At 70.5% G+C, this 40,806-nt stretch carries 33 protein-coding genes, 2 tRNA genes and 1 pseudogene; 27 read left to right on the top strand and 9 right to left on the bottom strand.

All coding sequences use genetic code 11. The annotated features are described in order from the left end of the window. Window positions 1–103: 103 nt before the first annotated feature. Complete coding sequence (gene pepN / locus AOK00_RS04610; protein ID WP_173861503.1) at window positions 104–2,692, bottom strand: aminopeptidase N; 2,589 nt, start codon at window positions 2,690–2,692, stop codon at window positions 104–106. Between the two features lie 162 nt (window positions 2,693–2,854). Here pepN and AOK00_RS04615 point away from each other — a divergent pair, with 162 nt between their 5' ends. Then, entirely contained in the window at window positions 2,855–3,490 is a 636-nt protein-coding gene (locus tag AOK00_RS04615; protein ID WP_055599031.1) for a mycothiol-dependent nitroreductase Rv2466c family protein, read from the top strand. Between the two features lie 138 nt (window positions 3,491–3,628). Here the strand turns inward: AOK00_RS04615 and AOK00_RS04620 are convergent, their stop codons facing one another. Further along, window positions 3,629–4,273, bottom strand: coding sequence for a superoxide dismutase (locus tag AOK00_RS04620; protein ID WP_055599032.1), 645 nt, complete (start codon window positions 4,271–4,273; stop codon window positions 3,629–3,631). Window positions 4,274–4,490: 217 nt separating this feature from the next. On the opposite strand from AOK00_RS04620, the gene AOK00_RS04625 reads away from it, so the two are divergent. Beyond that, window positions 4,491–5,387 (top strand): hypothetical protein, encoded by an 897-nt coding sequence (locus AOK00_RS04625; RefSeq protein ID WP_055599033.1) that lies wholly within the window; start codon window positions 4,491–4,493, stop codon window positions 5,385–5,387. 89 nt (window positions 5,388–5,476) lie between these two features. On the opposite strand, the gene AOK00_RS04630 is transcribed toward AOK00_RS04625, so the two are convergent. Then, window positions 5,477–6,895, bottom strand: a complete 1,419-nt coding sequence (locus AOK00_RS04630) for an amino acid permease (RefSeq protein WP_055599034.1) — start codon at window positions 6,893–6,895, stop codon at window positions 5,477–5,479. Between the two features lie 117 nt (window positions 6,896–7,012). After that, the gene (locus tag AOK00_RS04635; protein WP_055599035.1) at window positions 7,013–8,386 is read right to left on the bottom strand and encodes an amino acid permease; all 1,374 of its coding nucleotides are present in this window, start codon (window positions 8,384–8,386) and stop codon (window positions 7,013–7,015) included. A gap of 254 nt (window positions 8,387–8,640) precedes the next feature. Here AOK00_RS04635 and AOK00_RS04640 point away from each other — a divergent pair, with 254 nt between their 5' ends. Next, the gene (locus tag AOK00_RS04640; RefSeq protein WP_055599036.1) at window positions 8,641–9,252 is read left to right on the top strand and encodes a biotin transporter BioY; all 612 of its coding nucleotides are present in this window, start codon (window positions 8,641–8,643) and stop codon (window positions 9,250–9,252) included. Between the two features lie 74 nt (window positions 9,253–9,326). Here the strand turns inward: AOK00_RS04640 and AOK00_RS04645 are convergent, their stop codons facing one another. Beyond that, window positions 9,327–10,784 carry an amino acid permease gene (locus tag AOK00_RS04645; protein WP_055599037.1) on the bottom strand — a complete coding sequence of 486 codons (1,458 nt, stop codon included), beginning with the start codon at window positions 10,782–10,784 and terminating at the stop codon, window positions 9,327–9,329. Window positions 10,785–10,980: 196 nt separating this feature from the next. Between AOK00_RS04645 and AOK00_RS04650 the strand changes: the two genes are divergently transcribed. Together AOK00_RS04650 and AOK00_RS04655 are read left to right on the top strand one after the other, a co-directional pair. Further along, complete coding sequence (locus tag AOK00_RS04650) at window positions 10,981–11,475, top strand: ribose-5-phosphate isomerase (protein ID WP_055599038.1); 495 nt, start codon at window positions 10,981–10,983, stop codon at window positions 11,473–11,475. Next, a complete protein-coding gene (locus AOK00_RS04655) occupies window positions 11,475–12,284 on the top strand; it encodes an Fpg/Nei family DNA glycosylase (protein WP_055599039.1) in 810 nt (269 codons plus the stop codon). The genes AOK00_RS04650 and AOK00_RS04655 overlap by 1 nt, the downstream gene beginning before the upstream one ends. A gap of 25 nt (window positions 12,285–12,309) precedes the next feature. Here the strand turns inward: AOK00_RS04655 and AOK00_RS04660 are convergent, their stop codons facing one another. Next, window positions 12,310–13,539 (bottom strand): GNAT family N-acetyltransferase, encoded by a 1,230-nt coding sequence (locus AOK00_RS04660; protein WP_055599040.1) that lies wholly within the window; start codon window positions 13,537–13,539, stop codon window positions 12,310–12,312. A 106-nt stretch (window positions 13,540–13,645) separates the two neighbouring features. On the opposite strand from AOK00_RS04660, the gene AOK00_RS04665 reads away from it, so the two are divergent. After that, window positions 13,646–14,791 (top strand): PP2C family protein-serine/threonine phosphatase, encoded by a 1,146-nt coding sequence (locus AOK00_RS04665; RefSeq protein WP_055599041.1) that lies wholly within the window; start codon window positions 13,646–13,648, stop codon window positions 14,789–14,791. Between the two features lie 156 nt (window positions 14,792–14,947). Beyond that, window positions 14,948–15,142 (top strand): hypothetical protein, encoded by a 195-nt coding sequence (locus AOK00_RS04670; protein ID WP_015033610.1) that lies wholly within the window; start codon window positions 14,948–14,950, stop codon window positions 15,140–15,142. Window positions 15,143–15,173: 31 nt separating this feature from the next. Here AOK00_RS04670 and AOK00_RS04675 read toward each other — a convergent pair whose 3' ends face one another. Together AOK00_RS04675 and AOK00_RS04680 are read right to left on the bottom strand one after the other, a co-directional pair. After that, entirely contained in the window at window positions 15,174–15,653 is a 480-nt protein-coding gene (locus tag AOK00_RS04675; RefSeq protein ID WP_055599042.1) for an amphi-Trp domain-containing protein, read from the bottom strand. Window positions 15,654–15,805: 152 nt separating this feature from the next. Then, window positions 15,806–15,879: transfer RNA gene (locus AOK00_RS04680), tRNA-Gly, on the bottom strand. A gap of 132 nt (window positions 15,880–16,011) precedes the next feature. Here AOK00_RS04680 and AOK00_RS04685 point away from each other — a divergent pair. The 5 genes from AOK00_RS04685 (at window position 16,012) to clpX (ending at window position 20,667) form a co-directional block, all read left to right on the top strand. Further along, window positions 16,012–16,088, top strand: a tRNA-Pro gene (locus AOK00_RS04685). 171 nt (window positions 16,089–16,259) lie between these two features. After that, window positions 16,260–17,645: a trigger factor gene (gene tig / locus AOK00_RS04690; protein WP_055599043.1), complete on the top strand. Its 1,386-nt coding sequence runs from the start codon at window positions 16,260–16,262 to the stop codon at window positions 17,643–17,645. 240 nt (window positions 17,646–17,885) lie between these two features. Then, complete coding sequence (locus tag AOK00_RS04695; protein ID WP_055599044.1) at window positions 17,886–18,503, top strand: ATP-dependent Clp protease proteolytic subunit; 618 nt, start codon at window positions 17,886–17,888, stop codon at window positions 18,501–18,503. A 61-nt stretch (window positions 18,504–18,564) separates the two neighbouring features. Then, window positions 18,565–19,227, top strand: coding sequence for an ATP-dependent Clp protease proteolytic subunit (locus AOK00_RS04700; RefSeq protein ID WP_055599060.1), 663 nt, complete (start codon window positions 18,565–18,567; stop codon window positions 19,225–19,227). Between the two features lie 156 nt (window positions 19,228–19,383). Continuing rightward, window positions 19,384–20,667 (top strand): ATP-dependent Clp protease ATP-binding subunit ClpX, encoded by a 1,284-nt coding sequence (gene clpX / locus AOK00_RS04705; RefSeq protein WP_024755522.1) that lies wholly within the window; start codon window positions 19,384–19,386, stop codon window positions 20,665–20,667. A gap of 66 nt (window positions 20,668–20,733) precedes the next feature. On the opposite strand, the gene AOK00_RS04710 is transcribed toward clpX, so the two are convergent. Beyond that, on the bottom strand, window positions 20,734–21,684 hold the full coding sequence (locus tag AOK00_RS04710; RefSeq protein ID WP_055599045.1) for a hypothetical protein: 951 nt from the start codon (window positions 21,682–21,684) through the stop codon (window positions 20,734–20,736). Window positions 21,685–21,822: 138 nt separating this feature from the next. Between AOK00_RS04710 and AOK00_RS04715 the strand changes: the two genes are divergently transcribed. The 15 genes and pseudogenes from AOK00_RS04715 to AOK00_RS39980 form a co-directional block, all read left to right on the top strand. Next, window positions 21,823–24,444, top strand: a complete 2,622-nt coding sequence (locus AOK00_RS04715) for a valine--tRNA ligase (RefSeq protein WP_055599046.1) — start codon at window positions 21,823–21,825, stop codon at window positions 24,442–24,444. Between the two features lie 176 nt (window positions 24,445–24,620). Then, window positions 24,621–25,760 (top strand): sensor histidine kinase, encoded by a 1,140-nt coding sequence (locus AOK00_RS04720; protein WP_254047237.1) that lies wholly within the window; start codon window positions 24,621–24,623, stop codon window positions 25,758–25,760. 227 nt (window positions 25,761–25,987) lie between these two features. Next, window positions 25,988–27,490, top strand: a complete 1,503-nt coding sequence (gene folC, locus AOK00_RS04725) for a bifunctional tetrahydrofolate synthase/dihydrofolate synthase (RefSeq protein WP_055599048.1) — start codon at window positions 25,988–25,990, stop codon at window positions 27,488–27,490. A gap of 5 nt (window positions 27,491–27,495) precedes the next feature. Then, entirely contained in the window at window positions 27,496–27,861 is a 366-nt protein-coding gene (locus AOK00_RS04730; RefSeq protein WP_055599049.1) for a DUF4233 domain-containing protein, read from the top strand. Window positions 27,862–27,927: 66 nt separating this feature from the next. Then, window positions 27,928–28,341 (top strand): nucleoside-diphosphate kinase, encoded by a 414-nt coding sequence (ndk, locus tag AOK00_RS04735; RefSeq protein ID WP_055599050.1) that lies wholly within the window; start codon window positions 27,928–27,930, stop codon window positions 28,339–28,341. Window positions 28,342–28,644: 303 nt separating this feature from the next. Continuing rightward, entirely contained in the window at window positions 28,645–29,664 is a 1,020-nt protein-coding gene (locus AOK00_RS04740; protein ID WP_055599051.1) for a rod shape-determining protein, read from the top strand. Window positions 29,665–29,757: 93 nt separating this feature from the next. Continuing rightward, window positions 29,758–30,756, top strand: a complete 999-nt coding sequence (gene mreC, locus AOK00_RS04745; RefSeq protein ID WP_055599052.1) for a rod shape-determining protein MreC — start codon at window positions 29,758–29,760, stop codon at window positions 30,754–30,756. After that, complete coding sequence (mreD, locus tag AOK00_RS04750; RefSeq protein WP_055599053.1) at window positions 30,753–31,421, top strand: rod shape-determining protein MreD; 669 nt, start codon at window positions 30,753–30,755, stop codon at window positions 31,419–31,421. Before mreC ends, mreD begins: the two co-directional genes overlap by 4 nt. A 19-nt stretch (window positions 31,422–31,440) precedes the next feature. Further along, entirely contained in the window at window positions 31,441–33,630 is a 2,190-nt protein-coding gene (mrdA, locus tag AOK00_RS04755; protein WP_055599054.1) for a penicillin-binding protein 2, read from the top strand. Window positions 33,631–33,634: 4 nt separating this feature from the next. Further along, complete coding sequence (gene rodA / locus AOK00_RS04760; protein ID WP_055599055.1) at window positions 33,635–34,834, top strand: rod shape-determining protein RodA; 1,200 nt, start codon at window positions 33,635–33,637, stop codon at window positions 34,832–34,834. A gap of 50 nt (window positions 34,835–34,884) precedes the next feature. Further along, window positions 34,885–36,402, top strand: a complete 1,518-nt coding sequence (locus AOK00_RS04765; protein WP_055599056.1) for a CYTH and CHAD domain-containing protein — start codon at window positions 34,885–34,887, stop codon at window positions 36,400–36,402. 52 nt (window positions 36,403–36,454) lie between these two features. Then, window positions 36,455–38,383, top strand: a complete 1,929-nt coding sequence (locus AOK00_RS04770) for a TIGR03960 family B12-binding radical SAM protein (protein WP_055599057.1) — start codon at window positions 36,455–36,457, stop codon at window positions 38,381–38,383. 77 nt (window positions 38,384–38,460) lie between these two features. Beyond that, complete coding sequence (locus AOK00_RS04775) at window positions 38,461–39,936, top strand: hypothetical protein (protein ID WP_055599058.1); 1,476 nt, start codon at window positions 38,461–38,463, stop codon at window positions 39,934–39,936. A gap of 123 nt (window positions 39,937–40,059) precedes the next feature. After that, window positions 40,060–40,370 (top strand): TIGR03936 family radical SAM-associated protein (locus AOK00_RS39975; protein WP_254047238.1); only part of this gene is annotated, 311 nt, incomplete at its 3' end. Window positions 40,371–40,372: 2 nt separating this feature from the next. After that, window positions 40,373–40,806 (top strand): annotated as a pseudogene (locus tag AOK00_RS39980) (DUF2344 domain-containing protein); the annotation flags it as partial.

Here is a 40,806-nt window from a genome sequence, read left to right on the forward strand (position 1 = left end):
CTTCGGTCCGCGGCCCCCTCGCCCCGGCCCGTCGCGAACCCGGAAAGCCCGGTGGGGGCCGCGGACCGAAGTCCGCGGCCCCCACCGTCGTCGACCGGCGACGTCAGCCGGCGAGGCGGTCGCAGTCCTGCGCCCGCAGCGCCCGCGCCAGGTCGTCCCGCGATTCGAGGACCAGTCGGCGAAGGGCCGGGGCGGCCGCCTCGTGCGCCGACAGCCAGGCGTCCGTCGCGGCCAGCGTGGCCTGGTCGTCCTGGAGCCCCGGGAACAGGCCCCGTACGACGTCCATGCCGATCTGGATCGACCGCTCGGCCCACAGCCGCTCGATCGCCGCGAAGTACTTCTCCGCGTAGGGGGCGATCAGTTCGCGCTGCGAGGGCTGGACGAAGCCGGCGATCGTCGCCTCGACGAGCGCGTTCGACAGGCTGTCCGACTCGACGACCTGCGCCCAGGCCTGGGCCTTGACGGCCGCCGAGGGTCGCGAGGCCAGCAGGCGGACCTGGTGGCGCTTGCCCGTCGCCGTGTCGTCCCGGGTCAGCTCCTCGCCGATCCGGGTCTCGTCCGCGCGGCCGTGCACGGCGAGCGGCGAGAGCAGCGACCAGCGCAGCTCCTGGTCGACGTCGAGCCCGTCGATCTTCGCCGTACCGTCGAGCAGCCCTTCGAGGAGCTGGAAGTCGGCGTCGGACGAGGCCGTCGCGGCGAAGAACCGCGCCCAGGTCAGCTGGTGCTCGCTGCCCGGCTCGGCCACCCGCAGCTCGCGCAGGGCGCCCTCGGCGAGCAGCCGCCCGCCCTCCTCGCGCCATGCGGGGGCCGCGTAGTGGGTGACCGCCGACTTGCCCCAGGCGTGCACCATCTGGAGGACGCCGATGTCGGTCTCGCGGCCCGCGAAGGCGAGGACGACGGAGACGAAGTCCCGGGCGGGCATCAGGGCGTCGCGGGTCAGGTTCCACAGCGCCGACCAGCACAGGGCGCGGGCCAGCGGGTCGGTGATGTCGCCGAGGTGGGCGCGCAGGGTGGCGAGCGAGCCCTCGTCGAAGCGGACCTTGCAGTACGTGAGGTCGTCGTCGTTGACGAGGACCAGGTCGGGCTTCTCCTCGCCCGTCAGGTCGGCGACGACGGTCCGGACGCCGGTGATGTCGGCCTCGGCGCGCGCGTACCGGACGAGTTCCCCGCCGGAGAGCCGGTAGAGGCCGACGGCGGCGCGGTGGGGGCGCCCCGCCGACGGGGTCGGCTGATCCGGCGTGGCGTCGCCCTCCTGGAGGACCGCGAGCTCGGTGATCCGGCCCTCGGCGTCGTAGGTGACGGCGGGCGTCAGGGTGTTCACGCCGGAGGTCTGGAGCCAGGACTTCGCCCAGGCCTTCATGTCGCGGCCCGAGGTCTCCTCCAGGATCGTGAGGAGGTCGGCGAGCCGCGTGTTCCCGTACGCGTGGCGCTTGAAGTAGCGGCGCGCGCCCTCCAGGAACGCGTCCCGGCCGGCGTACGCGACGAGCTGCTTGAGCACCGACGCGCCCTTGGCGTACGTGATGCCGTCGAAGTTGAGCTTGGCGTCCTCCAGGTCACGGATGTCGGCCGTGATCGGGTGCGTGGACGGCAGCTGGTCGGCGCGGTACGCCCAGGCCTTGCGGTTGTTGGCGAAGGTCACCCAGCTGTTGGTGAAGCGGGTCGCCTCGGCGAGGGAGAAGGAGCCCATGAAGTCCGCGAAGGACTCCTTCAGCCACAGGTCGTCCCACCACACCATGGTCACGAGGTCGCCGAACCACATGTGCGCCATCTCGTGCAGGACGACGTTCGCCCGGCGCTCGTACGCCGCCTGCGTCACCTTGCCCCGGTAGATGTACTCCTCGCGGAAGGTCACCATGCCCGGGTTCTCCATCGCGCCGAGGTTGTACTCGGGGACGAAGGCCTGGTCGTACTTCCCGAAGGGGTACGGGTAGTCGAAGTTGTCGTGGAAGAAGTCGAAGCCCTGCTTGGTGATCAGGAAGACGTCGTCCGCGTCGAAGTGCTTGGCGAGCCCCTTGCGGCACATCGCGCCGAGGGGGATCTCCAGCTCGGTCCCGTCGGCCAGCGTCCGCGTGTAGCTGTCCGTGACGTAGTGGTACGGCCCGGCCACGACACAGGTGATGTACGTGGAGATCGGCGCCGTCTCGGCGAACCGCCACACGCCCCCGGCGTCCCGCTCGCCCGCGCCGTTCGACCAGACGGTCCAGCCCTCGGGCGCGGTCACCGCGAAGCGGTACGGGGCCTTGAGGTCGGGCTGCTCGAAGTTGGCGTACACCCGGCGGGCGTCGGCCGGCTCGTACTGCGTGTAGAGGTAGACCTCGCCGTCCTCCGGGTCGACGAAGCGGTGCATGCCCTCGCCGGTCCGGCTGTAGGCGCACTGCGCGTCCACCACGAGGGTGTTCTCGTCGGCGAGCCCGTCGAGCGCGATCCGGGAGCCGTCGAAGACGACCGCCGGGTCGAGGGAGCGTCCGTTGAGGGTGACCGCGGTCACGGACGGGGCGATCAGATCCACGAACGTGCTCGTGCCCTCGCCGGTGCGACGGAAGCGGATCGTCGTCTGGGAGCGGAAGGTGCGCACGGCCTCGGCCGAGTCGCCGACCGCAGAGCGCAGGTCGAGGACGACCTCGTACCCGTCGACGGACAGCAGCGCCGCCCGCTCGTGGGCCTCGTCGCGGGACAGATTCTCACCGGGCACGGTCACTCCTTCGTGGCACGTTCGAAACAGCACCGATCTTCCCATGTGCGGCTGTCGCCCGGGACACGGGAATGCCGTCGCGCTTCCGGGGGTTCCTCCCTTTCGGCGCCCCACCGTCGTCTTTCCGCCTTTCTTTTCGCCACGGCCGTACCGAGGAGTGACATGTCCGAGAGCAGGACCACCGCCGACTTCTACTTCGACCCGCTGTGCCCCTGGGCCTGGATGACCTCCCGCTGGATGCTGGAGGTGGAGCAGGTCCGCCCGGTCGACGTGCGGTGGAAGGTCATGAGCCTGGCCGTGCTCAACGAGAACCGCCTCGACGAGGTCCCCGCCGAGTACCGGGAGATGCTGGAGACCAAGGCCTGGGGCCCCGTCCGGGTCGTCGTCGCCGCTCAGCAGCTGCACGGCGACGAGGTCGTCGGCAAGCTCTACACCGCGCTCGGCACCCGCTTCCACAACAACGGCGAGGGCCCGACCCGCGAGGCGATCGTCGGCGCCCTGACCGACGTCGGCCTGCCCGCGGACCTGGTCGAGTACGCCGACAAGGACACCTACGACGCCGAGCTGCGCGCCTCCCACACGGAGGGCATAACGAAGGTCGGCCAGGACGTCGGCACCCCGGTCATCGCTGTGCCGGGCGCGGACGGCGACGAGGTCGCCTTCTTCGGCCCCGTCGTCACCCCGACCCCGCGCGGCGAGGCGGCGGCCCGGCTGTGGGACGGCACCCTGCTCGTGGCGTCGACGCCGGGCTTCTACGAGATCAAGCGCACGCGGACGGCGGAGCCCAGCTTCACGTAGTCCGTGAGGCCTCTCCCGAGGCATGGAAGAACCCCCGTGATTCACGTCATCACGGGGGTTCTTCGCTCATCCGCCTGCGAGTGAAGGTTGAGAAGACGATCACGAGCAGGGCGACGGGGGAGCCCTTCCGGGCAGTGGTCAGAAGGAGATCAGCGGTACGGAGGCCTTGGCGGCGTGGTAGCGCTTGCTGACGTCCTGCCAGTTGACGACCTGCCACATGGCCTCGATGAAGTCCACCTTCTGGTTCTTGTACTGCAGGTAGAAGGCGTGCTCCCAGGCGTCGAAGACCAGGATCGGGACCGAGCCCTGGCCGACGTTGCCCTGGTGGTCGTAGACCTGCTCGACGATGAGCCGGCCGCTGATCGGCTCGTACGCGAGGACGCCCCAGCCGGAGCCCTGGGTGGTCGCGGAGGCCTTGGTCAGCTGGGCCTTGAACTTGGCGAAGGAGCCGAAGGACTCGGTGATCGCGTCCGCGAGGTCACCGACGCCGTCGGCGGCCAGCGGCTCGCCGCCGCCCCCGTCCTTCGGGCTGTCCATGTTGTTCCAGTAGATGGAGTGGAGGATGTGGCCGGAGAGGTGGAAGGCCAGGTTCTTCTCCAGGCCGTTGATCGCGCCCCACTGGTCCTTGTCGCGCGCCTCCTCCAGCTGCTCCAGGGTGTCGTTCGCGCCCTTGACGTACGCGGCGTGGTGCTTGTCGTGGTGCAGCTCGATGATCTGCGGATTGATCACCGGCTCCAGCGCCGCGTAGTCGTACGGCAGCTCCGGAAGTGTGTAGATCGCCATGTGCCCGGCCCCTTCAACGGCTCCTGCTTATTGCAACCTATATGCAAGTGCAGGCTAACAGTAGGTGCGGCGGAAGTTGATCAGCCCTTGGCCCTAGGCCCTGTCGGCGAACTGCCGTCGTCGCCCGCACGCCCGATCGCGGAGTGCTTCCGCGCGCTCCGCCGAACGGGCCAACCGATGCTGGGGCCGGGCCCGTCAAGATCCATAACGTGCTCGCATGAGACTCCCCCTGAGACTTCTCACGGCGACCGCGCTCCTCGCCGTGCTCGGCGCCACTCCCGCCGTCGCCGGCCCCGAGGACTGGCAGCGGGTCGGCACCGACACCCGCGGCGGCATCAGCGGCGTCGCCCACGAGGGCGCCGGCGCGCTGGTCGTCCACGACAACAAGCGGACCGGACAGCAGCGCCTCTCCCGCCTCGCCTACGCGGAGGGTCCCGCCACCGTCACCCCGCTCACCTGGGCCGGGGCCGAGCCCGTCGACCTGGAGGCCATCGAGGCCGTCCCCGGCGCCCCCGGCGAGTACCTGGCCCTCGCCTCCCGCGGCATCGTCTACCGCGTCAAGGTCGACGGCGGCACCGCCACCGTCCTCGACCACTCCCCGCTCCCGGGCATCGGCGAGGGCGACGACTTCGAGAGCTTCGCCCTCGTGTCCCGGGACGGGAGGTTCGCCGCGCTGTGGGCGGACCGCGGCGCCGGTATGGACCGGCCCGCCACCCTGTACGCGGCGCCGCTCTCGTTCGCGTCCTGGGGACAGCCGCTGTTCGGCGCCGTCAGCCGGCGGGTCTACCGGTCGACGTACCCGGCCGACGCCGGGACGCGTCACATCTCCGACATCACGGTGACCGACTCCGGCCGGATCCTGGTCGGTTCGGCCTCGGACGCCGGGGACGACGGCCCGTTCGACTCGGCCGTGAGCGACGCGGGCCGGGTGACCCTCTCGGCCGCCGGCCGGGTGCGGCTCTCGCTCGACGCGGCACCGAAGGTCCTCGGCGCCTTCCCCGGCTACAAGATCGAGGCCGTGGAGTGCCTGCCGGGCACGGGTGATGCCCTGCTCGGCACGGACGACGAGAACGCCGGCGGGTACGTACGGACGGCCCCGTACTGCGGAGTCTGACCCCGTTCCGGCCGTACCCCTCCGGACACGGCACCGCGCCCCGCCGAGCACGAGCTGCTCGACGGGGCGCGGTCGCGCGGAGGGGAGGCTCAGGACTCCTCGGTCACCGGTCCCCGCAGCTTCTGCCGCGCGAAGCCGACGGCGGCGAGCAGCAGCGTCAGGCCGCCCGTCCAGTACAGCTGCACCCGCGTGCCCTCCTCACGGGCCATCAGGACGAAGATCGCCGCCATGCCTGCGAGCGCCACCCAGGTCAGCACCGGGAAGGCCCACATCCGCACGACCAGCTTCTCCGGCGCCTCGCGCTCGGTGCGGCGGCGCAGCACCAGCTGGGAGGCCGCGATGAAGAACCAGACGACCAGGATGATCGCGCCGATCGTGTTGAGCAGCCAGACGAAGATGTCGTCCGGACGCCAGTAGCTGAGCAGCACGCAGGCGAAGCCGAAGACGGAGGAGACGAGCACCGCCGGGCGGGGGACCCCGCCGAAGGTGCGGCCGAGGGCCTTCGGGCCCTGGCCGCGCGAGACGAGCGAACCGGCCATGCGGGAGGCGCCGTAGATGTTGGCGTTCATCGCCGACAGCAGGGCGACGAGCACGACGACGTTCATGATCTGACCGGCCGCCGGGATGCCCAGGTGGTCGAGGGTCGCGACGTACGGGCCCTTCTCGACGACCGCCTTGTCGCCCCACGGGACGAGGGTGACGATGACGGCCATCGAGCCGATGTAGAAGAGCGCGATCCGCCACATCGCCGTACGGACCGCCTTGGCGACGCCCTGCACCGGGTGCTCCGACTCGGCCGCCGCGATGGTGACCGTCTCCAGACCGCCGTACGCGAAGACGGAGGCGAGCAGACCCACGATCAGGCCCTCGGAGCCGTGCGGGAAGAAGCCGCCGTCGCCGGTGAGGTTCGCGGTGCCGGGGGCGTCCGTGCCGGGCAGGACGCCGACGATCGCGAGGACGCCGATGCCGAGGAAGAGGACGATCGCGCCGACCTTGAGCGCGGCGAACCAGAACTCGAACTCGCCGAAGTTCTTCACGGCCGCGAGGTTGGTGACGCAGAAGACCAGCATGAAGAGCGCGACCCAGGCCCACTCGGGGCTGTCCGGGAACCAGCCGGTCATGATCTTCGCGGCGCCGATGCCCTCCAGGCCGACGGCGACGCAGAGCAGGAACCAGAAGGCCCAGCCGGCGGTGAAGCCCGCCCAGGGGCCGAGCGCCCGCTCGGCGTGGACGGAGAACGAGCCGGAGGCCGGGTTCGCCGCGGACATCTCGCCGAGCATGCGCATCACCAGCATCACGAGGATGCCGGAGATCGCGTAGGCGATCACGATCGAGGGCCCTGCGGCGGCGATACCGGCGCCGGAGCCGACGAAGAGCCCGGCGCCGATGACGCCGCCGAGGGCGATCATCGAGAGGTGGCGCTGCTTGAGGCCGTGGGTGAGACCTTCGGCAGTCGCGGTCGCGCCGTCCTTGCGGTCGGCCGGCGCGGGCGCGGTGGTCCGAGACATGGGCGAGCCCTGTTCACTAGCTGAGACGGGGGAGGGAGCCAACAGTCTGTGGGCCACCACCGCTCACAGGGAACGGATGTCCGCTATACGGGCACGACCTTCACACAAGGTGAAGATCTAACCCCGCTTCGTACGCGGTTCCCGGGCCCAGGCCACAAGCAGCACCGCCCCGGTCGCCGCCCCCGACCACAGCACCTGCGGCCGGGCCGCGTCGTCCGTCAGCATCAGGACCAGCACCGCCCCCATCGCGGCGAGCGCCACCCAGGTCAGCCACGGGAAGCCCCACATCCTCAGCGTCAGCGTCTCCGGGGCCTCGCGCTCGATCCGGCGGCGCAGCCGCAGCTGCGAGACCGCGATCAGCGCCCAGACGAAGAGCAGCACCGCGCCGACGGCGTTGAGCATGTAGAGGAAGACGGAATCCGGCCACTTCAGATTGAGGAGGACGGACACGAAGCCGAAGGCCACCGAGGCGAGCACCGCCCGGCGCGGCACCCCGCCGCCCGAGACCCGCAGCAGCCCCTTCGGGGCCTCGCCGCGCTCGGCCAGCGAGAACACCATCCGGGAGGAGCCGTACAGGTTCGCGTTGAGCGCCGAGAGCAGCGCCACGAAGACCACCACGTTCATGATCTGGCCCGCCGCCGGCACCCCGATCGCGTCCAGGACGGCGACGTACGGCGACTCGCCCGGCTTCATCGAGGTCCAGGGCAGCAACGTCACGATGACCAGCATCGAGCCCACGTAGAAGAGGAGGATCCGCCAGACGGCGCTGCGCACCGCCCGGGCCACGTTCCTGGCCGGGTCGTCCGACTCGGCCGCCGCGATCGTCACGACCTCCAGGCCACCGAAGGCGAAGACCACCGCGAGGACCCCGGAGACCACCCCCGACCAGCCGTTCGGCAGGAAACCGCCCTGCCCCGTCAGGTTCGCGAGTCCCACCGGATCCGTGTCCGGCAGCCGGCCCACGATCGCAAGCGTGCCGAGCACCAGGAAGAGGACGATCGCGCCGACCTTGAGCGCCGCGAACCAGAACTCGAACTCGCCGAAGTTCTTCACCGCGGCGAGGTTGGCGACGGTGAACACGATCATGAAGATCAGCACCCAGCCCCACTGCGGGACCTCGGGCACCCAGCCGTGCGCGATCCGCGCCGCCCCCGTCGCCTCCACGGCGAGGACGACGACGAGCAGGAACCAGTACAGCCAGCCCACCGAGAAGCCGGCCCACCGGCCGAGCGCCCGCTCGGCATGGACCGAGAAGGCCCCCGAGGCGGGCATCGCCGCCGACATCTCACCCAGCATCCGCATGACCAGCATCGCGAGGGCGCCGGCGATCAGATACGAGACCACGATGCCGGGCCCGGCGACGGCGATGCCCGCGCCGGAGCCGACGAAGAGCCCGGCGCCGATCACCCCGCCGAGCCCCAGCATCGTCAGATGACGCTGCTTCAGACCGTGGGAGAGGGGCTCCGGTTCGGGGGCGGGGGAGTCGTGCATGCGTGGGCTCGTGCTCTCTGACGGTTTATGGAGACCCCACAGTCTCTCCAGTGAACGACCCCTGGCGCAAAAGGGACCTCCACGCACGAGTTCCTAGTGACAAGCGTCACGTGGCGAGAAGGGTGATCGACGGGGTTTGTTCGATCTCCACGAAGCACTCGTCCGTCGCTTTGTCGGCGGCTGACGGTGATCGAGCGTTCACCCCTGGCATACCGTCAAGGCGTCCCACCCACCCTCACCCCCGCGGAGTACCGATGAGCACCGCCGCCGCCCCCGTCCGTTCCCTCCGTGCGGGAACCGTCCTCGCCGACCTGCTGCCCGCGAGCGGGAGCGTGAGCGCGAGCCGCGCCCGCGACATCGCCCTGGTCGTCGGCGGCGCCGCCCTCACCGGCATCGCCGCGCAGCTCTCCGTCCCGGTCCCCGGCTCGCCGGTCCCGGTCTCCGGCCAGACCTTCGCCGCCCTGCTCGTCGGCACGGCGCTCGGCGCCCGCCGCGGCTTCCTCGCCCTGGCCCTGTACGCGGTGGCCGGCATGGCGGGCGTGCCGTGGTTCGCGCAGGCCTCCTCGGGCTACGGCATGCCGTCCTTCGGCTACGTCCTCGGCATGCTCCTCGCCTCGACCGTCGTCGGCGCCCTCGCCCGCCGCGGCGCGGACCGCTCGGTGCTCCGTACGGCCGGTGCGATGGTCCTGGGCTCCGCGATCATCTACGCGGTCGGCGTGCCGTACCTGGCGCTCGCCACCGGCATGACCCTCGGCCAGGCCGTCGCGGCGGGCCTCACCCCGTTCCTCATCGGCGACGCCCTCAAGGCGGCCCTCGCGATGGGCGTCCTGCCGACCGCGTGGAAGCTCGTCGGCCGCAAGGGCTGAGCACCGCGGACACACGAGAGGGCCCGTCGTTCCCGGGGGAACGACGGGCCCTCTTCGCGTACGGGCCTACGGGGTCACACGCGGTCGAGCTCGGGCTCGGACTGGGCGGAGCCCTTCCCGAACTTCTGCCGGACCAGCGCGATCGCGATCACGAGCGCGGCCACGAGCAGCGAGAGGACGACCTGCTCACGGGCGCTGCCGCCGTCGTAGATCATGTAGCCGAGGACGAAGACGATCATGGCGATCGTCGCCCAGGTCAGGTACGGGAAGAGCCACATCCTCACGACGAGCTTCTCCGGCGACTCGCGCAGGATGATGCCGCGCATCCGCAGCTGGGTCACACAGATGACCAGCCAGACGAAGAGCGCCACCGCGCCGGAGGAGTTCAGCAGGAACGCGAAGACGGTGTCCGGCCACTTGTAGTTGAAGAAGACCGCGACGAAGCCGAAGACGACCGAGCCGAGGATCGCCGCCACCGGCACGCCCCGCTTGTTGACCTTGGCGAAGGCCTTGGGCGCGTCACCGCGCCGGCCGAGCGAGAAGGCCATGCGGGAGGCGGTGTAGAGGCCCGAGTTCAGGCAGGAGAGCACGGCCGTGAGGACGATCACGTTCATGATCTGACCGGCGTGCGCGATGCCGATGGAGTCGAGGGCGGCGACGTACGAGCCCTTCTCGACGATCGACTTGTCGTTCCACGGCAGCAGGGTCAGGACGACGAAGATCGAGCCCAGGTAGAAGACGCCGATACGCCAGATGACGCTGTTGGTCGCCTTGGTGACGGCCTTCTGCGGGTCCTCGGACTCGCCGGCGGCCAGGGTGACGATCTCGCTGCCCATGAAGGAGAAGACGACCATCAGCACACCGGTGAGGATCGCCCCCGCGCCCATCGGGAAGAAGCCCCCGCTGTCGGTGAGATGCGCGAATCCGGCGCCCGGGTTGTCCGAGCCGGGCAGCACGCCGAAGACGGCGAGCATGCCGATGACGACGAACGCGCCGATCGCGACGACCTTGATGCCGGCGAACCAGAACTCGAACTCGCCGTACGAGGCGACGGAGCCGAGGTTGGTGGCGGTGAGCACCACCATCACGATGAGCGCCCAGCCCCACTGCGGGACGGCCGGGATCCAGCTCTCCAGGATCTTGGCGCCCGCGGTCGCCTCGACGGCGAGCACGACGACCCAGAAGAACCAGTAGAGCCAGCCGATGCTGAAGCCGGCCCAGCGGCCGAGGGCCCGGTCGGCGTAGGCGGAGAAGGAGCCGGAGGACGGCCGGGCTGCGGCCATCTCGCCGAGCATCCGCATCACGAAGACGACCATGGCGCCGACGAGGAAGTACGACAGCAGGATCGCGGGGCCGGCCGCGGCGATGCCGGAGCCGGAGCCGACGAAGAGGCCGGCGCCGATGACGCCACCGATGGCGATCATCGACAGGTGACGGTTCTTGAGACCGGCCTTGAGGCCGTCGGAGGAGTGCGGTGCCCCGGGGGTACCGGTCTCCTCGCCGTCCTTCGTCAGGGTCGGTTGCGTGTTCATGAACGCTTCCTTGCGTGTGGGGGGCGCTCGGATCGCGAGCCCGAGCATTGAACACCGGGAACGGGTGTGATCGGAAGACCTCATTCCGGATCGTTGCGTGGACCACTTCGCGAGAGTCGAAGGTCCGTACCAGGCCGGGTGAGGGTGCCGACCCCGCTGCCTGCTACCCGGTCCTCGACATGCCACACTCGGTCTCATGCGCGTCTACATCGGTTCCGACCACGCCGGCTTTGAACTCAAGAACCACCTCGTCGAGTGGCTCACGGCACACGGCCACGAGCCCGTCGACTGCGGTCCCCACATCTACGACGCCCTGGACGACTACCCGCCGTTCTGCCTGCGCGCAGCCGAGAAGACGGCCGCGGACCCGGACAGCCTGGGCATCGTCATCGGCGGTTCGGGCAACGGCGAGCAGATCGCCGCGAACAAGGTGAAGGGGGTGCGCGCCGCCCTCGCCTGGAGCGAGCAGACCGCCGCCCTCGGCCGCGAGCACAACAACGCCAACGTGATCTCCGTCGGTGGCCGGATGCACACCCGGGAAGAGGCGACCAAGTTCGTCGAGATCTTCCTCAGCACCCCGTACTCCGGTGACGAGCGTCACACCCGCCGGATCGACATGCTCACCGCGTACGAGAACACCGGCGAGCTCCCCCCGATCCCGGCCCACCACCCGCAGGAGCCGACCGCCTGATGCCCGAGGGGCACACGATCCACCGACTGGCCGCCGACCACCGGGAACGGTTCGGCGGCCGGTCCGTGCGGGTGACCAGCCCGCAGGGCAAGTTCACGGACTCGGCGGCGCTGCTCGACGGCACCGTGCTCGACACCACCGAGGCGCACGGCAAGCACCTCTTCCTCGGCTTCGCCGGCATGGGCTGGGTCCACATCCACCTGGGCCTCTTCGGCAAGGTGAACTTCGGTGACGCGCCGGCCCCGCCGCCCACCGACACGGTCCGGCTGCGCCTCGCGAACCCCGAGTCGTACGTCGACCTCCGCGGCCCCACCACATGCGCGCTGATCACGGACGCCGAGAAGCAGGCGATACACGACCGCCTCGGCCCGGACCCGCTCCGCGACGGCGACGACCCCGACCGGGCCTGGCGCCGCGTCTCGAAGTCCCGCACCACGATCGCCGCGCTGCTCATGGACCAGAAGGTCATCGCCGGCGTCGGCAACGTCTACCGCGCCGAGGTCCTCTTCCGGCACGGCATCGACCCCTACCGCGCGGGCAAGGACCTGACGCGCCGGGAATGGGACGCGATCTGGACCGACCTGGTGGAGCTCATGCGTGAGGGCGTCCGCCTGAACCGCATCGACACGGTCCGCCCCGAGCACACCCCCGAGGCGATGGGCCGCCCGCCGCGCGTGGACGACCACGGCGGCGAGGTCTACGTCTACCGCCGCGCCCACATGCCGTGCCACCTCTGCGCCACGGGGATCCGCACCGCGGACCTGGCGGCCCGAAACCTCTTCTGGTGCCCGGGCTGCCAGCAGCGTTAGAGGGCGCCCCGCCGGGCCGACAGGGCTAGAACCCGTGCGGCAGCCACGGCGCGACCGGCGACCCGAACGCCACCGAGGCCTCGACCAGCGCCCCCTCGCGAAGCTCCCGCACCCGCCCGGCGCCCGCCAGCGAGACCAGCGAGATCCCACCCAGATACGCCGCCCCCAACTCCCGTACGGACAGGGCCAGATCCGCCGGATCCGAGGTCCGTACGCAGGTCGCGCCCTTCTGGTCGCCCGTCAGCCGCCACCGCCCCTCGTTCCAGGGGCAGAACGCGTCCTCGACCTCGAACACCACGTCCAGCGGCGCCTGGTACGTCCGCGCCTCCAGCGCCGCCCCGACCTCCACCAGCCGCAGATGCAGGGCGTCCCGCAGGTGCGGCGCGCAGCGGCGGACGTCACTCACCAGGTGCTGCCAGCCGTCGTCCACCGGCCGGCTGAGGATCCGTACCTCCGAGGTCAGGTCCACCGAGCAGAGGAACCGCCACAGCGCCGCCTCCGCCACCGGGTCGAGCCCGTACAGCCGGTGCACGGTCACCACCCCCGCCGCCCCCGCGAACGACCAGTCGGGCTTGATCGCGTAATGGGCGTACCCCACGACCTCCCCGTCCCGCTCGGCGAGCACACAGAGCCGCGGCGACCCGCCCTCCCGGTCGCCCGCCGGGTCGAGCAGCGCGAGGCGCTCCCAGCCGGGCATCGAGGCGAGCATGCCCGGCCGCGTGGGCACGAGCTCCGCGTACACGGCCTCGCACGCCGCCGACGACCCGGTGAGATCGGCCTGCCGCAGCCGCACCTCGTCCGTGCCCTCCGGCACCGTGAGCCGCACCCGCGTGGTGTCGATCGTCGCCCGCGCCGTGTACGCGGTGACGCCGTACCCGAACCGCCCGTAGATCTCCGGCTCCGAGGCCGTGAGCACCGCGATCGACTCACCGGCGGCCCGCAGGTCGTCGAGCTGCCGCCGCATCATCGACGTCAGGATCCCGCGCCGCCGGTGCGTGCCGGCCACGCTCACCATCGTCACGCCGCCGGCCGGGACCGACGCCCCGCCCGGCACCGTGAGCCGGAACGTGAAAGCCCCCGCCGTACCGACACACAGGTCACCCTCCCAAACCCCCAGGGAACGGTCGAACTCGGTCAGGTCGCGCCACAGCTGCCGTTCCTCCGGCGCCTCGGGCACACCCCCGAAGGCGAGTTCGAGGACTCCGTACCAGCGGTCCCACTCGGTCGGGTCGAGAACCCGCAGTTCAGTAGTCATATGCCATCGATATCAGCGGCGCCCGCCCGGGGCGACCCGATTTCACGCACATTGTCACAGGGGTACCCCTGCGCGATGTCGGACGGGATGGATAGGGTCCAGGCCAATGGGACACCGCGCCGGAGTGAAGACGTACGCGGCCCGGATGCGCCGACGCGCCCGCCGGGCCCGCATCGCGCTGCGCAGATCCGGCGTCGACTACTTCCGCGGGGACGGCTCCGACTGGCTCGCCTTCGCCGGACTCCTGCTGATGATTCCGGCCATCGCCCTCGGAACGCTCCTCGACCCGGTCTGGTGCGCACCCGCCGCCCTCGTGCTGCCGATCGTCGCCGGCGGACTGCTGCTGCGCCCCGCGAGCCTGCTCGGTCTGTACGCGGCCGCCGCCGGCGCCCTCATCGTCGAGTCCGTCGTCCTCGGCCCGTACACCCAGGGTCCCGCGCGCGTGACCCCCGGCACCGTCCTGGTCGTCGCCGCCTGCGGACTCTTCGGACTGCTCATCGCCCAGTTCCGGGCCCGGGTCGGGGTGCCCTGGCGGCGCGGCGGCACCATGCTCTTCGACCTGCGCGAGCGCATCCGCGTCCAGAGCGCCCTGCCGCGGCTCCCGCAGGGCTGGCACCGCGAGATGGCCCTGCGCCCGGCCGGCGGCCAGTCGTTCTCCGGCGACTTCGTCGTCGCCGCCCGCACCCACGGCGGCCGGACCCTGGAGGTCGTCCTCACCGACGTCTCCGGCAAGGGCATGGACGCGGCCTCCCGCTCCCTGCTGCTCTCCGGCGCCTTCGGCGGACTCCTCGGCTCGCTCCCGCCGCACGGCTTCCTGCCCGCGGCCAACGGCTATCTGCTCCGCCAGAACTGGGACGAGGGCTTCGCCACCTCCATCCACCTCGTCCTGGACCTGGAGTCCGGCGACTACGAACTCTTCTCCGCCGGCCACCTGCCCGCCCTCCAGCTGCACGCGGGCAGCGGGCGCTGGGAGGAGAAGGCCGCCGACGGGCCGCTGCTCGGCGTCTACGACGGCGCCGAGTTCCACCCGGACAAGGGATCCCTGCGCCCCGGCGACGTCCTGATGCTCTTCACCGACGGCCTCGTCGAGGCCGCGGACCGGGACATCGCCGAGGGCATCGACCGCCTCACCGGCGAGGCGGACCGCTGCGTCGTGGAGGGCTTCGACGGCGTCGCCTGGGACCTGATCGAGGCCGTCGCCAAGGACGTCAACGACGACCGGGCCCTGCTGCTGATCTCCCGCCGCGCCTGACCCGCGTCGCCCGCCGCGACGTGATCTTGTCCACGACGATTCGTCACCAGGCAGCGGGGGCAGGGGGGTTGGTGGCACGATGGAGGCAGCGGGGGGTGTTCCGGGACACGGGCTCCCTGGTGGGCAAGGCGGGACCGACCGAGGGTGTGATCAGTTGTGGCCATTTCACTGTCTGTGGTGTTGCTGTTGGCAATCATCCTGGTGGTGCTGATCCGCGGGGGGAACCTCAAGGGCGGCCCGGCAGTGGTCGCGGTCCTCTTCGGCTTCTTCCTCGCCTCCACCGGCATGGCCGACGACATCCAGCGCTTCCTGGACTCGATAACGCAGACGGTCGCCTCGATAAAGTTCTGAGCCGGACCCCGGGAAAGCTCTGAGACGGCCCTCAGGCCGAGGGAGTCGCCGGGGTCTCGGCGCCCTCGGAATGCTTCGCCGCCGCCCGCTTCGTCCGCCGGCCGCCACCGGAGGCCGACGCGGGCCCGGATGCCGCCTTGCGCGACGCCCGCTTCGCCGGAGCGGCCGGCTTGCCCGCCGCGGTCTTCTTCGTGGCCCTCGCCGCCGGGGTCCGCGATGCCGTGCCCTTCGACGCCGTGGCCTTGGCCGACTCGTCCGGCTTCTCGGGCGCGCTCCTCCGGGCACGGCCCGTCGGCCACTTGAACTCGATCTCCAGCTCGATCTCCCCGCCCGACACCTCGAATTCCAGCTCGCAGCGGAGCTCGTCGGGGATGCGCAGGCTCAGGGTCCCCGCCCCCAGCTCCAGCTCGGCCTCCCCGCCCTGACGCAGGGCGGTGGCGAGGGCGGTCAGCTGATCCGCCGCCTCGGCGCGGGACAGCGAGCGCTTCTGCTCGAACTTCAGGTCCTTCATGGACGGCCTCCGGTGCGGAGAGGGGCGGGGCGTGATCTCAGCCCAGTCTGCGGCCGTCCGCCCGACCCGGCATCTCGCACGGTCCCGGGGCACCCCGTGAAACGCCTCGGGGCCGGTCAGGAGAAGACAACTCCTGACCGGCCCCGGGCACATGGAGCGGGTGACGGGAATCGAACCCGCGTAGCTAGTTTGGAAGACTAGTGCTCTACCATTGAGCTACACCCGCACAGCATCGCGCCGCAGGTCACGAGGACCGCGGCACGAACAGCATGGTAGCGGTTCGGAGGCCCTTCGCGCACACCCCGCAAACAGGGGGCGCCGCACAGTCCCCGTCCATGTACCCTACGTGTCGCACCGACGGGGTGTGGCGCAGCTTGGTAGCGCGTCCGCTTTGGGAGCGGAAGGCCGTGGGTTCAAATCCCGCCACCCCGACCATGACGATCACGCGCACAGCTCGCGGGCTCTTGATCACGTTGTGGGCGTCATCCCGCTTGCGGTTACTATGCAAGCTGCGTGCCCGTGTGTCTTTCTGACCGGGCCGACCCGCCGGAACCGCCACACGCGGAACCGGTGGATTCCAGGAATCAGCCACAAGGAGACCGAACCGTGAAGAGCGCCGTGGAGACCCTGAACCCGACCCGGGTTCGGCTCACTGTCGAGGTGCCCTTCGAGGAGCTCAAGGACAGCCTCGACGCGGCGTACAAGAAGATCAACCAGCAGGTCACGGTCAAGGGCTTCCGTAAGGGCAAGATCCCGGCTCGCGTGATCGACCAGCGGTTCGGCCGCGGCGCCGTGCTGGAAGAGGCCGTCAACGACGCGCTCCCGAAGTTCTACACCGAGGCCGTCAACGAGGCCGAGGTCAACCCGCTCGGCCAGCCCGAGGTCGACATCACCGAGCTGAAGGACGGCGAGCTGCTGGCCTTCACCGCCGAGGTCGACATCCGCCCGACGCTCGAGATCCCGGACTACTCCGGCATCGAGGTCACCGTCGACGCGGTCGAGGTCACCGACGAGGACGTCGAGAAGTCCGTGGAGCAGCTCCGCGAGCGCTTCGCCTCGACCTCCGCCGTCGAGCGCGCCGCCCAGGACGGCGACGTCGTCACCATCGACCTCGAGGCCAAGGTCGACGGCGAGGTCCTGCCCGACGGTGTCGCGAGCGACGTCTCGTACACCATCGGTTCGGGCGAGCTGCTCGACGGCATCGACGAGGCCGTCAAGGGCCTGGAGGCCGGTGGCGAGGCCACCTTCACCTCCCAGCTGAAGGGCGGCTCCGCCGAGGGCAAGGACGCGGAGGTCACCGTCAAGGTCACCACCGTCTCCGCCCGTGAGCTCCCCGAGCTCGACGACGAGTTCGCGCAGATGGCGTCGGAGTTCGACACCCTCGACGAGCTCAAGGCCGACAGCCGCAAGCGCCTCGAGAACATGAAGCAGTTCGACCAGGCCACCCAGGCCCAGGAGCGCGTCCTCGACGAGCTCCTCAAGCTGGTCGAGGTCCCGATGCCCGAGAAGCTTCTCGAGGACGAGATCAACACCCGCAAGCACAACCTGGAGCACCACCAGCTCGGCCAGATGGGCCTCGACCTCGCGAAGTACCTGGAGATCCAGGGCAAGACCGAGGAAGAGTTCCTGGCCGAGACCAAGGAGCAGGCCGAGAAGGGCATCAAGACGCAGTTCATCCTCGATGAGCTCGTCAACAAGGAGAAGCTCGACGTCTCCCGCGAGGAGCTCACCGAGCACCTGTTCCGCCGTGCCGCCTCCTCCGGCATGAGCCCCGACCAGTTCGCCCAGGCCGTGGCCGAGGGTGGCCAGGTTCCGATGCTCGTCGGCGAGGTCGCCCGCGGCAAGGCCCTCGCGGTCGTCGTCGAGGCCGCCAAGGTCCTCGACACCAACGGTGAGGTCGTCGACCTCTCCGACGACGAGGACGAGGTCGAGACCGCCGCCGAGGCCGTCGAGGCCGTCACCGGCGAGGCCGAGGTCTCCGAGGACAAGTAAGGGGCCCTCCGCCCCGCGCGGACCCCGCTCCACGGGCCCGTACGCACTCCAGTGCGTACGGGCCCGTGGACGTACGAGGACCCGGCCACGCGCCCCCAACTACCTTGCGCTCCCAGCGAACAGTTCGGGAACCGGGATGGCGTTGTCCTACCTGCGCGTTAGGGTCCATGAAGAGAGGGCAGTGCCCTCGGTACGAGACGCTGAGACGGCCCTGGCCGTCGGAGACGAGCAGGTGGATACGTGACGAATCTGAAGCCTTACGCCGCGGGTGAGCCGTCCATCGGTGGCGGCCTCGGCGACCATGTCTACAACCGGCTGCTCGGCGAGCGGATCATCTTCCTCGGCCAGCAGGTCGACGACGACATCGCCAACAAGATCACCGCTCAGATGCTCCTCCTGGCCGCCGAGCCGGACAAGGACATCTACCTGTACATCAACAGCCCCGGCGGCTCGGTGACGGCCGGCATGGCGGTCTACGACACCATGCAGTTCATCCCGAACGACGTCGTCACCATCGGTATGGGCATGGCGGCCTCCATGGGCCAGTTCCTGCTCACCGCCGGCGCCCCCGGCAAGCGCTTCGCGCTGCCGAACACCGACATCCTGATGCACCAGGGCTCCGCCGGCATCGGCGGCACCGCCTCCGACATCAAGATCCAGGCCGAGTACCTGCTCCGCACGAAGAAGCGGATGGCCGAGATCACCGCGCAGCACTCCGGCCAGACCGTCGAGACGATCATCCGCGACGGCGACCGTGACCGCTGGTTCACCGCGGACGAGGCCAAGCAGTACGGCCTCATCGACGACATCATCACGCACGCCGCAGGTGTTCCGGGCGGCGGCGGCACGGGCGCCTGAGCCCGTCCGCCCGCCCAAGAGCCCCAGCCCACCGAACGCCACCAGGACGGTGAACACCCAGATGCAGAACAACCTCTCCGCGAGCGGCCTCTACACCGGCGCGCCGATCGACAACCGCTACGTCGTGCCGCGCTTCGTCGAGCGCACCTCGCAGGGAATCCGCGAGTACGACCCGTACGCCAAGCTCTTCGAAGAGCGCGTGATCTTCCTCGGCGTGCAGATCGACGACGCCTCCGCCAACGACGTCATGGCGCAGCTCCTGTGCCTGGAGTCGATGGACCCGGACCGCGACATCTCCATCTACATCAACAGCCCCGGTGGCTCCTTCACCGCGCTGACGGCGATCTACGACACGATGCAGTTCGTGAAGCCGGACATCCAGACGGTCTGCATGGGCCAGGCGGCCTCCGCCGCGGCCGTGCTGCTCGCCGCCGGCACCCCCGGCAAGCGGATGGCCCTGCCGAACGCCCGCGTGCTGATCCACCAGCCCTCCGGCGGCACCGGCCGTGAGCAACTCTCCGACCTGGAGATCGCGGCCAACGAGATCCTGCGCATGCGCAGCCAGCTCGAGGAGATGCTGGCCAAGCACTCCTCGACGCCGATCGAGAAGATCCGCGACGACATCGAGCGTGACAAGATCCTCACGGCCGAGGACGCCCTGGCGTACGGCCTGGTGGACCAGATCGTCTCGACCCGTAAGAGCACGGCCGCCACGGCACACTGACGCCCGACCTTCCCGTGGCACGGTGCGCGTGGCCGAATCGCGACCATGTGAACCGTGCCAAGGGGGGCCCGAACGGGGGGCCCGGCAAGGTACCGTCGAATATGAGGCACCAGGAGTCGCTGAACCAAGCGCTCCCAGGCGAAGGGGAAGCACCTCGTGGCACGCATCGGTGATGGCGGCGACCTGCTCAAGTGCTCGTTCTGCGGAAAGAGCCAGAAGCAGGTGAAGAAGCTCATCGCGGGACCCGGTGTGTACATCTGCGACGAGTGCATCGACCTCTGCAACGAGATCATCGAGGAAGAACTCGCGGAGACGAGCGAGGTGCGCTGGGAGGAACTCCCCAAGCCCCGCGAGATCTACGAGTTCCTCGAGGGGTACGTCGTCGGGCAGGAGCCCGCGAAGAAGGCCCTCTCGGTCGCGGTGTACAACCACTACAAGCGCGTCCAGGCCGGCGAGAACGGCGGCGGGGCGGGGCGGGACGACGCCATCGAGCTGGCGAAGTCCAACATTCTGCTGCTGGGCCCCACGGGCTCCGGCAAGACGCTCCTGGCCCAGACGCTGGCGCGCATGCTCAACGTGCCGTTCGCCATCGCCGACGCGACGGCGCTGACGGAGGCCGGCTACGTCGGCGAGGACGTCGAGAACATCCTGCTCAAGCTGATCCAGGCGGCCGACTACGACGTCAAGAAGGCCGAGACCGGGATCATCTACATCGATGAGATCGACAAGGTCGCCCGAAAGAGCGAAAACCCGTCGATCACCCGCGATGTCTCCGGCGAGGGCGTGCAGCAGGCCCTCCTGAAGATCCTGGAAGGGACGACGGCCTCGGTGCCCCCGCAGGGCGGCCGAAAGCACCCCCACCAGGAGTTCATCCAGATCGACACGACGAACGTGCTCTTCATCGTGGGCGGCGCCTTCGCCGGCCTGGAGAAGATCATCGAGTCGCGGGCGGGCGCCAAGGGCATCGGCTTCGGGGCGACCATCCGCTCCAAGCGCGAGATCGAGGCGAGCGACCAGTTCCAGGAGGTCATGCCGGAGGACCTGGTGAAGTTCGGGATGATCCCCGAGTTCATCGGCCGCCTCCCCGTCCTCACCTCCGTCCACAACCTGGACCGCGAGGCGCTCCTCCAGATCCTGGTCGAGCCGCGGAACGCCCTGGTGAAGCAGTACCAGCGCCTCTTCGAACTCGACGGTGTGGAGCTGGACTTCGACCGCCCGGCCCTGGAGGCCATCGCCGACCAGGCGATCCTCCGCGGCACCGGCGCGCGAGGCCTGCGGGCCATCATGGAGGAGGTCCTCCAGTCGGTGATGTACGAGGTCCCGTCCCGCAAGGACGTGGCCCGCGTGGTCATCACGGCGGACGTCGTCCGTAACAACGTCAACCCGACGCTGGTCCCGCGGATCGTGAAGAACGACGGCAGGCACGAGAAGTCGGCCTGACGCCGAGAACGACGGAAGGGGGTCCCGCCCGAGGCGGGACCCCCTTCGTCATGTCCGGCGAGCCGGTCAGAGCTTGACGCGGATCTCCTTGCGGAGCTTGGCGGTGATGGCGGCGGCGTCCTCGGCCGATTCGGACTTGCCGGTGAGCAGGCCGCTCATGTCCATCGGGACCACGAAGCCCACCGTGCTGTGGTCGGCCCAGACGCAGATGTTCATGGTGAACGCGGGGGTCGGGGTCGACGCGGTGGGGTCGGCCTCGGACTTGGCCTGCTGGCACTTCAGGATGGCGCCGTCGAGCTCCGCCGGCTCGAACTGCTGGGGGCTGCCGACCAGTTGCGGCTCACCCTTCTTGCCCGCGTCCTTGTCGGCCTCCGCCTTGATGGTGGCGAAGACGCCGTCGACGACCTTCTCCGGGTCGTCGACCTCGCCGTACAGGCCGCTGAAGGAGAGCATCTTGCCCCCGATGGGGTTGCTCGCGTCCTTCACCTGGTAGCTGGCGTCCACGCTCTTCGCGTTCTTGACGCCGGTCTTCTCGACCTCCTTGAGGGAGTCCCGGTCCCCGCCTTCCTTGCCCGGATTCTTCTTGTACTCGCCCAGCACCGTCTCCGGCGTGGTCAGCTTGTGCGGGCCGTCGTTCGCGACCGAGGCGCCACCGCCGCCCAGCAGGAAGTACGCGCCCACGCCGATCGCCGCGACCACCGCGACCGCGCCGATGATCCAGCCCGCCTTGGACTTCTTCGGGGCCGGCGGGTGCGGGACGTAGCCGCCCGGGCCCTGGGGGGCGCCGTACTGGGGCTGCTGGCCGTACGGGCCGGGCTGCTGGGGCTGCTGCGGGTAGCCGTACGGCGGCTGCTGCGGCGGGACGCCCTGCGGGGCCTGCTGGGGGTAGCCGTAACCGGGCTGCGCGCCGTAGGGCCCGGGCTGCTGCGGCTGCTGCCCGTACGGGCCCGGCTGCTGGCCGTAGGGCCCGGGCTGCTGCGGCTGCTGGCCGTACGGGCCCGGCTGGTTGTAGCTCATCGACAGGTTCCCCTCACAGGATGTTTATGCCTACCGAACATCCTGGCGGAACCGCCGTGCCGTAAGTGCGGCGGGGGCCACACCGTTACCGAACCAAAGCGTTTCAGGACAGCACCGCGACACCCCTAAACTGGCCCCGTGACCGAGAACACTCAGCAGCAGACAGCGCCCACCACCGAACTGCCGACCACGTACGCGCCGGCCGAGGTAGAGGGGCCGCTGTACGAGCGCTGGGTAGAGCGCGGCTACTTCGAGGCGGACGCGAAGAGCGAGAAGCCCGCGTACACGATCGTCATCCCGCCGCCGAACGTCACCGGCTCGCTCCACCTGGGCCACGCCTTCGAGCACACGCTGATCGACGCCCTCACCCGCCGCAAGCGCATGCAGGGCTTCGAGACGCTGTGGCAGCCCGGCATGGACCACGCCGGCATCGCCACCCAGAACGTCGTCGAGCGTGAGCTCGCCAAGGAGGGCAAGTCCCGCCACGACCTGGGCCGCGAGGCCTTCGTCGAGCGTGTCTGGGAGTGGAAGGCCGAGTCCGGCGGTCAGATCGCCGGCCAGATGCGGCGCCTCGGCGAGGGCCTCGCGTGGAGCCGCGACCGCTTCACCATGGACGAGGGTCTCTCCCGCGCCGTCCAGACCGTCTTCAAGAAGATGTTCGACGACGGTCTGATCTACCGCGCCGAGCGCATCATCAACTGGTGCCCGCGCTGTCTGACGGCCATCTCCGACATCGAGGTCGACTACCAGGACGACGACGGCGAGCTCGTCTCCATGAAGTACGGCGAGGGTGAGGACACCATCGTCGTCGCCACCACGCGTGCGGAGACGATGCTCGGTGACACCGCCGTCGCCGTCCACCCCGACGACGAGCGCTACGCCCACCTGATCGGCAAGCAGATCAAGCTGCCGCTGACGGACCGGACCATCCCGGTCGTCGCCGACACGCACGTCGACCCGGAGTTCGGCACCGGCGCCGTCAAGGTGACCCCGGCGCACGACCCGAACGACTTCGCCATCGGCCAGCGCCACGACCTCGACTCCATCGAGGTCCTCGACGAGCGCGGTGTGATCACCGTCCACGGCCCCTTCCAGGGTCTGGACCGCTTCGAGGCGCGCTCCGCGATCGTCGCCGCCCTGCGGGCCGACGGCCGGATCGTCGCCGAGAAGCGCCCGTACGTCCACTCCGTCGGCCACTGCTCGCGCTGCAAGACGACGCTGGAGCCGCGTCTGTCGCTGCAGTGGTGGGTCAAGGTCGAGACCCTCGCCAAGGCCGCGGGCGACGCGGTCCGTGACGGCCGGGTCGACATCCACCCGGCCGACATGTCGCAGCGGTACTTCGACTGGGTCGACAACCTCAACGACTGGTGCATCTCGCGCCAGCTGTGGTGGGGTCACCGCATCCCCGTCTGGCACGGCCCGAACGGCGAGCTGGTCTGCGTCGGTCCCGACGACGAGGCGCCCACGGGCGAGGGCTGGACGCAGGACACCGACGTCCTCGACACGTGGTTCTCGTCCGGCCTGTGGCCGTTCTCCACGCTCGGCTGGCCGGAGCGGACGCCGGACCTGGAGAAGTTCTATCCGAACTCCGTCCTGGTCACCGGTTACGACCTGATGTTCTTCTGGGTCGCCCGGATGATGATGTTCGGTCTGTACGCGATGGACGGTCAGCCGCCGTTCCGCACGATCGCGTTCCACGGCATGGTCCGCGACGAGTTCGGCAAGAAGATGTCGAAGTCGTTCGGGAACACGGTCAACCCGCTGGACTGGATGGACAAGTACGGCTCCGACGCCCTGCGCTTCACCCTGGCCAAGGGCGCCAACCCGGGCGTCGACGTCCCGATCGGCGAGGACTGGGTCCAGGCGTCCCGGAACTTCGCCAACAAGATCTGGAACGCGACCCGTTTCGCCATGATGAACGGCGCCACGATCGAGGGCCCGCTGCCGGACGCCTCCGAGATGTCGGCGACCGACCGCTGGATCCTGTCCCGCCTCAACGAGACGGTCGCGCAGGTCGACGCGTACTACGAGGACTTCCAGTTCGCCAAGCTCGCCGACACCCTCTACCACTTCGCGTGGGACGAGGTGTTCGCCTGGTACGTCGAGCTGTCGAAGACCACGTTCTTCGCGGGCGGCGAGGGCGCCAAGGTCTCCGGCCGGGTCCTCGGCGAGGTCCTGGACGTCATGCTCCGGCTGCTGCACCCGATCGTCCCGTTCGTCACCGACACCCTGTGGACCACCCTCACCGGCGGTGAGTCCCTGGTGATCGCCGACTGGCCGAAGGACAGCGGCTTCCGCGACAAGGCCGCCGAGCAGGAGATCGAGCTGGTCCAGCGGGTCGTCACCGAGGTCCGCCGCTTCCGCAAGGAGCAGGGTCTCCAGGACGCCCAGAAGGTGCCGGCCCGCCTCGCCGTCGACGGCACCCCGCTCGTCGCCCACGAGGCCGCCATCCGTCAGATCCTGCGCCTCCAGCCGGAGGGCGAGGGCTTCGCCGCCACCGCCTCCCTGCCGGTCGCCGGCGCCACGGTCGCGCTGGACCTGTCCGGCACGATCGACGTCGCCGCCGAGCGCAAGCGCCTCGCGAAGGACCTCGCGGCGGCCGAGAAGGAGAAGGCCCAGGCCGAGGCCAAGCTCGGGAACGAGGCCTTCCTGGCCAAGGCCCCCGACAACGTCGTGGACAAGATCAAGGGCCGCCTCGCCAAGGCGGACGAGGACATCGCCCGCATCGAGGCCCAGCTGGCGAATCTGCCGCAGGCCTAGTACGGCATGACGAAGGGGCCCGGAACCGTGTCACGGTTCCGGGCCCCTTCGTGTGCGCCGCCGGTGCTTCGCCGCGCCCGGTGAGAGTCAGGAATACGGACGAAGTGCCCGATGTCACATCAGACGGGACTTCAGGTCCACGTCGTCGGGACGAAAGACCTTGGATGATGGAAGGCATGCTCCGCCTCCCCACCTTCCCCGCGCTGCGCCGTTGCGTGGACCGGTGGGCGGTCTCGCCCCGCGCCCTCGACGTCGTCGCCGCGCTCAGCGCCTTCGGCCTCATGTGCCTGGACGTGCCGGGGCTCGCCCGTGCCGACAACTCACTGACCGGCGTCACCGCCACCCTGGTCCTCGCGGCCGGCGCCGCCACCCTGGTGCTCCGGCGCCGACTGCCCTGGGTGCCGTATCTGGTGGCGCTCGGCCTGATGGGCTGGCTGCACGAGCTGACCATGATCCAGTTCGCGCTGTACTCGATCGGCCGGTACCGGGGGCGCCGCGCCGCCGTCGCCGCCACCCTGCTGTACGTCGCCGTCGCCTACGGCCTCTTCCAGACACCCGGCTGGCCCGCCCGGCACGGCGACACCTTGAGCGACTTCCTGAGCATCGTCGTCCCGATCGGCGTCCTCGCGGCGGGCGTCGGCATCGCCGCGTACCGGCAGGACCTCGTCCGCGCCCTGGAGGTCCAGCGGCGCGAGGCGGCCGCCCGGCAGGCCGTCCAGGAGGAGCGGATCTCCGTCGGCCGGGACGTCCACGACCTGGTCGGCCGTGAGCTGACCGTGCTCGCGGTACGGGCCGAGGTCCTCGCCGTACGGGCCAGGGGCGAGGGCCACCAGAAGGACTTCGAGGAACTCGCGGACACCGCACGGCGCGCCCATCTCATGCTCAACGAGACGATCGTGCGCCGCGCCGACCGGGACGCGGCCACCCCCGGCCTCGAAGGGCTCGCCGAGCTCGCCCGGGAGAGCGAACGGATGGGCAGCCCCGTCGGACTGACGGTCGCCGAGGAGGCGAAGGCCCTCTCGCCGCTGCGGCAGGCGGCCGTCCACCGGGTCGTGCGGGAGTGCCTGACGAACGCCGCGAAGCACGCCCCCGGGCTGCCCGTGACGGTCGCGATCACGGTGGAGGGCCCCGATCTGCGCATCGAGGTCCGCAACCCGCTGCCGAAGACGCCGCCGGATCCGGCCCCGGTCTCCACCGGCACCGGGCTGTTCTCGATGGAGGAGCGGGTCACCAGCATGGGCGGCACCCTGGCGGCCCGCCGGGAGGGCGACGGCTACCAGGTGACGGCACTGCTGCCGACGGGCCTGTCGCGCTAGGTGCCGCGCGGTGCGGGCCGGCGCCGACCGGCCCGCAGCGCCGTACGCCGACGCGGCCGTGACCTCGCTCGTCGAGGAGCGTGTCGGCCGTGCCGAGGTCGATCCCCTTGTCCATGATCGCCAAGTCTGCCCGGCCGGTACGGCGGACGGCGGTCCGAAAGTCCCGAAAAGGCCGGGTCCATGGTCCTGTCGGTCGTGGTGTCGGAACCCGTCCGTAGACTGGGCCCGTGAGTGAGCCGAGCGACCAGAGCGACGACCAGTTCGACGACATCGTCGACACCGAGACCCAGCGCGACCCCGACCTGGCGGTGATCGAGGCCGGCAGCCGTACGCTGCGCACCCAGGGCGGCCGGCCCCAGGGCGACCCGGTGCCGGGCCGCCCCGAGGACCCGGAGCTCGACAAGGCGCTGCGCGAGGTCGAGACCGAGCTGTCCACCCGCTGGGGCGAGACCAAGCTGGAGCCCTCGGTCACCCGGATCGCGGCCCTGATGGACGTCCTCGGCGAGCCGCAGCGCGCGTACCCCTCGATCCACATCACCGGCACCAACGGCAAGACGTCGACGGCCCGCATGATCGAGGCCCTGCTCGGCGCCTTCGAGCTGCGCACCGGGCGGTACACGTCGCCGCACGTGCAGACCATCACCGAGCGCATCAGCCTGGACGGCGCCCCGATCTCCGCCGAGCGCTTCGTCGAGACGTACCGGGACATCAAGCCGTACGTGGAGCTGGTCGACGCCCGCGAGGAGTACCGGCTCTCCTTCTTCGAGGTCCTCACCGGAATGGCGTACGCGGCCTTCGCCGACGCGCCGGTCGACGCGGCCGTCGTCGAGGTCGGCATGGGCGGCACCTGGGACGCGACGAACGTCATCGACGGCTCCGTCGCCGTCGTCACCCCCATCGACCTGGACCACACGGACCGGCTCGGCGCGACGACCGCCGAGATCGCCGGCGAGAAGTCCGGGATCATCAAGCAGGGCGCGACCGTGATCCTGGCCCAGCAGCCGGTGGACGCGGCACAGGTCCTGCTGAAGAAGGCCGTCGAGGCGGACGCCACCGTGGCCCGCGAGGGCATGGAGTTCGGCGTCGTCGCCCGCGAGGTCGCGGTCGGCGGCCAGCTCCTCACCCTGCGCGGTCTGGGCGGCGAGTACGACAACATCTTCCTGCCGCTGCACGGCGCCTACCAGGCGCACAACGCGGCGGTCGCGCTGGCGGCGGTCGAGGCCTTCTTCGGAATCGGCTCGGAGCACGCGCGGACCCTGGACCTCGACACGGTCCGGCAGGCCTTCGCCCAGGTGGCCTCGCCCGGTCGTCTGGAGATCGTCCGCTCGTCCCCGACGGTGATCCTGGACGCCGCGCACAACCCGCACGGCGCGCGGGCGACGGCGGAGGGCGTCAGTGAGGCCTTCGGCTTCTCGCGGCTGGTCGGCGTGGTCTCCACGAGCGGCGACAAGGACGCCAAGGGCCTCCTGGAGGCCTTCGAGCCGATCTTCGCGGAGGTCGTCGTCACGGCGAACTCCAACCCGCGTGCCACGGACGTGGACGAGCTCGCCGCCATCGCGGTCGAGGTCTTCGGCGAGGACCGGGTCGTCGTGGAGCCGCGGCTGCCCGACGCCCTGGAGGCGGCCATCACCCTCGCGGAGGAAGAGGCCGAGTACGGCGGCGCGGGTGTCCTCGTGACCGGTTCGATCTTCACGGTCGGCGATGCCCGGCTGCTGCTGCGAAGGGGCTGAACCCGATGCGTACGCTCTGTTCCTCGACGCTCATCGGCGAGTTCTTCGTGATCGGCTTCGCCGGTCTCGTCGCGATGAAGGACGACAGTCTCGCGATGTCCACCGTCTGGTGGGTCTGCGGTGTCGCGATGGTCATCTCGGTGCTGCTCTGTGGGATGGTCACCCGCCCCGGCGGTGTGCAGCTCGGCTGGGCCCTGCAGATCGGCCTGATCCTCAGCGGCTTCGTCGTGCCGACGATGTTCTTCCTCGGGGCGGTTTTCGCCGGTCTGTGGTGGGCGTCCGTTCACTACGGGCGACGGATCGACGACATCAAGGCACGGTGGGCCGAGACCGAGGCCGCGGGGGCCTCGGCAGGGCCTGACGCTGCGTAATCGAGGGGCGTGCGGGGCCTGTAGCCTCGGAGGTCCCGCACACCGCTTTTCCGAAGGAGTTCCCCCGTGAGCCAGCGCACGCTCGTCCTGCTCAAGCCCGACGCCGTCCGCCGTGGCCTGGTCGGCGAGATCATCGGCCGTATCGAGCGCAAGGCCGGCTGGACCCTGGCGGCCCTGGAGCTGCGCGAGCTGGACCAGGAGACCCTGGAGCAGCACTACGGCGAGCACAAGGGCAAGCCGTTCTACGAGCCGCTGATGGGCTTCATGTCCTCCGGCCCCGTCGTCGCGCTCGTCGTCGAGGGCGAGCGGGTCATCGAGGGCGTCCGCCAGCTGGCCGGTCCGACCGACCCGATCGCCGCCGCGCCCGGTTCGATCCGCGGCGACTTCGGCACCATCGTCCGGGAGAACCTGATCCACGCCTCCGACTCGGAGGAGTCGGCGCAGCGCGAGCTGAAGATCTTCTTCCCCGGTCTCGTCTGAGCCGACGCGACGTCACTGACTCGGCGTCAGCCGAACGCAGCAACAGCCTGTGGGGCGACCGAAGGAATTCGGTCGCCCCCAGGCATATGAACGCCGATCCCGGGAACGGATCGCCGCGTCCTACCGTCACCTGTACAGAGGTGGACCACCGCGCGGTATCCGGGCGGGCGGCACTACGATGGAAAACTCCACGCCGCACCACCTTCAGCCACCCATTTCAGCCACCGTTTCGCCTGCCTGAGAAGCCGTCAACGCTCGCTGGGGAAGGCCCGAAGCATCCTCATGGGAAACAAGGGGAACTCAATGTCGTTCATCGGCCGTGACATGGCTATCGACCTCGGGACTGCCAACACGCTGGTGTACGTCAGGGGGCGTGGCATCGTCCTCAACGAGCCGTCCGTCGTCGCGATCAACACCAACACCGGCGGCATCCTCGCGGTGGGATCCGAGGCGAAGAAGATGATCGGCCGGACCCCCGGCAACATCGTCGCCGTCCGGCCCCTGAAGGACGGCGTGATCGCCGACTTCGAGATCACCGAGCGGATGCTCCGCTACTTCATCCTCAAGATCCACAAGCGCCGCTACCTGGCCCGCCCCCGGGTCGTCGTCTGCGTGCCCTCCGGTATCACCGGAGTGGAGCGCCGCGCCGTCATCGAGGCCTCGACACAGGCCGGCGCCCGCCAGGTGCACATCATCGAGGAGCCCATGGCGGCGGCCATCGGCTCGGGCCTCCCGGTCCACGAGGCCACCGGCAACATGGTCGTGGACATCGGCGGCGGCACCACCGAGGTCGCCGTCATCTCCCTCGGCGGAATCGTCACGGCACAGTCGATCCGGGTCGCCGGCGACGAGCTGGACAACGCGATCATCCAGCACATCAAGAAGGAGTACTCGCTCCTCCTCGGTGAGCGCACCGCCGAGCAGATCAAGATCACCATCGGCTCCGCGTACGACCTCGACAAGGACGAGCACACCGAGATCCGCGGCCGCGACCTCGTCTCCGGTCTGCCCAAGACCGTGGTCATCTCGGCCGCCGAGGTCCGCAAGGCCATCGAGGAGCCGGTCAACGCCATCGTCGACGCGGTGAAGACCACCCTCGACAAGTGCCCGCCGGAGCTCTCCGGTGACGTCATGGACCGCGGCATCGTTCTCACGGGTGGCGGCGCCCTGCTCCGCGGCCTCGACGAGCGCCTCCGCCGCGAGACCGGCATGCCGATCCACATCGCCGAGGACCCGCTGGACTCGGTGGCGCTCGGCTCCGGCAAGTGCGTGGAGGAGTTCGAGGCCCTCCAGCAGGTCCTGGACGCCCAGCCGCGCCGCTAGCACCACCCGTACGGCCCACGAGAGCACCACCGCGCAGAGCCGTACACCCACAGCCGAACAACCGAACCACGAGGAAAGGCACGGCCGCCGCACGTGAGGGACACACGAGAGAGCCGGCTGCTCCTGGTGCTGCTGATCGCCATCGCGTTCGCACTGATCACGGTGGACATCCGCGGCGGTCAGGAGTCACCCGTCGACGGTGCCCGGCAGGCCGCAGCGGCGGTCTTCGGGCCGGTCGAGAACGGTGTGGCGGCCGCCGTCGATCCCATCGGCAACGCCATAGGCGCGGTCAGGGACTCCGGCGAGCGGCACACCCGGATCGCCGCCCTGGAGAAGGAGAACGCCGAGCTCAAGGCGGAGCTCGGCAGCGACGACCGCAACCGCAACCGGCTGCGCGAGCTCGACTCCATCCTGAAGACCGCCGGTGCCGGGCAGTACGGCATCAAGGGCGCGCAGGTCATCGCCATAGGAGCGGCCCAGGGCTTCTCCTGGACCATCACCGTCGACATCGGTGCGCGCGACGGCGTCAAGCGGGACATGACCGTGCTGAACGGCTCCGGACTCGTCGGCCGCGTCACCACCGTCGGCCCGTCGACCTCCACGGTCCTGCTCGCCAACGACCCCGACTTCACCGTCGGTACGCGCATGGAGAAGTCCGACGAGCTCGGCTTCGCCACCGGCCAGGGCGACCGCCCGCTGCTCGTGCAGCTCCTCAACGGCAAGGCCAAGGTGAAGCCCGGCGACCGGCTCGTCACCTTCGGCTCCGCGGGCGACAAGCCCTTCGTGCCCGGCGTGCCGGTCGGCGAGGTCGTCCGCGTCGACCCCGCGGGCGGCGGCCTGACCCGCAACATCTACGTCCGCCCGTACGCCGGCTTCACCAAGCTCGACATCGTCGGCGTCGTCGTCCAGGCCCCCCGCTCCGACCCGCGCGACATGGTCCTTCCGCGGAAGCCCAAGCCCGCGCCGACCGTCACGGTCACGGTGACACCGCCGCCACCGGACGGACAGCGGGCCGCCGACGGACAGCAGCAGAACCAACAGGGGCAGAACCAGCAGGACCAGGGCCGGAACCAGGGGGACACGACACCGTGAAGTTCAACCGGATCCTCCTCTCCGCCACCCTGATCGTGGTGGCCCTGGTCGTGCAGGTCTCCGTCCTCGCCCGGCTCCAGCTCCCGGGCGCCGTCCCCGACCTGGTCCTGCTCACCGTGGTCGGCCTGGCCCTGGTGTACGGACCGGTCAGCGGCTCGCTCATCGGATTCAGCGCCGGCCTCCTCGCCGACCTGGCCCCGCCCGCCGACCACGCCGCCGGCCGCTACGCCCTCGTGCTCTGCGTCATCGGCTACCTCGTCGGCCTGGCCCGCCCGGAGAACGGCCGGTTGACCTCGGCGGCCGGCCCGATGGCCGTCGTCGTCGCGGCCGCCATCGGCTCCACCCTGCTGTACGCGGGAGTGGGCGCCCTCGTCGGCGACACCGCCGCCCGCCATGTCGGCCTCGGGTTCCTGCTGTTCACCGCGGCCGTGTACGACCTGCTCCTCGCGCCCTTCACGGTGCCGCTCATCATGGCTCTGGCCAGACGCGCGGAGAACGACCCGCTCGCCGACGCCGGCGGGGGCAACGGCGCCGACGTCGCCTCCGGCTGGCTCTCCTCCGGCACCGGCCTGAGGATCGGGAACCAGCGCGGCGGCCTGCGGGTGAAGACCGCCCGGAGCCGCGCCTCACGGGCCGGACGCATCAAGGGAGTCAAGCGACTGTGACCGAGGGGGCACCGGCAGTATGAGCAACATCCCCGAGACAGGGCGGACCCCCCGGGTCCAGATCCGGCTCGTCGTCATCCAGATCCTCGTCTTCTCGCTGCTGCTGACCCTGGGGGGCCGGCTCTGGTACCTCCAGATCCGCAACGGCAAGGAGTACACGGACGAGGCGAAGAACAACCACGTCCAGCAGGTCGTACAGCCCGCCGTGCGCGGCGCCGTCCTCGACGCCCGCGGCGTCCCGCTGGCCGACAACGAGACCCGGCTCGTGGTCTCCGCGTCCCGCACCGAGCTGATGAAGATGAAGGACCGCGGCAAGGCGGTCCTGACCCGGCTCGCCGACGTCCTCGAAATGAAGCCCGACGACGTCATCAACAAGATCAGGCTCTGCGACTCCAAGACCCCGAAGCCCTGCTGGAACGGTTCGCCCTACCAGCCGATCCCGGTCACGGACGAGGCCACCACCCAGCAGGCGCTGACCATCCGTGAGAGCTCCGAGGACTTCCCGGGCATCACGGCCGAACCCACCGCCGTCCGCCGCTATCCCGCGCCCGGCAAGGCCCGCTCCGCGCAGGTGCTCGGCTACCTCTCGCCCGTCACCGACGGGGAGATCGAGAAGGCCAAGGACACCGAGTCGCCGTTCCTCCGCTCCGACCAGGTCGGCCGTTCCGGCATCGAGCGCACGTACGACAAGGAGTTGCGCGGCAAGGCCGGTGTGACCCGCTACGAGGTCGACAACCTCGGCCGCGTCATGGGCCAGACGAAGTCCGACCCCGGCGTCGCCGGCTCCACCCTCGTCACCAGCATCGACGCCCGGGTCCAGGCCGTCGCCGAGTACGAGCTCAACGCGGCGATGAAGCTGGTCCGCGGCGAGACCGACAAGATCACCGGCCGTAAGTACGAGGCCGACTCGGGCGCCGTCGTCGTCATGGAGGCCAAGACCGGCCGCGTCGTCGCGATGGCCTCCCAGCCCGACTACGACCCCAACGCCTGGGTCGGCGGCATCTCCGCCACGGACTACGCCGCGATGACCAGCAAGGGTTCCAACTACCCGCTGCTCAACCGGGCCATCCAGGGCCAGGCCCCCGCGGGCTCCATCTTCAAGGTGGTGTCGGCGAGCGCCGCCGTGCGCGCCGGCTACGACTTCAACGACAAGTACAACTGCAGCAGCTCCTACAGCCTCGGCAGCCGCAGCTTCGCCAACTTCGAGTCCCAGGGCCACGGCCCCATCACCCTTGGGGACGCCCTCAAGTTCTCCTGCAACACCGTCTTCTACGCCCTGGGCCACAAGGAGTGGCAGCGCGACGGCGGGATCAAGCCCCACAAGGACGCCCACAACTGGTTCTACACGACCGCCCGTGACTTCGGCCTCGGTTCCGAGACCGGCATCGACCTGCCCAACGAGGTCAAGGGCCGGATCCCCGACCGCAAGTGGAAGCAGGACTTCTGGGCGGCCAACAAGGACTCCTGGTGCAAGCAGGGCAAGAAGGGCGGCAGCTACGTCGAGCAGATCGCGTACGAGAGCTGCCTCGAAGGCAACCAGCTGAAGGCGTACGACAGCATCAACTTCGCCATCGGCCAGGGTGACGTCCTCGTCACCCCCATCCAGATGGCCACCGCCTACTCCGCCATCAGCAACGGCGGCACGCTCTTCAACCCCACCGTCGGCAAGGCCGTGATCAGCCCGGACGGCAAGTCGATCCGGGAGATCAAGCCCACGGCCCACGGCAGGCTGCCGGTGGGCGCCGGGACCATCCGCGACCTCGACAAGGGACTGCGCTCCGTCGTCGAGCCCGGCGGCACCGCCGCCTGGCGGTTCGGCGGCTGGCCCCAGGACAAGATCCCGATGCGGGCGAAGACCGGCACCGCCCAGGTCTACGGCAAGCAGACCACCTCGTGGCTCGCGACCTACACCGACGACTTCACCATCGTCATGACCATCTCCCAGGGCGGCACCGGCTCCGGCGCCTCAGGCCCCGCCGTGCGCAACATCTACGACGCCCTCTACGGCCTCGACGACGCGGGCAACCAGGACCTCAAGCGCGCCCTGCTGCCGAAGCCGCAGAAGACCCTGCCGAAGGTCAACGCCGACGGCACCATCGACGCCCCCGCGATCAAGCCGTACGACCCGAAGTCGCAGTTGGTCGATCCTGCCGAGGACGGCGGCGGAGCACCGCCGCTCGCGGGCCCGCCTCCCCACATGAGGGACTGACACGATGACGACCCGTACGAGCTTCTCCGTATCCCGCTACGCGCCCGACCGCGGGCCGGTCGCACGGCTCACCGCCCGTGACTCGGTGCTGCGCCGGCTCGACTGGCCGATCCTGCTCTCGGCGCTCGCGCTCTCCCTCATCGGCGCCCTGCTCGTCTGGTCCGCCACCCGCGGCCGCACCGAGCTCAACAACGGCGACCCGTACTACTTCCTCTTCCGGCACGTGCTCAACACCGGCATCGGCGTCGCCCTGATGATCGGCACGATCTGGCTCGGCCACCGCACCCTGCGCGGCGCGGTGCCGATCCTCTACACGCTCTCGATCGTGCTGATCCTCGCCGTCCTCACCCCGCTCGGCGCCACCATCAACGGCGCCCACGCGTGGATCGTCGTCGGCGGCGGCTTCTCCCTCCAGCCCAGCGAGTTCGTGAAGATCACGATCATCCTGATCATGGCGATGCTGCTCGCCGCCAAGGTCGACGCCGGCGACCAGCTCCACCCCGACCACCGCACCGTCGCCAAGGCGCTCACCCTGGCCGCGCTCCCCATGGGCATCGTCATGCTGATGCCCGACCTCGGGTCGGTCATGGTCATGGCCGTCATCGTGCTCGGGGTCCTGCTCGCCTCCGGGGCGTCCAACCGCTGGGTCCTCGGCCTGATCGGAGCCGGCGTCGGCGGCGCGGTCCTCGTCACCGCGCTCGGCATGCTCGACGAGTACCAGATCAACCGCTTCGCGGCCTTCGCCAACCCCGACCTCGACCCGGCGGGCGTCGGCTACAACACCAACCAGGCCCGCATCGCGATCGGTTCCGGCGGCTTGTACGGAACGGGCCTGTTCAAGGGGCACCAGACCAGCGGCCAGTTCGTGCCCGAGCAGCAGACCGACTTCATCTTCACCGTCGCGGGGGAGGAGCTCGGCTTCGTCGGCGCCGGACTCATCCTCCTCCTCCTCGGCGTCGTCCTCTGGCGGGCCTGCCGGATCGCCCGCGAGACCACCGAGCTCTACGGCACGGTCGTGGCGGCCGGGATCATCGCCTGGTTCGCCTTCCAGTCCTTCGAGAACATCGGCATGACGCTCGGCATCATGCCGGTCGCCGGCCTGCCGCTGCCGTTCGTCTCGTACGGCGGCTCGTCGATGTTCGCGGTATGGGTGGCGATCGGGCTGCTCCAGTCGATCAGGGTGCAGCGGCCGATGACGGCCTGATCGGCCGAGGCCCTCTGCCATCGCGTTCACTTCCCGTCTAGATTCGATTCATGGCGGACACGAAGCGAGAGATCGAGCGGAAGTACGAAGCCACCCCCCGGACCGGCCTCCCGGACCTGACCCGGGCGGCCGGGGTGACCTCGGTCACCGACGAGGGCGTCACCGAACTCGACGCGGTTTACTACGACACCCCCGACCTGCGGCTCGCCGCCGACGCGCTGACCCTGCGCCGCCGCACCGGCGGCGCGGACGCCGGCTGGCACCTGAAGTTCCCCGTCGCCTCCGGCATCCGCGACGAGATCAGAGCCCCGCTCTCCGACACGCTCCCGCCGTCCCTGGCGGAGCTCCTGCGGTCCCGCGTCCGGGACGCCGAGGTCGTCCCCGTCGTCCGCCTCCGCTCCTCCCGTGACGTCCGCCACCTCCGCGACGGCGACGGCACCCTCCTCGCCGAACTCTCCGTGGACACCGTCCACGCCGAGGGCCTCACGAGCGGGGGAGAGGCCGCCTGGACCGAGATCGAGGTCGAACTCGCCGACGACACCGACCCCGCCGTCCTCGACGCCGTCGAGAAGCGCCTCAGGAAGGCCGGCATCCGGCCCTCGGACTCCCCGTCGAAACTGTCACGGGCGCTCGCCGAGACGGGCCTGGAGCCCGGCGAGGCACCGGCCGCCCCCGTGACACCCGGCACCGCCGGAGCCGCCGTCCTCGCCTACGTACGGGAACAGGTCGAGGCGATCGTCGCGTACGACCCCGCCGTACGGCGCGATCTGCCCGACGCCGTCCACCAGCTGCGCGTCGCCTGCCGACGGCTGCGCAGCGCCTTCAAGACGTACAAGAAGGTCCTCGACCGGGAGGTCACCGACCCGATCGGCGACGAACTGAAATGGCTCGCCGGAGAGCTCGGCGTCGCCCGCGACCAGGAGGTCCTCGACGAACGGCTGCGGGCCCGCGTGAACGACCTGCCCCGCACCCTCGTCCTCGGCCCGGTCAAGGCCCGGCTGCGCCGCCGCGACGCCGCCCACGGCCGGCGCGCCCGGCGCCAGGCCCTCGCCGCCCTCGACTCGGACCGCCATCTCGACCTCCTCCGCCGACTCGACGCACTCCTCGCCGCCCCGCCGCTGCGCAAGCACGCCGACCGCGACGCCCACCGGGTCCTCGCCCGTGCCGTCCGCAAGGACCACCGCCGCCTCGCCCGCCGCGTGGAGCACGCCCTCTCCCTCGACCCCGGCCACGAACGCGACCTCGCCCTCCACGAGGCCCGCAAGGCCGCCAAACGCGCCCGCTACGCCGCCGAGGCCGCCCGTCCCACCCTCGGGAAGCCCGCGAAGCGGCTGGCGAAACGTGTGAAGCGCGTCCAGTCCCTGCTCGGTGAGCACCAGGACGCCGTCGTCGCCCGCGAGGCCGTCCGCGAGCTGGGGATCCAGGCCCACGGCGTCGGCGAATCGGCTTTCACCTGGGGAGTTCTCCACGGACACGAGGAAGCCGCCGCGGCCGCCGCCGAGCGGGCGCTCCCCGAGCTGTGGTCCCGGGCCTCGGCCCCCGAACTCACGGCGTCCCTGACCCGCTGAGCACCGGGGTACGCTTGAGAGTCGCCCCCCTGCCAGCTCACGAAGGTTCGAGATGTCTGCTGCCGAGTCTGTCTTCCCGCAGCTCGAAGCTCTGCTCCCGCACGTGCAGAAGCCGATTCAGTACGTCGGTGGAGAGCTGAACTCCACGGTCAAGCCGTGGGAGTCCGCCGACGTCCGCTGGGCGCTGATGTACCCGGACGCGTACGAGGTCGGTCTGCCCAACCAGGGCGTCATGATCCTTTACGAGGTGCTCAACGAGCGCGAGGGCGTGCTCGCCGAGCGCACCTACAGCGTCTGGCCGGACCTCGAAGAGCTCATGCGGGAGCACAAGGTCCCGCAGTTCACGGTCGACAGCCACCGCCCCGTCGGCGCGTTCGACGTGTTCGGCCTGAGCTTCTCCACCGAGCTCGGCTACACGAACATGCTCACCGCCCTCGACCTGGCCGGCATCCCGCTGGAGTCGAAGGACCGGACCGTCGACCACCCGATCGTGCTCGCGGGCGGCCACGCGGCCTTCAACCCCGAGCCGATCGCGGACTTCATCGACGCGGCGATCATCGGCGACGGCGAACAGGCCGTCCTCGACATGACCGAGATCATCCGCGCCTGGAAGGCCGAGGGCCGGCCGGGCGGCCGCGAGGAGGTCCTCTTCCGCCTCGCGAGGACCGGCTCGGTGTACATCCCGCGGTTCTACGACGTGGAGTACCTGCCGGACGGCCGCATCGGCCGTGTCGTGCCCAACAAGTCCGGTGTGCCGTGGCGCGTCTCCAAGCACACCGTCATGGACCTCGACGAGTGGCCGTACCCCAAGCAGCCTCTCGTGCCGCTCGCGGAGACCGTCCACGAGCGCATGTCCGTCGAGATCTTCCGCGGCTGCACCCGCGGCTGCCGCTTCTGCCAGGCCGGCATGATCACGCGCCCCGTGCGGGAGCGAAGCATCACCGGCATCGGCGAGATGGTCGAGAAGGGTCTCAAGGCCACGGGCTTCGAGGAGGTCGGCCTCCTCTCGCTGTCCTCCGCGGACCACTCCGAGATCGGTGAGATCGCCAAGGGCCTCGCCGACCGGTACACGGAGGACAAGGTGGGCCTGTCCCTCCCGTCCACCCGTGTCGACGCCTTCAACGTGGACCTGGCCAACGAGCTGACCAGGAACGGGCGCCGCTCCGGCCTCACCTTCGCCCCCGAGGGCGGCTCCGAGCGCATGCGCAAGGTCATCAACAAGATGGTCTCGGAGGAGGACCTCATCCGGACCGTCTCCACCGCGTACGGCAACGGCTGGCGCCAGGTGAAGCTGTACTTCATGTGCGGCCTGCCGACGGAGACCGACGAGGACGTCCTCCAGATCGCCGACATGGCGATGAACGTGATCGCCGAGGGCCGCAAGGTCTCCGGCCAGAACGACATCCGCTGCACCGTCTCCATCGGCGGTTTCGTCCCCAAGCCGCACACCCCGTTCCAGTGGGCCCCGCAGCTGTCGGCCGAGGAGACGGACGAGCGGCTGCGCAAGCTCCGCGACAAGATCCGCGGCGACAAGAAGTACGGCCGCTCGATCGGCTTCCGCTACCACGACGGCAAGCCGGGCATCGTCGAGGGCCTCCTCTCCCGCGGCGACCGCCGCATCGGTGCGGTCATCCGCGCGGTGTACGAGGACGGTGGCCGCTTCGATGGCTGGCGCGAGCACTTCTCGTACGACCGCTGGATGGCCTGCGCCGAGAAGACGCTGCCGGAGATGGGCGTCGACGTCGCCTGGTACACGACCCGCGAGCGCACCTACGAGGAGGTCCTGCCCTGGGACCACCTGGACTCCGGTCTCGACAAGGACTGGCTCTGGGAGGACTGGCAGGACTCGCTCGACGAGACCGAGGTCGAGGACTGCCGCTGGACCCCGTGCTTCGACTGCGGCGTCTGCCCGCAGATGGACACCCACATCCAGATCGGCCCCACCGGCAAGAAGCTGCTGCCGCTGTCGGTCGTGAAGTAGCTCCGACCGGAGAGGGATCCGGCGAACGGCCCGGCGTGAGGGAGAACCCTCCGCCGGGCCGTTGCGTCATGTCAGGCATGAGCACGGAGAGCCCGCCGCCGCCCGCACTGATCCGCATCCCGGTCCGGATCGTCGTGCTGGTCGCCGTCCTGCCGGTCCGCATGGTCTGGGACGCCCTCGTGGCCGCGGCCCACTTCCTCGACCGCGCGGTCCTCCGTCCGGCGGGCCGGGGACTCGCGTATGTGCTCACCGGGCTGAACCAGGGCCTCACCCGGGTGCTCACCGGCGTGGGGAGGGGTCTCGGGTGGCTCTTCCACCATCTGGTGGCCCGTCCGGTGCGGTGGCTGCACCGGACGCTGCTCGCCCCGGCGGGCCGGGGACTCGCGGCCGGCGCCCGCCTCCTCGGAAAGCTGCTCTTCGTGTGGCCGTGGGCGGGGCTCTGGCGGTACCTGCTCGTGCCCGTCGCCCGCTACGGGATCGCCGCGCCGGCCCGATGGCTCCACCGCACGGTGCTGCGCCCGACCGGCCGCGGCCTGGCCCGGGCCCTCGCGGCGGTCGGGGCGGGACTCGGGTGGTTCCTCCCCCGGCTCGGGCGGGGCCTGGGGACCGGGGCCGGGTGGCTGGCCAGGGCCGTGTTCGTATGGCCGTGGACCGGCCTCTGGCGGTACGTGGTCGTGCCGGTCTGCCGGTACGGGATCGCCGCACCCGCCTTCTGGCTGTACCGCCGGGGCCTCGTCCCGCTCGGCGACGGGCTCTTCCTCCTCCTGGAGAAGGGCGTGTTCGTACCGGTCTCCGCGCTCTTCCGGTACGTCCTGGTGCCGCTGCTGCGGTACGGCGTCGTCGTGCCCGTCCTCTGGTTCGACCGGCACGTGCTGACCCCGGCCGGGAAGGGCCTCGGGTGGCTCTTCCCCCGGCTCGGGCGGGGCATCGCCGTCGCCACCGTCCTGCTGGCCAGGGCCGTGTTCGTGTGGCCGTGGGCGGGGCTCTGGCGGTACGTCCTCGTGCCGCTCGTCCGGTACGGGATCGTCGTCCCCCTCGGGTGGCTCTGGAACCGGGTCCTCGTAACCGTCGCGCGCGAGGTGCGGGACGCGCTCGCCCTGTGCTGGCGCGTCGCCGGGTACGTGTCGCGGGCCGTCGGGCGTGCGGTGAAGTGGACGGTACGGACCCTGGTGGGTCTGCCCCTGGTCTGGTTCTGGCGGAGCGTCTGCACACCCGTCGGACACTGGATCCGCGACCACGTCTGGGCGCCGGCCCGCCGCGCCGCCGCCGCGGCCGGCCTCCTCGCCGCCGCAGCCGCCCGCGCCGCCGCCACGGCCGGGCGGGTCGCGAAGGAGACGCTCGCCGGCGCCGGACACGCGGCCCGCGAAGCGCTCGGCTCGGCCCGCGCCGCCGTGCGGGAGGCCCGCCGGGACACCTGGCGTGCCCTGGTCGGCTCAGTCCGGTCGTCCGGGTCCGGGGAACCGGAGGTGGCCCGGGCGCGTACTCTGGGTAGTACAACGAACGTCCCCGGCGCGGCGCCCGCCCCCGAGATCTCCCTGCGAAAGCGGGGGTGAACCGGGCGGACCCCCCAGGGCCACCCGCACATCTCGTGGTCGGCGCCCCCCGCGCCCGCCCCGCACCGAGGAGAAGAACCACTGGGCAAGCGACAGCCCGAAGGCCCGCCGCCCGCACCGGCGGTGCAGCGCATCCGACTGCGCTACACCAAGCGCGGCCGCCTCCGGTTCACCAGCCACCGTGACTTCCAGCGCGCTTTCGAGCGTGCGCTGCGCCGTGCCGAGGTGCCCATGGCGTACTCGGCCGGCTTCACCCCGCACCCCAAGGTGTCGTACGCCAACGCCGCCCCCACGGGCACGGGCTCCGAGGCCGAATACCTGGAGATCGCCCTCACCGAGACGCGCGACCCGGAGACCCTGCGGGTCCTGCTCGACGAGTCCCTCCCGGCCGGCCTCGACATCACCGACGCCGTCGAGGCCCGGACCTCGGGCCTNNCGGGCCTCGCCGACCGGCTCACCGCCTCCATCTGGGAGCTGCGCCTCGAAGGCGTCACCGTCGAGGACGCGGAGAAGGCCGTCGAGGCGTTTCTCGCGGCCGAGACCGTGGAAGTACAGCGCAAGACCAAGAACGGCGTCCGCACCTTCGACGCACGCTCCGCGGTCACCGAGCTGACGGCAGCCGCTCCCCAGGGCGATCCCCAGGGTGATAGGCCGCTGGACAGCGCCTGTGCGATACTGCGGCTGGTTGTTCGGCACGTGACACCTGCCGTACGACCCGACGACGTCCTGTCCGGTCTCCGAGCTGTGGCCGACCTGGCGCCGCCGGTCCCCGCTGCGGTGACCAGGCTGGCGCAGGGGCTCTTCGACGAGGAGTCCGGCACGGTGACCGACCCGCTCGCGCCCGACCGCGAGGCAGTCAAGGCCGCAACT

It is taken from the genome of Streptomyces aureus (genome assembly GCF_001418135.1).
Lineage (GTDB): Bacteria > Actinomycetota > Actinomycetes > Streptomycetales > Streptomycetaceae > Streptomyces > Streptomyces aureus_A.

Bases quoted from the DNA above. Each gene is read 5' to 3' on its own strand.
- AOK00_RS04630 (WP_055599034.1), bottom strand. From the start codon at position 6,895: ATGTCTCGGACCACCGCGCCCGCGCCGGCCGACCGCAAGGACGGCGCG.
- AOK00_RS04675 (WP_055599042.1), bottom strand. From the start codon at position 15,653: ATGAAGGACCTGAAGTTCGAGCAGAAGCGCTCGCTGTCCCGCGCCGAG.
- mrdA (WP_055599054.1), top strand. From the start codon at position 31,441: ATGAGCAACATCCCCGAGACAGGGCGGACCCCCCGGGTCCAGATCCGG.
- AOK00_RS04655 (WP_055599039.1), top strand. From the start codon at position 11,475: ATGCCCGAGGGGCACACGATCCACCGACTGGCCGCCGACCACCGGGAA.
- AOK00_RS04770 (WP_055599057.1), top strand. From the start codon at position 36,455: ATGTCTGCTGCCGAGTCTGTCTTCCCGCAGCTCGAAGCTCTGCTCCCG.
- AOK00_RS04700 (WP_055599060.1), top strand. From the start codon at position 18,565: ATGCAGAACAACCTCTCCGCGAGCGGCCTCTACACCGGCGCGCCGATC.
- AOK00_RS04765 (WP_055599056.1), top strand. From the start codon at position 34,885: ATGGCGGACACGAAGCGAGAGATCGAGCGGAAGTACGAAGCCACCCCC.
- AOK00_RS04775 (WP_055599058.1), top strand. From the start codon at position 38,461: ATGAGCACGGAGAGCCCGCCGCCGCCCGCACTGATCCGCATCCCGGTC.
- AOK00_RS04645 (WP_055599037.1), bottom strand. From the start codon at position 10,784: ATGAACACGCAACCGACCCTGACGAAGGACGGCGAGGAGACCGGTACC.
- AOK00_RS04650 (WP_055599038.1), top strand. From the start codon at position 10,981: ATGCGCGTCTACATCGGTTCCGACCACGCCGGCTTTGAACTCAAGAAC.
- AOK00_RS04740 (WP_055599051.1), top strand. From the start codon at position 28,645: ATGTCGTTCATCGGCCGTGACATGGCTATCGACCTCGGGACTGCCAAC.
- AOK00_RS04730 (WP_055599049.1), top strand. From the start codon at position 27,496: ATGCGTACGCTCTGTTCCTCGACGCTCATCGGCGAGTTCTTCGTGATC.
- rodA (WP_055599055.1), top strand. From the start codon at position 33,635: ATGACGACCCGTACGAGCTTCTCCGTATCCCGCTACGCGCCCGACCGC.
- AOK00_RS04640 (WP_055599036.1), top strand. From the start codon at position 8,641: ATGAGCACCGCCGCCGCCCCCGTCCGTTCCCTCCGTGCGGGAACCGTC.
- AOK00_RS04625 (WP_055599033.1), top strand. From the start codon at position 4,491: ATGAGACTCCCCCTGAGACTTCTCACGGCGACCGCGCTCCTCGCCGTG.
- AOK00_RS04665 (WP_055599041.1), top strand. From the start codon at position 13,646: ATGGGACACCGCGCCGGAGTGAAGACGTACGCGGCCCGGATGCGCCGA.
- AOK00_RS04620 (WP_055599032.1), bottom strand. From the start codon at position 4,273: ATGGCGATCTACACACTTCCGGAGCTGCCGTACGACTACGCGGCGCTG.
- AOK00_RS04720 (WP_254047237.1), top strand. From the start codon at position 24,621: ATGCTCCGCCTCCCCACCTTCCCCGCGCTGCGCCGTTGCGTGGACCGG.
- AOK00_RS04710 (WP_055599045.1), bottom strand. From the start codon at position 21,684: ATGAGCTACAACCAGCCGGGCCCGTACGGCCAGCAGCCGCAGCAGCCC.
- AOK00_RS04635 (WP_055599035.1), bottom strand. From the start codon at position 8,386: ATGCACGACTCCCCCGCCCCCGAACCGGAGCCCCTCTCCCACGGTCTG.
- AOK00_RS04660 (WP_055599040.1), bottom strand. From the start codon at position 13,539: ATGACTACTGAACTGCGGGTTCTCGACCCGACCGAGTGGGACCGCTGG.
- AOK00_RS04615 (WP_055599031.1), top strand. From the start codon at position 2,855: ATGTCCGAGAGCAGGACCACCGCCGACTTCTACTTCGACCCGCTGTGC.